Origin of the sequence: Pelagicoccus albus (assembly GCF_014230145.1) — a bacterium.
In the GTDB taxonomy this organism is placed as follows: Bacteria; Verrucomicrobiota; Verrucomicrobiia; order Opitutales; family Opitutaceae; genus Pelagicoccus; species Pelagicoccus albus.
The window spans coordinates 1-57671 of the sequence record NZ_JACHVC010000007.1 but is presented as its reverse complement, the minus strand read 5'-3'; the positions used below and the strand labels follow the sequence as shown (position 1 = coordinate 57671).

The window sequence follows — 57671 nt, the reverse complement described above, 5'->3', positions numbered from 1 at the left end:
GAGTCGAGAACATTGTCCGAGTAGCTCTTTGTCTTTTCAGCGAGCTCTTTGTTGAGCTCTTCCAAGCGAGACTTCTTCTCCTGCGGCAGGTCCGCTCCGGCCTGCTCGAAGTCAGCCATGGTCTCTTCGAAAAGACGTTTTTCGATTCCGCTTAGCTTCGCAGCCTCAGGTTTCTCCGCGAAGCTCTTCAGGGCAGCCCAAAGCTTAGCATTGAGCGGGATGCGAGAGGAATACTCGGTCACCTTTGGCAACATGGCCCGGTGAGCCTCGCGCAAAGCCTCGCTGTCTTTGACGGAGGTCAAGTGGTCAACGCGTCCCCAAGCTCGGCCCATCGTTTCACCCGCCGCTTCGAGGGCTAAAAAGGTGTTTTCGAATGTAGCGTCTTCGGGACTGACTTCGCAGATGGCGTCTATCTCCGCCTGACCTTCCTTGAGGGCGGCTTCGATATCGGCTTGGATCGCGTCAGGGCTCAAGGTCGACCAATCGACCAGCTTGTCGGGGCTATGAAATGGATGTGACTTAGTACTCATTTTGGGTGAACGCTAGACCTCTCAACTCCCAATTCAACCGAGAAGCGCGATTTAGGGCAACTCACCCCCAGCTCGCCACAAGCTTTATTCAACAAGCCGATAAGCTCAACTACTATCGGCGAAGCCCAATCAGCAGACCATCTCACGCGTTGCTTTTAAAACAGCCACCTATTGAATTCGCCACCTATGTCCAAGCACGCAACCACCGCCCTTCGACACGAAGAATTCGGCAAGCCCGAGGAAGTTCTCAAGCTCGAGACCCTCGAACTTCCGGAGCTAAAGCCCGGCCAAGCCTTGTTGAAAATCTTGGCTAGCCCGATCAACCCTGCCGACATGGGCCGGGTAGGCGGAACCTATGGAGATTTGGCGGACTTGCCGGCTGCAGCGGGTCTGGAAGGCGTCGCGGAGATCGTGGAGACCAACGGCGACTGCCAGTTCAAAGTCGGGCAACACGTCTTCGTGCCGAGTGTCAACGGAGCATGGCAGAGCCACACCATCGTGGACTGCTGCGAACTTTATCCAGCGCCGGAAAAGCTTTCCGTAGAGCAAGCTGCCATGGGTTGGGTAAATCCCGCCACGGCTTGGAAGTTGATGCACGACTTCGCCCAACTCCAGGCGGGCGATATCATCGTACAAAACGCGGCGACATCGGCTGTTGGAAAACTGGTTATCCAGATCGCCAACCACCTCGGTATCAAAACCATTAATCTCGTGCGCAGCCTGGATGCGGAGGAGAATTTGAAAAAACTGGGTGCCAGCATCGTGTTGATCGACGATCGCGACGCCGCAAAAGCCGCTCTCAAATTCACCGAAGGCAAAAAGGCGAAGATCGCCCTCAACTCCGTAGGCGGTTCGAGCTCGCTCGGCATGTGTAAGCTCCTCGAGGACAAGGGAACCTTGATCACCTTCGGTGGCATGGATCGCGATCCCGCTCCTTTCCCGACCCGGTACTTGATTTTCAACGACATCTCCCTGCGCGGATTCTGGGTTAGCAAGTGGTACAAGACTGCCCCTCGCGAAGAAATCACCGCCCTCCACAATGAGCTCTTCACCTTCATGGAAAAGGCGAAGATCCACGTAGACGTAGCAGCGACTTACCCGCTAGAAGATTGGCAGGAAGCCCTCGCCCACGCCTCCAAAGCAGGCAAGACTGGCAAGGTCCTCTTCAAACCCAACGGCGACTAGGCGATACGTTTCGCGCAACGCCGTCTTCGGGCGGCGTTAACTTAACGCTTCCCTAACTGCGGGCTGCAGTTCAATCTTCCTCGCTGTGGCCGACCAACCCTACAAGTTCCGCAAAAGTGTGGAGCGTCTTATTTCCAACTTTCGAGGCATTCCGGAAAACTATCCGGGAGAAGCCCCGAAAACGGAGCGTGACATTAGCGGAGTGGTCGATCGCATCCTCGCCAAATACAAGATCGGCGTCGACTCCCTAGAGGATCGCATCACTCAAAACTGGCCGCAAATTGTCGGAGCCGCCAACGCTCGCAACTGCAGCCCCTCGCGCATAGAAAAGGAACGAACCCTCCTGATCGCCGTATCCAATCCTGTGATTCGCCAAGAACTGGAGTTCAACAAGCGCCTCATCTTGCAAAACCTGCACAAGATCGAAGGCGGCAAGAAGATCCGGAATATCTTTTTCAAGTCCGGCTAAGCTCGTCCAACGCGGGCTAACGGCTACGCAATTTCGAAAGCAATCGCAGCAGTTCCACGTAAAGCCAGACCAGCGTCACAAGAAGGCCAAACGCCGCGTACCATTCGAGGTATTTAGGAGCACCGCGTGCAGCCCCGTTTTCGATAAAGTCGAAATCGAGAACCAAATTTAGTGCGGCAATCACCACCACAAACAGACTGAAGGCTATTCCGACGGCTCCACTTTCATGTATCAAGGGTATCGATACTCCAAAGAATCCTAGCACCATCGAAAGCATGTAGACGATGAAGATGCCACCAGTCGCCGCCGCTACGCCGAGTTTGAAATTCTCCGTGGCCTTGATAACGCCGGTTTTATAAGCAAGCAGCAGAGCGAAAAGTACACCGAAGGTAAGCAGCACAGCTTGAAAGACGATTCCCGGAAACTGCATTTCCATAAAGGCGGAGAGGACCCCCAATACCAGCCCTTCCACGATAGCATAGAGCGGAGCGGTGATCGGTGCTGCCGTCTTCTTGAAAATGGTGATCATGGCCAAAACCAATCCACCTATGCTTCCGCCAATCATCCACGGATAGAGTGCAGTCGGGTCAGTGGCGGCAAAGGTCTTTTCCCAAGTAAAAATAGCCGCTACCCATAGCAAACAAACCAGCAAGCCAGTCTTGTTGACCGTACCGTTGATGGTCATTGCTCCGTCGCCCGTTGCGCGGTGATCGGTTTCGAAGGCTTTGTCTGAAAGGGCAGGATTCGATGTTCTCATAGCGAACTAATTTGGAGGGCCAGTGGCCGGATGCAAGAAGCTTGGAGACCTAGCCCATTAAGGCTCGACTGAAAAACTTGCCTTGGCCTCAAAGCTGCGACCATCCGGATGCGTCGCAGTCACCGTGACCTGATGCTCTCCCGTATTCATGTCCGAGGGGAAGTAGCCCTTCCACAAGTGGAAACAGATCTTTGGATCCGGCAGTCGCTTTTCCGGAAGCGGCTGTCCTTCATCGTCCTGTGCCAGATAAGCGGCCACGTATCCAGGATCCCATGCAAGCGTATGGCCCATACCTCGACTTTGCTCTCTTTCGTCGATTCGGGCCGTCACAGTCCAGCCTTCATGGCCATCGAATACGTTGGCATAAAAAGAAACCCAACCCTGCCCTTCCTTTATCCGCTTAGGAACGGTTAAACCGATCTGGTAATCAGCCGGGAAACTGGTGGGGCGATACTCGCTACGGAAGCCATCAGCGGTCACTTTCAATATCGCGAAACCAGGTGGAGTGCCATCCCACATGGTCGAGACTGGAATTCCGTTCTCGTCCAGAGGTCCACCCCAAAACGACCCGCAAGCTGCCGCCACATTGTATTCGTGAAGTGGCGACTCGCCGACCCAGCCCTGCTCTTCTTCATGAAAATAGTGACGCTGGTAATGCGTATGGCCGCTAAGGAACATACTATTCGTACGACCTTTCAAAAGATCAAAAAGCCGTTCCCGGTCCGCGACCCTAAACGTATCCACTCCGTCGATATCCGGTTGAAACATAGGGATGTGAGCCATCAAGACCAAAGGCTTTTCTTTGGGTACAAAGGCCAACAGATTCTCCAACCATACAAACTGATCCTCGCGCAATCCGCCGATGTACGTTTTGCGGCCATTCACATCCACTGGGAAGCGCACATCATCCAAACCGATGAACAGAGCCGGGCCCGATTCGAATGCGAAATTGGCGGGACCATACAGTGCCTCGAAACTCGCCACCGCCTCTCCATCGACAACGGCGTCGAAGTCGAGGTCGTGGTTACCATTGACGTAATAAAAAGTGGAGTCGATGCGAGACAGGGCACGGTTAACCTTGGGCAGCAGACTCAAGTCGTCGTTCACCACATCACCGAGAGTTACCCCGAAATCGAACTTCTCTCCGCTAGCCAGAATCGCTTCCACGGTGGAATCGCGGAGGTAGCCAACGTCGGTCTCCGTGTAAGTCTGCGTATCTGCAAGGACCAAGGCTTTGGCAACCGACTTCTTTTCCGTTTTCCAAAGCGGAAAATTCGCAGTCTCCAAACTGGAGTCATGATAGTAGAGCGGACGCCGGTCATCGGTTAGGCGTGTCTCCCAACCGTTTGGGATAACCACAAAAACGAAGTCGCCCCCCTCTTCCGTCAGTTCGTAATGCCCCGACTCGTCGCTCGCCAGCACTTGATTTCCATTGGTGACCAAAACACCTTCGATTCCCGGCTCTCCAGAGTCCAGCTTGCCGTTTTTGTTGAGGTCCGAATAGACCACGCCACTCACCGCCATGAGCGTTGAGAGCAGCGGACCAGTAACCAAAAGAGAGAGAGCGAGTCGTTTTAGCACGACCCAGATTTGCGAATTTGGAAGCGGTTTTTCAACCTCCTTCCGCCCCTTCCTCAGAAACAATCGCGCGACCTAGAGAGACGTCCGCTGGTAGCGGCGGTATTGCGGCTCCCAGAAAACCCGGTCGATGGAGCGTTCCAGGGCGAGCTCCGTCATGTCCAAGGCAACCCCCTCTTCCATGGCCTGACGCGCCACGCGGCGAGCGATCAAGCGGCTCAAATCGCGGATTTCGTTCAAGGCAGGCAAGAGCGGCTGTCCCGTTCCTCTTTGATGCGGAGCACTATCGGCCAAGGTGCGGCTAGCGGCGATCAACATGCCTTCCGTTACTCGAGTGGCACGACAAGCCAACACGCCAAGTCCGATCCCCGGGAAAATATAGCTGTTGTTGCACTGCGAAATCTGGTGCGTCGTTCCCTTGTAGGAAACCGGATCAAACGGGCTTCCCGTCGCCACGATGGCCGCTCCATCCGTCCAAGTGATGACATCTTCTGGTGTCGCTTCCGCAAGGCTGGTCGGATTGGACAAAGGCAGGATGATCGGCCGCTCCACTTGCTTAGCCATAGCTCGGATCTGGCTTTCCTTAAACAGTCCAAACTGACCGGATACGCCAATCAGCACGGTCGGCTTCGCGCCCTTGATCAAGCTTTCCAGCGATACCTTACCATCCGCGTCACGCCAAGGATCTGCGAGCTTTTCGTCCTGAGCCAGCTCTTGCTGGAAGTCGAGCAACCCCTTCATGTCTGTAGTGAGCAGACCATCACGATCCACCATGAACATACGAGACTTGGCCTCCGCCTCGGAGAGGCCTTGAGCCCTAAGGTGAGCAACGAGGTGAGAAGCAATCCCGCAGCCAGCGGAACCTGAGCCCACGAAGCAGACACGCTGATCCGCGAGGGTTTCGCCTTTGCGATCACAGGCCGCGAGCAAAGTGCCTGCCGCCACAGCCGCGGTTCCTTGAATGTCGTCGTTGAAACAACAAAGCTCGTCCTTGTAGCGCTTGAGCAAAGGCATCGCGTTGGGCTGGGCGAAGTCCTCAAACTGCAAGAGCACGTCCGGCCAAAGGTCCTTCACCGCCTTGATGAATTTGTCTACAAATTCGAAATACGCCTCACCTCGGATACGTGGAGAGCGTTTCCCCATATACATCGTTTGGTTGACCAAATCCGGATTGTCGCAACCCACATCAAGCGTAATCGGCAACGTATTCGCTGGGCTGATACCTCCACACGCGGAATAGATAGCGAGCTTGCCAATCGGGATTCCCATCCCGCCGATTCCCTGGTCGCCGAGACCCAGAATACGCTCACCATCCGTGACGACGATTACGTTAACCTTCTTCTTGGTCGCATTTCGTAGGATGCGGTCAATCTTATCGCGATCGTCGTAGCTAATGAAAAGACCACGCTTGCGGCGGTAGATCTGCGAAAACTTCTGGCACGCCTCGCCTACAGTCGGAGTATAAATCAACGGCAACATCTCTTCCAGATAGTGCGTCAGCAACGAATAGTAGAGCGTCTCGTTTGTATCCTGGATACCTCGCAAATAGATATGCTTATCCATCCGTGTGGTGAGCTCGCAAAACTGATGGTATACGCGATCACGCTGCTCCTCGATTGTTTCGATACAGTGGGGCAGCAAGCCCTCGAGATTGAACTCCCGTCGTTCGCGCTCCGTGAAAGCGCTTCCTTTGTTTAACAAGGGAACTTCGAGCAGGACAGGACCTGCGTAGGGGATGTAGAGGGGACGCTTGGACTCAGCTTCAGGCATTGCCTTGCGATAGAAGATCGGCAGAACCTCAAAGCAAGCTGTTTCTAATGCTCAACATAAAAGCATATTATACTCAGACTTCTAATCATTAGGATAACTGCACAAAAAAGGCGGACCAATCGGCCCGCCTTCGGAAAGGGATCAAAAGCTAAAGGGATAGCTTATTTAGCGCACTTGACCGCTTGCTCGCGGATCAGCTTGAAGAAGTCATTTCCTTTGTCGTCCACCAGAATGAAGGCAGGGAAGTCTTCTACTTCGATCTTCCAGATCGCTTCCATACCGAGCTCTTCGTACTCGACGAGCTCAACCTTCTTAATGCTTTCCTGGGCCAAGATCGCCGCCGGTCCACCGATCGAACCGAGATAGAATCCTCCGTGAGCCTTACACGCATCGGTTACCTGCTGGCTGCGATTTCCTTTGGCCAGCATGATCATGCTACCGCCCGCGGCCTGGAATTGCTCCACATAGGAGTCCATACGACCCGCTGTAGTCGGACCAAAGCTTCCGGATGGCAGACCCTTTGGAGTCTTAGCCGGACCTGCGTAGTAGATCGGGTGATCCTTGACGTACTGAGGAAGCCCCTCGCCGCGATCGAGGCGTTCTTTCAATTTTGCGTGAGCAATATCGCGAGCCACGATGATGGTGCCCTTCAAGGACAAGCGAGTCTGAACCGGATACTGAGTCAGCTCCGCGAGGATCTCCTTCATCGGACGGTTGAGATCGAGTTCGATAACCTTCTTTTCCGCCTTAGCCTTGAAGGCTTCTGGAATGAAACGAGCGGGATCGCCTTCGAGTTGTTCGACCCAAAGACCGTCCTTGTTGATCTTCGCCTTGATGTTGCGGTCCGCGGAGCAGGAAACGCCTATACCTACTGGGCAGCTGGCTCCGTGGCGAGGCAGACGAATGATACGAACATCGAGGGCAAAGTACTTGCCGCCGAATTGAGCTCCGATTCCGCACTCCTTGGCGCGTTCCAAAATCTTGTTTTCCAACTCGATGTCGCGGAATCCACGGCCGAGGTCGTTGCCGGAGGTTGGCATGTTGTCCAAGTACTTCGTCGAAGCCAGCTTCACGTACTTGAGGTTCGCTTCCGCCGAAGTGCCGCCGATCACGAAACATAAGTGGTACGGTGGGCAAGCTGCCGTACCGAGGCTCATCATCTTCTCGACCAAGAAGCTCTCGAGTCGCTCCGGATTGAGCAGAGCCTTGGTCTCTTGGTAGAGGAAAGTCTTGTTGGCCGAACCTCCGCCTTTACAGAGAAACTGGAATTTGTACTCCGCCCCTTCGGTCGCATACAGGTCGATCTGAGCTGGAAGGTTAGTGCCAGTATTCTTCTCCTCGTACATGGAGATCGGAGCGGTCTGCGAGTAGCGAAGATTCTCGTTGGCGTACGTCTCGTAGATGCCTTTGGACAAAGCCTCCTCGTCGCAACCGTTGGTCCAGACTCGCTGGCCTTTTTTGCCCATCACAATTGCAGTCCCCGTATCCTGACAGAAGGGCAACACGCCTTGGGCCGAAACTTCGGCATTGCGGAGCAAGGTCAGCGCGACGTGGCGATCATTCTCGGACGCTTCTGGATCCTCAAGGATCGCTGCCACCTGCTTGAGGTGAGCCGGACGCAACATGAAGGAAACGTCGCGAATCGCCGTCTTCGCCAGGTAGGTAAGAGCGGCGGGGTCGACCTTTAGGATTTCCTGCCCTTCAAATTCGGAAACGGAAACAAACTCGTTAGTGAGGTGACGATATTCGGTGTCGTCCTTGCCCGTTTCGATGATGGGCTGGTACTTGAATTCTGGAGATGCCATGGGCGCCACCGTAAGAAACGTTCAGAATACCGCAAGCGCAGGATAATTAGTTCCGCTTATCATTAAGAAAACTGATATACCGCATCAGAGTATAGGAGCTGCCTTTTTAGGACTCTCAGAAAAAAGCGTGCTCAGACGCGAATTTAGGCCTCTTGGCAAAGTGACACAAATCGATCGATCACGCCTCCAAAAGAGCCATTGGTGAAGAAGATAACCAAAGTTTTCCCGTCCGAAGTACCGGCCAGGGATCGGAGAGCTCTGTAGAGGTCTTCGTTGTTTTCAAAAGCCTTTGCCTCCGTACCCGCTTCGCGCAAATCGGCCGCCAATGAACTCGTGTCCATTAGCTCAACCCCAACGCTATTGCCGCTTTTCACTGCCCCGATGTAGGCAAGGTCGGCATTGCTCAGAGCCTCGATAGTGGGAGCCCTCATGATCTCGAGACGGGAGGTATTACTGCGAGGCTCGAAACAAGCGACAATTTTCGTATCCGGGAATCGGCTACGCAACGCGGACAAAGTATCGCGTACCGCAGTGGCGTGATGCCCGAAGTCCTCGATAACGGTCAACCCCTTGCGCTCTACCCTAATTTGCTGACGTCGCTTCACGCCGCGGAAACCATCCAGCGATTTAAGATCAAAACCCAATGGATCCTCGGTTTGCGACAGAGCAGCTGCCAAACTGGCCATCGCCGCATTTCGAGCGTTAAAGAGTCCAGTTAAACGCCAATCAACAGATTGCCAAAGCTTGCCCTGCCAAAAGAGGTCGAAACGAGAACCTAGAGGCGTTGTCTCATAATTCCCGATACACAAATCGGAATTTCCTGACAACCCGACTCGATACACCGTGGTAAAATCTAGTTCTGAGAGAGAAAGAGCGTTTTCATCATCAGAGTTGACGAGTAAATACCCATTGGAAGGGATGAGTCGCAACAGATGAGAGAAGGTTCGTTTAACGTCCTGCAAATCCCGGAAGATATCGGCGTGATCAAACTCGAGATTATTGAGCACCACGATGTTAGGTAAGTAATGGATAAACTTGCTTCGCTTGTCGAAAAAAGCGCTGTCGTACTCGTCTCCTTCGATCACAAAAGCACCTCCGTCTTGACCTACCGACCAGCCTTTTTCGGGGTCAAGCGGAGCTCCACCAATCATGTATCCAGGATTTGCATTCGCTTGCTCTAGCAAAAACGAAGTCAGAGCGGTGGTGGTCGTCTTTCCATGGGTCCCTGTTATGACGATATTTCTTCGCTTGCTCAGTACATGACGTAGAATCACCTCTGGCAGGGAAGCGTAATCAATCGAACGGCTCTGCAACAGGAATTCGACTTCCTCATTCCCTCGGGAGTATGCGTTTCCCACTACAACGAGATCTGGATCCAACTCACGAAGACGATCGGCGCTGTAGCCTTGCATGATTTCGATTCCAGCCTCCTCCAGCAGGGTGCTCATGGGAGGGAAAACCGCTTGGTCACATCCCATGACCTCATGCCCCATCGCTCGCAAAAGCAAAGCCGCATTGCCCATAGCTGTTCCTGCAATTCCCAGAAAGTAGATCCGCATGGCGGCGATGTGAAAAGAGCATGAGGGTGATTGCGACTCTAAACTATGAGTCCTCAGCCATAAGCTCGATCTAGCGAGGCTCGCCAAAGAATGGAACAGAGGTTGCCATTGCGAATCGGTACCTCTATGCGAATCAAAAAATGACACCTCCGTGTAATGAGCGAGATGCAATCCAAAAGACATGATCAGTCCCCCGTAATCGACGTACACCAGACGCTCGTGGAGAGAACTCGATCCGTCCACGAAGCCCTGCACCGGCATCCGATTCTCAGTCAGCTAATGAGACCAGATCTGGACCTCAAGACATACCAGAAAGTCCTTGTCGCCTACCACGGGTTTTTCAGCTCAGCGGAGCAGAGGCGGACTGAGCTGGCCGTTTGGGAGGAGTTCTCTCTGGAGCTCGCGGCCTCTCGACTCGAAGAGGACCTACAGCAGTTGAAGATCAATACGGATCAGTCTCCCGAACCAGACTTCGACTGGATGGACAATAAGCTCGCTGCCCTAGGCTGTTGCTACGCCTTGCACGGTTCTCGCCACGGAGCGGTCATCATCGAAAGGAGAATTGCCACCTCCCTTCCCGATGCGCCCAGACGTTTTTTCGAATTGGGCCCAGATCCCGAGCAATGGACTCGACTAAAGGAGAATCTTCAAAGCCAAGCATCCACCCCCAAAGGCTTTGAACAATTGGCCCGTGGTGCCCAAAAGACTTTTGAACAATTAGGCCAATGGGTCTCGGCGATCTAGCCGATCTGCATCAAAAATAGAATTCAGATACGACCAAACCTCGAGACCAACCAAAGTCTCGAGGCTACGTGGGAGAGAGTCGTATTGTTTAGAGGAGCGTAAGCTCATCTGCCTATATTAAACGGCGGGACTCTGAGTTCCTTTACCAAAATCCGGAAAATACCTCCGCAGACCGGGCCTCAACTCACCGACATAGGATCGACGTCGAAGATCTGAACCACGTCTTTGGGAAACGGAATTTCCGCTTCCACGGCTTTTAGATCTCGCATCAAGGCGCTTACATTCTGAGTGAAATACCAGATGTGGAAGCGGTACTGGTCCTTCATCTTCTCGATCGAGCAAGGAGTCGGCCCGCGCATTTCGATCTTGCCGCCAACTCTGGCTTCCAGCTTTCGAGCGAATTGCTCAGCGAAAAACATGGCCTTGTCTGCATTTCGGCTGCGAAAGACCTGTCGAACCAAATGCCGAAACGGAGGATACTGGAATTGCTCGCGGGACTCGATTTCCACTTCCAGAAAAGCATCCACCTCCCCGCGCCTGGCGAATTGGATCGGCTCGGCGTGCGGGGTAAAGGTTTGCACCACCACCTCTCCAGCCAAGTCGCCGCGTCCCGCCCGTCCCGAAACTTGCACCAAAAGCTGAAAGGTTCGCTCGTTGGCCCGAAAGTCTGGTACATGCAGAGACAGATCCGCGTCCACCATTCCAACCAAAGTCACGTTCGGAAAATCTAATCCTTTGGCGATCATCTGAGTTCCCACCAACAAATCGATTTTTCCCTTTCGGAAGTCTCCTAAGATCTCTCGAAACAGATGTTTCTTCCCCATCGTGTCCGTATCGATTCTGACAATACTAGCTTTGGGTAAGATGCTCTTCACCACATCCTCGATACGTTGCGTGCCAGAACCCTTACCACGAATCTGATCACTGTTGCACTCAGGACAACGCCACGGAGGCTCTGCCTCATGACCACATAGGTGACATTTGAGGGTGTTGTCGCTACGGTGAAAGGTCATAGGCAGGCTGCAGTGTTTGCATTCCTCCACATGGCCGCACTCGTTGCACAACATGGTCGAATTGTAGCCACGCCGATTGATAAACAGGATACTTTGCTCACCCTTTTCCCAACGGTCGCGCAGCTTTTGGGCAAGCAAGGAACTGATCGTAACCGGTTTTCGGGTACGCATCATCTCGATCCGCATATCCACGATATGCATCATGGGGAGCTGACGATCATCGATACGCTTGGTCAAGCGATCCACCTTATACTTCCCAAGCTTTACGTTGCGATAGGTTTCTAGCGAAGGCGTCGCGCTACCCAATACACAAACCACTTGCTCCAGATAAGAACGGTAAACGGCTACGTCTCGTCCATGATAGCGAGGGCTCTCATCTTGCTTAAAGGCCGGCTCATGCTCTTCGTCTACAATAACTAAACCAAGTTTCTCCAAAGGAGCGAAGACCGCGGAGCGAGCCCCTACCACAACGCGAGCAGTCCCGTTGGCCAAAGCCATCCAGGCATCCAAGCGCTCCCCATCCGAGAGGCTGCTGTGCCAAACCACCGCATGAGCATCTTTGTGCTCGGTGAAGCGAGAACGCAAACGCCCCACTGTTTGCGGCGTTAGGGCGACTTCGGGGACTAGGAAGAGTACGCTCTTACCCGCTCGGAGGGCTTCCTCCATCGCCGCAATGTAGACCTCCGTTTTACCAGAGCCAGTAACTCCGTAAAGCAAGTGGGTCGCGAACTTTCCAGCTTTCAAGCTAAGCGAGATGCTGTCTACACAAGCAGATTGCTCTTCATTCAAGACGATCTCCTGCTTGGAGGCGTATTCCACGTCCCCGAGTTCGTCGTCGTACGCGACTCGCTCGACCTTGCGAGATTCCTCGACGATAAAACCCTTTTTCAAAAGACCATTGTAAGCGGCCGGGGAGGCGCCGAGACGGCTAAGCACCAGACTCTTTTTCTGGGCGCGAAATTGTTGAGCCAAAAACTGGTAGAGCTCAAATTGTTTGGGAGCCTTACGCTCCAAGTTTGCCAAAGACTCCGAATCCACGGACTTGTTCGCGGAAACGTACTTGTCGCTCTTGGCCTTCATACCCTGACGTACCGGACCGGGTATCATTGTCTCCAATACGTTTTGGATACTCGCTCCATAGTACTGACGCAGCCAAGCGCCTAGCTTGAGCAATTCCGGCGTCATGATTGGAGTCGGATAAACCAGGTCCAAAACAAGCTTCAGTTGCATCAAGGAAACTTCCGGCTCGCAGTCCTTTTCCACGATCAAGCCTATGACCTGACGTCTCCCAAGCGGAACTCTGACCAGCGAACCAGGTTGCGCCATGTCCTCCATCGAAGCTGGCAATCGGTAGTGCAGCGGACGATCGAATCCGGACATCAGCCACACGCAAACCACTGTCGTATCGAGACTCATCGGGCTGAATAATCCTCGTCCCTTATCGGTTGACAGTTATTGAGATTGTATTGAGATTCGAGCACGTGACGATCGACGACTGCAGAGAAAAGTTCAAAAGCTTCTTGGTAAAGCACAACTTGCGCATGACCGGCCAACGCATGGCAATCTTCGAAGCGGTCTTCAAGGAAACCTCTCATTTCACCGCGGAGGAGCTACTGGACAAAGCAAGGGAGATCGACCGCACCGTATCCCGCGCGACCGTCTACCGTTCTTTGCCAATCCTAGTGGAGAGCAACTTAGTTCGAGAAGTAGACATAGGCTCCAGCACTATGTACTACATGCCCAACACGGAGGAGGACCCTCACAAGGCCCAAGTAATCTGCAACGATTGCCAGAAAATCTTCGAGATCAGCGCCCCTTTTCTGCAGTGGTACGGGAACAGCGTTTCGAGCAAACTAGGCCTTACCCCCATTAGCCAACGACTCCAGGTGACCGCTTCTTGCGAAGAGCTCCGGGCCACAGGGGTCTGCAAAAAAGGCAACGATCAGGGAGAATAGTTTCCCCGATCGCCTTGCCAGAAATGAAGAAGGGAGCCGGTTCCCACAAACCGACTCCCCTATTCACTAGATAGAGAACCTGATGTCTCTTTTCGCGAGGTACCAGCTCGCCTGAAATAGTCTTCCTACCAGTCTGCCTTGAGGCGAACGAGACGCTTTTGTGATTCGCTATGACCTTGGCGAGCCGCTTTGCGGTACCAATCGATAGCCGAAGTCTTATCGCGGTCGATACCTTCGCCCTTTTCGAACATGGAGCCTAGGCTGTACTGAGCGACTGCGTCTCCATTGGCCGCGGCCTTCTTGTACCAAACGGCGGCCATATCGAGCTTACCATTCTTCGAGTCGCCACGGTCGTAGTAAAAGGAAGCGATCGTACGCATAGCCTTGGAGTGTCCGGCATCGGCAGCCTTCGTTAGCCAATCGATTCCGTATTCCTCGCTGTGCATGACGCCTTTACCGTAAAGAAATGCCAGACCAACCTGATATTGGGATTCCATGTCCTCCTTCTCAGCTGCCCGCGAAAACCAATCAAATGCCTTCTGCTCACTGGCAGTAACGCCGATTCCCTTCTGGAAAACTCGTCCGAGGTTACGATAGGCGGGCACATAGCTTAATTCTGCCGCACTGCGATACCACAGTAGAGCTTTGCTGATGTCTTGATCGATGCCCCAACCGTTTTCGTAGCATTCCGCCAAAGCGTTTTGGGAGTAAGGATTACCTTGCTCGGCGGCGATTGAGAACCACTCCGCCGCGGAAGCGAAATCGCGCTCACCTCCCATCGCATCACGGGCCATGGAACCGATTACTGGCAATGAAGCGGTGAATCCGAGCTCAGCAGCACGCTGGAAATATTTTCTTGCGGTATCGAAATCCCGAAGCTCTTCAGGTCCATAAAAACGTAGCTTCGCGAGATTGTGCAGCACCACTGGATAATCTGAGCGCAAGGCAAGGGCTTTCTCGTATTGGAGAATAGCGCTGGCTGGCTTGCCGTCGGCTTCTAGGGCGCGACCAAGCTGAGCGTAAAAACGGGATTCTTCCGGATATTCATCGATCGCCTTCAGACAGGCCGCAGCCGCAGCTTTCGGATCGAGATCCGCACTCTCCACCGGCTCGACCACCGCGAACTCATCGTCCGGGATAGCAGAAAGCGGGTCAGCTTCCATCTCAGGCGCAAACTGGCGAACCAAAGCATCCATGCCCACCACCACATCGTCGGAATCAAAAATTGCAGTGTAGGAACCATCTTCCACGGAAATAACTTCACCTGAACCCACTTCGCGTCGCTTTCCATCTTCCTGGCTGAAAGCCAAGACCAACTCACCAACGGAAACTTCGGACTCGCCTTCGATCGCGACCGTGTAGGCACCGGTTTCAAGGTTGCTGGCCGTTATTTCGCCATTCACATCTGCGAATGAGCTCTGGAGGGTGGAAACGGACATTACCGTCAAAAAGGTTCCTAGTTTACTGGCGACGTTTTTCATGTTTATCGGATGGGGAAGTAAGTTCGACTCGTGACATTAAGCGTTTCCTCAAACCGTCCCAAAGGACAGCAGAGGCGTATGTGCTATTTAATATCGGTGCAACGCATCCGGAATTCGCCCTGTTCTCCTCAAAAATGGAATTTTCTAAGGTTTTCAGAGGACAGGCTTCACGGGTCTTTGAGTACTTATACGCTAGCGTTAAGTGTTAAACGACAACAACTAGAGAATCCGGCACCCAAAAGCCCCAAGGCGTTTCCTAGGGCTTCCACCAACTCCAGAAACCGCCACTAACCAACTTTCAAGCACAAGCTTGATTCGAGACCCGATTCAGATAACTGTAGCCCGCTTTATGTCACAGGTACGCGTAAGATTCGCCCCCAGCCCAACAGGCTCCACCCACATAGGCACCGCTCGCACAGCGCTCTTCAATTGGTTGTACGCTCGCAAGACCGGCGGCACCCTCGTCCTCCGCATCGAAGACACCGATAAGGAGCGCAACACCGAAGCCGCCCTGCAAGAGCTTCTCAACGGACTTAAATGGCTTGGCCTAAACTGGGACGAAGGTCCGGAAGTCGGAGGCGATTTCGGCCCCTACTTCCAAAGCCAGCGAGGGGATATATACCAGGACTACCTCAAAAAACTCCAGGACGCTGGCCGTGCCTACGAGAAGGACGGCGCGATCTACTTCAAACTCGAAGGCGAACGCTACACCGAGTACGACGACTACCACAAAGCGGAGGTCGAAAAGGTACGCACCGAGCCAGTCGTCATCGAAGATGTGATTCGAGGCAACGTAACCCGACGCGAAGAACGGGATTTCGTAATCGTACGCTCAAACGGCGACCCGTCCTTCCATTTCGTAAATGTCGTGGATGACATAGCGATGGGAATCACACACGTGCTTCGAGGCGAAGACCATTTGCCCAATACGTCCAAGCACGTGGAGCTATTCAAGGCGTTTGGCGTCAAGCCGCCCGTCTACGCTCACATGTCCATGATCCTCAAGGACCCAGCCCATGGAAAAGGGAAAATGTCCAAAAGAGACAAGGGAGCTTTGATCGAAGAATACCAACAACGGGACTTTCTTCCAGAAGCGGTGGTCAACTTCATCGCCTTGCTCGGTTGGGCTCCCAAGGATGACCAAGAAGTTCTTTCGGTAGACGAGTTGATCGAGCGTTTCGACATCGCGGACCTGCAAAAGGCGGGGGCCCGGTTCGACGAAAAGAAGATGTCCCACATCAACTTCGAACACATGAAGCGTTTGCCCATCGAGCGCTACCTGCCGCCCGCAGTCAGCGCCCTTGGAAAAGCTGGCCTCGTGAACGACGAAACCGATCAGGAGTACCTCCGCAAGGTCCTCGAACTGTGCCAACAAAAGATCAATAGCTTCGAAGATCTGCCCTCCTTCTCTGCTTACTTCTTCACCGACGACTACTCCGTAGATCCGAAGGTTGAGAAAAAGCTACTCAAACGAAAAGATGCTGCCGAACGTATCCAAGAAGTAATACCCGTGCTTGAGAATTTGGAATCTTTTGATGCCATTACCCTGGAACGCGGCATCCAAGCTTTGGCAGACGAAAAAGATCTCAAGATCTTCGCGTGGTTCCCTCTTCTCCGTTTCGCTGTAAGTGGAGTCGGAGGAGGTCCGGACCTACTTCCCATGCTAGAGACGCTAGGCCAGGAAACAGTTGTCTCCCGCTTAAAAAAATTATCAGCGAGCCTCTAAACCTCGTACCCACATATTCATGACAGAAGAAAAACCTTCGAATTTCATTCGCGACTTCATCGACGAGGAGCTCGCCGCCGGTAAACACAGCCAAATCGTTACACGTTTTCCACCAGAACCCAACGGCTACCTCCATATAGGCCACGCTTTCGCGATCGGTGTTTCCTACGGCATCGCCAAGGACTACAACGGAAAGTTCCACCTTCGTTTTGATGATACCAATCCTGAAAAAGAGGAAACCGAATACGTAGAGGCGATCAAGGAAGACCTACTTTGGCTCGGAGCAGACTGGGGAGAAAACCTCTTCTTCGCCTCCGACTATTTCCAGCAACTCTTCGATTGGGCGATCCTACTCATCGAAGAGGGCAAAGCCTATGTGGACGATTTAACTCCATCGCAAATGCGCGAGTACCGTGGTTCGCTCACCGAGCCGGGACAAGACTCCCCCTACCGCACGAGAACTCCAGAAGAAAACCTCGCACTCTTCAAGGATATGGCAGCCGGCAAGTTCCAAGAAGGCGAGAAGGTTCTCCGCGCTAAAATAGACATGGCACACCCGAACATGAACATGCGGGATCCTGTGCTCTATCGTATCCTAAAGGCGGATCATCACCGCACTGGAGACAAATGGAAGATCTACCCTTCCTACGACTTCACCCACGGACAGAGCGACGCTATCGAAGGCATCACGCACTCGCTATGCTCCTTGGAGTTCGAATACCATCGCCCGCTGTACAACTGGTTTATCGAAAACCTTCCGGTTCCCCACAAACCGAGACAAATCGAATTCGCGCGCTTAAACGTTGAATACATTGTAACCAGCAAGCGAAAGCTACTCCAATTGGTTAACGAAAAGCATGTCCATGGATGGGACGATCCACGCATGCCAACCATCGCAGGACTTCGCCGCCGGGGCTACACTCCCGACGCATTGAAGGAATTCTGCGAGAGAGCCGGTGTCGCGAAGCGCGAACGTGTAAACGAATACGCCTTGCTCGAATACTGTCTCCGCCAAGATCTAGAGGGCAAAGCGATCCGACGCATGGCCGTGCTCGACCCCTTGAAAGTTGTTATCACCAACTTCCCGGAGGAAACAGAATTCTACGAGGGCCCGAACCACCCAGCCGATGAAGATAGAGGATCTCGTAAAGTGCCTCTAACAAGAGAAATCTATATCGAAAGGGATGACTTCATGGAGGATCCTCCTCGCAAGTTTTTCCGTCTTGGCCCAGGACGCGAGGTTCGCCTTCGCTACGCATGCTACATTACCTGCACAGATGTTATCAAAAACGATGCGGGTGAAATCATAGAGTTGCACGCCACATTTGATCCGGAATCCCGAGGAGGCTCGACTCCCGACGGCCGCAAGGTAAAGGGTACGATCCACTGGGTAAGCGCTACGGAGAATGTAGAATTAGAAGCCCGCCACTACGAACAGTTGTTCACGAAAACGGACCCGAATGAAGTAGAGGAAGGCCAGACCTTCTTAGACAACCTAAACCCGAATTCGGAAACAATCCTGAAGTGCTACGGCGAACCTGAACTTGCGAACGCCGTAGTCGGAGAGCCAATACAATTCGAACGAAAAGGTTACTACGTTCTTGATTCCGACAGCAGCCCAACGCAGCTCTCCTTTAATCGTTCAGTAGGGCTTCGGGATAGTTGGAATAAAAAACAGGGCAAATAATCCCATTCCCAAATAACAGCGAGGATTCGCTGTCTACATATTTGAATACAAGAAACCCGCGGACAAAAGTCCGCGGGTTTCGAGTGAAAGAAAACTAGATCGACCTAGTTACGGAAAATTAGATGGAGGCCTTTGCGGTCTCTACGGAGTCGCAGAATTTCCAGTCTTTGGATTCTTCGAACTTCTTGCTCTCTTCGATCACCACGTCGTTACCAGTCAGCGCATATTTTAGGCTGAGATCGCGACAGGTCTTCATGGAGTGCAAGAGAAGCTTGATGAGATCCATATTGAGGGAAGAGACACCTTGCGCATCGAAGATAATCTTCGAGATGCCAGAGTTTACCGCCTCACTTGTCTTGGCCTTGAGATAGGTGCTGACTTCGTTAACGACAGAAGCGTTACAGGTCTTGGGGAGCTTCACTGTCATATAGCCTTCTCCCATTTCGAAGTACTTGCCGGATGCATCCAAATTAACCGCCTTGCCTACCTTGTTTTCGAATTCTTCGAAATCGATTGGCTTATGGATAATCGTGCTAAATCCAGCTTGCTGAGCTCTTGCTTGCTCTTCTACCGCGGTCTTCACCGACAAACCAAACAACGGAATATACTTCGTCTTGGCGTTGGAGCGAATGATGCGGAACAAAGTAATGGCTGCGTCTTCCGGTAGCGAGAGACTGATTACGATACAGTCTGGGATCTTCTTTTGGCAGAAGTCGATCGCCTCACCTGTGGAAGACACACCGTGGATGTTCCAAGGAGTGTGAGCGACACCCTCCTTGACCTGATTGATAATAGCGGGCTTGTCGTCGACAACGAGGATGTCGATTGGATCGTCGATTTTCTTCTGCACCGGTTCCGCTTCACCAGCAGGACGCAGATCCACTACGCGGCTAACTTTGTCGACCAAAACGTCTTCCTTGAAAGGCTTAACGATATAGTCACGTACTCCGATCTTAGCGATCTTCATCACGTTCTCTCGGCCCGCTTCCGCCGTCAACATGATGACAGGGATCGCTTTGAGAGCTGGATCGGACTTGAGCTTGGTCAACATTTCGACGCCATCCATGACGGGCATGGTGATGTCGAGCAGGATGATGTCGGGATTAACCTTCGCCGCCATGGCTAGGCCTTCGACACCATTCTGCGCCTCTGTGATTTCGCAGTCGAAGCCCTTGAAGGACTTCTTCACGATAATTCGGACGGTCTTTGAGTCGTCTACTGTTAGGATTTTTAAACGCATGGTGGGAGATCAGTTTTCTTCTTTCATGAGGACGTCGATTACGAAGGACCGGCCCCCGCAATCGAACTTGAAAATGCGACGCAATGCGACTTCAGCCGGCTCGATAGAGAAATTGGAGCCTCTGAGGATGGAAGGAATAGTCATCCGGCATTCGTAGCCTTTGTTGCTGAGATCGTTTTTGAAGGTACCAACTATCATGTTCGTCAACTCACCGATGGCGTCGTTCACGAGCTCATGGTCGTCGGTTCCTATTTCGTGCTCCTCCATATCGAGAAGGCTACAGGTCGCTTCCATTGCGAGCGGAAGCTCCATAAAGATATAGATGATGCCGGTAAGGTTGCCTAGGAAGCCGACGGTTCCTGCGATCATCGGCATGCTCGCGTCGACCGGGAGCTGGATCCCTTCAGGATGATTGTCCTCGTCGATCTTGATCACTTCCTGAATCGTCGTTGAACGATTGAGCATAGTGCTGAAAACACTATCGATGGCGTTCTTCGCTAGAGCTTCGAGCTCGTCATCTTTGATGGGGAATGTCTGCTGCATGGGAAAAGATATATCGGGTGCTCTGTATATATCGTTCCGCATATCCAAAGGTTTAGGACCAATTGGTGCGCCTTTTTGTTAAAAAAGCGTAGATCGGAAGCTCCTCCCCTCTAAAGTTGTCCTAAGCCCGCGAAAAACTACTTGAGAAGCCAAAACAAGCTTCAGGACTCAGGCGAATCCCGGATCAATCCTCGCCAGGAATAAACTCTCCGTCGGAACGGTATGCAGAAATCTTATTTCTCAGGGTACGGATGCTGATTCCCAGCAGTTTCGCCGCTTGAGTCCTGTTACCATCGGTGGATTCCAAAGTGGCTAGGATATGTTTCTTCTCCACCTCTTCGAGCGGTATAGGCCCTTCTGTAGCCCCGACAGCCGAAGATTGCTCTGCGGCAGATTTTTCCACAGCAGGCGGTGGAGCGACTTGAGCTGGGGGAGCTTCGTAGTAAGGGCTGCTCGGAGCCACTGGAGGCGGCGGTGGAGGAGTATGGTGATAGCCTCCTCCGTACGGCGCACTTGGCATGTTAGAATTCTCAGAATGCCCATAGCTATGCGCTACTGGCGGAGACGATACATTCGTCGGCATCAAAAACAACCCCAAGTGGCCCTGTCCTATCGGATGGCCGGACTCAGCCAAAATAACCGCGCGTTCAATAGTGTTTTGTAGCTCACGGACGTTGCCTGGCCATGGATGTCTCTGAAGTGCAGCGATCGCCTCGGCATCGAAGCCCTTGATCTGCTTGCCGTGCTTGCGAGCGAAGCTTTGAGCGAAATTCTTTGCGAGCAAAACAACATCCCCTTCCCGATCCCGCAAAGGAGGGACTTGGATCGGAAACACATTCAAGCGGTAGTACAAATCCTGGCGAAAGAGACCACGCTCGACGCTTTCCGCTAGATTACGGTTAGTCGTAGCGATAACCCGCACGTCGACCTTGATGGTCTTATTGCCGCCCACACGCTCAAATTCCCGCTCTTGCAGCACCCGAAGGAGCTTCGCCTGAACCTTAGGGGAAATCTCGCTGATTTCATCTAACAAAATGGTACCTCCATCCGCCAGTTCGAAGCGGCCTTCGCGACGCTGAGTGGCTCCCGTGTACGCCCCTTTCTCGTGACCAAAGAACTCGCTTTCGATCAACGACTCAGAAATCGCCGCGCAATTCACCCGAATGAACGGAGCGCTCTTGCGGGAACTGCACCGGTAAAGCTCGTTGGCTACTAATTCCTTACCCGTACCGTTCTCGCCACAAATTAAAACCGTGGCTTCGGTCGGCGCCACTTTGCTGATGATATCCTTCAGCTGATTGATGAATCCACTCTTGCCAATCAATTCACCGCTCACCGTGGATTCGCTGGCCAGAAATTGGTTCACCTTAACCAATTGCCTGTAATCACGGGCCTTCTTGATCAGAACGTCGATCTGGGAGGAGGAAAATGGCTTGATGATGTAGTCGAAAGCGCCCGATTGCATGCACTTGACCGCCGACTCCACGGTCCCGTAGCCAGTAATGATCACCACCAAGGGCGGATTTTGCATGCTCGCCACACGTTCCAAAAGCTCAGTACCGTTTCCATCGGGCAAATGGACATCGACAAAAAGCAGGTCATATTCGTCTTTTGCCAGATGTTGATCGGCCTCGCCCAGCGTCCCAACGCTGCAGACCGAGAAACGTTTTCTCCTCAGCTGCTCCTCCAAGGCTTTGCGAATGACAAGCTCATCATCTAGGATGAGGATTCTTTCCAAGGACATATCGTGGGATCGAAAAGTGGGTTCTGCAGATTAATTAAGAGTAAAAACGCTGATCGGAGCGCCTTGAAGATGAATAAGATAGCAACTTAGAAGAGGATTGAAACAAATACGAAAGCATAAATTGTAAAAGGAAATTCAAAGAGTACCATAATACGCTCTCCTCTTCGCGCAAACACGCCCCATCGTTTCAATTCCAACAACTTTCGAAGTTTCCTCTCTAATCCACATGCTCGAAGGCAAAACCATACTCATCACCGGCGGCACGGGCTCATTCGGGAAACGCTGCTGTCTCGAAATCCTTAAGGAAGGCAAAGCGGCTAAGATCATCATCCTTTCAAGAGACGAGCTGAAGCAGTACGACATGTCGACGGATCCCGCCTTCTCAGCGAGCAACATCCGCTACTTCATCGGTGACGTCAGAGACAAGGATCGATTGATTCGGGCTATGACAGACGTGGATTACGTCATCCATGCCGCTGCCTTGAAACAAGTACCCGCCGCCGAGTACAACCCACACGAGTTCATCAAGACCAACATCAACGGAGCGATGAACGTAGTGGATGCGGCAATCGCCACAGGAGTGAAAAAGGTCATCGCCCTTTCAACTGATAAGGCAGTCAATCCGATCAACCTCTACGGAGCCACCAAACTCTGCTCCGATAAGGTTTTCATTTCCGCGAACAACTATTCGGGAAAAAGCGGAACACGCTTCGCCGTGGTTCGCTACGGAAACGTGATCGGCAGCCGCGGGTCCGTTATCCCGCTTTTCCTGAAGCAGAAGCAACTCGGAACCGTGACGATAACCAAGCCGGAAATGACGCGTTTCGTCATTGGACTCGGAGCCGGGGTGAGATTCGCGCTTCGTTCGCTTGCCGATATGGTTGGCGGAGAAATTTTCATACCCAAAATACCCAGCTGCTCGATTGGCGACCTGGCCAAAGCGGTCGCCCCAGACGCCAAGATCGACATTATTGGCCTGAGGCCGGGCGAAAAGCTACACGAAGCCATGGTACCGGCAGACGAGGCACTAATGACTACCGAGCAAAAGGATCGCTTCGTCATTCACCCGACTCAACCTTACTGGAACTACACCGGCAAAGAAGTGCACAAAGGGAAAAAATGCCCAGAGGGCTTCAGCTACTCGAGCGATACAAACGAGGAGCAACTTTCGATAGAACAGATACAATCGCTGATCGAACGCTACCAACAGCAGACCATAGACTAAGTCGCGAATGAACCTGCTTGATCGCATCCTTGATCCCGACAAAGCGCCGGCGATCGTAGCCGAGCTATCAGGAAACCATAACAACTCCTACGAGACGGCCAAGGACATCATTAAGGCTGCCTCGGATGCCGGAGCGCACGCTGTAAAACTGCAGACCTATACTCCGCAGAGCATTACGCTCGATAGCGATCGAGAAGAGTTTGTCGTTCAAGAAGGACTCTGGAAAGGGCGGCGACTCCACGACCTCTATCAGGAAGCATGCACTCCCTACGAGTGGCACAAACCTCTGTCGGAATACGCCAGAGACCTTGGTATCGAATTATTCAGTACACCCTTTGATGAAAAGGCGGTAGACTTTCTGGAGAGCGAGATCCAACCCCCGCTTTATAAAGTTTCCTCTTTCGAACTCACCCACCTTCCCCTCCTCAAGCACATCGCCCAAACTGGGAAGCCAGTCGTCTTGAGCACTGGAATGGCCAGCCTTCAGGAAATCGAAGAGGCCGTACACACGCTTCGCTCGAACGGAACGGAAAACCTAGTCTTACTAAAATGCGTATCCGCATATCCCAGCGAAGCAAAAGGGTTCAACCTACGCTCCATGGCAGCGATGGGGCAAACGTTCAAATGTCCTTCCGGATTATCAGATCACACTTTGAGCAATGAGATAGCGGTAGCCTCAGTCGCGCTAGGGGCACGATTAATTGAAAAACACGTCACCGACTCTCGCAAGCAAGGAGCCATCGACTCAGGTTTTTCACTGGAACCGAGCGAGCTCTCCGAGCTGGTACAAGCCACCAAAAGAGCACATGAAGCGCTGGGATCTCCAGAAATAAGAGGTAGTTCCCAAGACGAGAAACAAACCCACTTTCGCCGCTCTATCTACGCCAGCGCGGACATCGAAGCAGGCGACACCTTTACGACCGAAAACCTGCGAATCGTTCGCCCGTCGCTTGGCCTACCTCCCAAATACTGGGAGGAAATTTTGGGCAAAAAAGCTACGAGACAGATTCCATTCGGCCATCCCCTAAATCCGAAAGATTTGTAGCTTAAGTATCACTCGGTGCACTTGTGCCGGTGCAGGCTCAAGACTACATCGCACACTCGGGAACAACCCATGGCATCGATTTTTGAATACACCTTACGCTCCGTACACAAGGCCAGCTCCAGCTTTTGGGCAAGCTCATCGACAACAGGCTCACCATCTCCACAATAACAAATTGGTTGCTTCCAGTAGCGTTCAACCTTTTTGGCAGTCGCCATTTGATTGTCCACCACGCTCAAGCCCACAAACGGCAAGCGAGTAGCCGCCGCTTCAAATAAGCTCGAACCACATGCGAAAACTCCTAGATCGCAATGGCTCATCCACCAAGCCACTTCGCTAGCATTCAACTTGCTCAGCACCCTTAGATCCGAAAAAGAGCTTCGAAAAATTTCGGCGTGCCTAGGCTCGTTCGTGACCACGACGGGTGAAAGCTCGCAAGTAGACACCTTGCTCAAGGCAGTCATAACCTGTGGTAAATAGCCAAACGGATCCGTCCCACCGAGCATGACAAGCACTCGCTTAGAGTCCGAACCAAACGGATCCATTTTTTCGATTAATTTCGGTCTAAATGCGGCTCGAACGAGTGCATAATCCTCTCCAAGCAACGATGTCCCTGCTTCGTAGGAGGCTTTCGTAAGACCAATCTCCGAATTTACCACGAAATCGAAACCTGCCATGGATCGATTCCCCATATCGTCCGTAGCTCCCACAACCCCACCGGCATTGGTGGTCCTCCATTTTTCGGCCACCTCCGCTAGCTCCGTTTGCGGAGTATACATCTCATCAATAAAAAGAACGTCTGCCATGCTATCGCTTCCAGCGACTCCAGAAAACGTCTCTCGTACATCTTCAGGCAAAGCATCAAAGTCACCTTCTCCCCAAAGCAGAGTAGCCCATCCTCTGGATTGAAATTCGCTAGCCAAAGCAGAACTCCTGACAACATGGCCCCAGCCGTGCTTCCCACCATAAGAACATTTGAAAATTATGGATCCTTTAGCAGGCGCGTTCATTTCTCCAGGAATCGCCTCAGGCACTCGATAACATATTCTTGTTCTTCGTCTTTCAAAGCCGGGAAGAGCGGCAAACTTAAGCAGGTCGAATAGAACGACTCAGCACCAGGCAAAAAAGCATCTACGAATTCCTTGTAGTAGCTATGTCGATACACCGGCATGTAGTGAACCTGAACCTTAACGTTATGCTCATGAAAGAAACGGTAAGCCGCGTCGCGCTCTTCTGATTCCGAAAAATGAATCACGAAAAGGTGGCGAGCCGAAAGATGATCCTGACTCGCTATTCGAATCCTATCTGAAAACGGAAACTCAGAAAATGCAGTTTGGTAGCGAACCGCTAAATCTCGACGCCTCTGCAAGAAGCTTGGCAGGCGAGCCAATTGGCTTACTCCTAAGGCCGCTTGCAAATCTGTCATCCGGTAATGGTAGCCCAACTCAGTTTGATTGTAGAGCCACGCTTCCCTACGTTCGATGCCGTGTGAGCGAAGCTTACGAATTCGGTCCGCCAGGGTCTTATCGTTCGTTAGGACGGCCCCCCCTTCTCCACTGCAGATATGTTTCACCGGGTGGAAGCTCAAGATCGCCGCATCCGAATGTTCACAAGACCCGCTTCGGCAACCACCAGAATATTCGGCTCCCAAACTATGGGCTGCATCTTCCACCACGAAACTCCCAGATTTCTTCGCGAGCCGAGCAATTTCAGCGAGATCCGTAACCGCACCCGAGTAGGAAACTGGAAGCATTACTTTAACCGATGGATCGCTTTCTAGGCAATTTTGGAACTCGCGAGGCCCAGCGATTCCGCTCTTCGCATCCACATCGCAAAAGCGCGGTGAGGCTCCTACGTAGCGCAGGCAATTAGCAGTCGCAGCGAAGGTAATAGCTGGCACAATCCCAACATCACCTTCTTCAACACCTAGGCCTAGGCAACTTAAGTGCAGGGCGGCAGTTCCACTCGAAACCGCAATCGCATAGCGGGCTCCAGTGACTTCGCAAAGGGCCGATTCGAAGCGATCCACCCGAGGGCCTTGAGCAACAAATTCCGACTTCAGAGCTTCGACCACCGCAGCTATGTCCGAGTCGTCGATACTTTGCCTGCCATAGGGTATGGGAATGGGATGCGGTGAAAATTCCACGTATTGATATTCTCTATACGCCTGATACCTAGGCCTTATCCTTCAGTGTCCCTTTCACGACAGAGCGATCAATCGCCGCTCCATACAAATTGCGTAGCTTGGCGGCAGATAGGGAATTTTGTGAGAGCTTTTTAAACTCGCTCCTGTTTTTGGAGAGCTTAGCGGTGAGCGCCTCTGCGTTTGCCTTTTCCTGTTCTAAAAGAGAATCGATTCGACCTGAAAACGTTTGTTTCTCTTCCTCGCTAGGAAGATCTTCGAGTTTGGAGAGTGCTTCAGCGACTTTGGCTTTTTTAGACTGAACCTTAAGCATCTCCTCGAAGTCACCATCCTTCAGGCAGGTTGTTTCCTTACGGGTAAAATCCTCGTAAGCTGCGAGCAGTGCCATGCGTCGACTCAATTGGGCGGACATGGAGAGAAAGTGTATTCACAATTGCGATCACGCAAAGCGAAAAATTGGCCAGCGAAACCAGCTTGGCCATATGAACGATCAGCGGCGCTCTAAGCGCGCAAGGAAAGTCCGCCGCCAACACCAGCACTCAAGTTAGCGGGAGCTGGAGTCGAAGGAGCCGTTTGCTTGCTTAAAGCCTCCGCCCACGCGTCTCGGATGTCCTGGAAAAGTCGGATAACAGTATCGATCGGCTCTTCCACTTTCTTAAAATTAGCTTCGTTCAACTTCAAGTTGTAGAACTCGTACAACTCAAACATTCGCTCGGAGAATTCAGCATTCTTATCCGATCGCAGAGAACGTTGCAGCTCGCCAAATATGTTTTGGGCTTTGATCAGATTATTGCTGATCGTCTCATTGCGAGCTTTGACGCAATCCATCCTGAAGCCTTCCTTCGCCCGACGCATCGCTGATAGAGCTCCATCATAGAGCATCAATATCAGACGTTCAGGGGAAGCGGACATGATAGCCGCTCGCTTGTAGGACGCTGCGTTAGATTTCATTTACTAAGTACGACAAATAGATAAAAACTTCTGACGGGATCCAACCTACGTAGGGCCCCGTTCGGTTACCTATTGTTCATCGGCAAAGGGCACGATTAGTTTAGCCATCTCGTTGACCATTTCCTGAGAAGGAAAGTTTGGATCGTTCAAGAGCTCCTTACCTTTTGCGACCACGTCAGGACGAATTTCCGGCTCAGAACGGAGAGCGTCCAAAGCGTTAAGCTGTAGCATGTCACTCTCGGTGGCTGGCGTCGCTCCGCTCTCAGCAGCCTGCTTGGCGGAACCTGTCTGGGCTGTCTTGCCTAGATTCTGAGCGTAGATATTGTTGGCGTTGTTTTGTGGGTCGATGTTCATGAGATTTGTTTATTTCGTTTCTTGGGACGTTTGTTAATCTTTTGTTAAGGTAATAAACGGCTCTCTCCCGAAGAACTTAAAAAACTTTTAAAGAAAATTTGAAGAACTCATTGGATCGTATCGAACAGTTTGTATGCCACGTACTTGGAAAGTCGCGTCGCGCTGTGCAAAACGGTCTGAGTTTGCTGTAGAGGATACTGAGTGGTTGAAATGGTCTGAAAATACTTTCGGGCAGCGTTGGATACGGCTGGATTTGCAGTATCAAACATCTCATCCGCCGCCCAGGCGATTTCGCCAGTGTGCCCGTCGAGAAGTTTGGCTTTCACTCCCATGCTCACGGGCTGATAGGCTCGATAGAATGTTAGGTCTAAAAACATGACTCCGTCGATGGCGTAGATTTCGTGCAATTTAGAAAGCAGCTTGGTCGGCAGAGTCTCCACAGAGGAGTAACGCTCCACTCCGAAGAGTTCCTCCATTTTTTCGGGCTCGATCACAACCAATTCGAAAAGCTTTTTCTTGCCGAGCTCTTGGGCAAAATTCTCTTCTAAAAGAGCCATGCCGATATGGTCGTATCGACCTTTGTACATGGGAAGCAAAGCAACTCGGCGCAAATGGGCCGGGAAGACCTCCGCCTCATGTACATTGGTAATTTTTTGCTTTTTGCCTAAGGTCGTGTCGTACCTGCTGTTGAGGCTGTTGACCGTTTTGCAGCCGGAAAGGAACAACCCGCTCGCTGCAACAAAAACAAAAGTAAGTCGAAGAAGCGAATTAGCGATGCTGCTCATGCCTGTGGAAGAGTTTGTTCATAATCTATGTCTAGAACCCCGGCCTACCATGTGAGCGATATGCTCTCCAGCGCCGATGCTTGGGTCTGTAGGTTAGATTGTGCCTCTTCCATGGCAACGAAGCTTGCTTCTAAAGCTTCTCTTTTACTTTCCAAGCGACGCTCCATCTCCTCGATTTGAGTATCGATGGCAGCATTACGCTCGGTGTATGTAGATGTGATCGTATCCATGATCCCATCCGTTTTTAGAAAGTCCTCTAGATAAGTATCTAGGCGGCTCGTGAAATTATCATCCGCTCCAACAAAAAACTCTTCGAGCGTGCTCAAATCGTCAGCCAACGCCTCATCCAAAGCGTCCTGATCCTTGATCTCGAGTTTCGAAGTACCGCTGATGAAGTCGATACCGAGGTGCTCAAGCCGGAATAGCGAACCACTTGTCAAGTCGTCGATCGCTCCAAATGCGAAACTGCGCAAATTAGAATCCAAGGAGCTTAGCTCCCGGTTTCCGGCCAGAACTGCGGCCTCAACTTCATCATCCGTGACGCTGATTTTGGTCTTTTCGGAAATGTAATCCTGAACGTCGTTGAAGGCTGATATGAAAGAATTGATCTTCGTAGTCAGATCAGACGTATCCGATTCGATGGTGACCTGCTGAGTACCGGTCTCGGATGCAGTGACTGTGACTCCAGCCATACCGTGATCATCCACCGTAATTTTGTTGCTGCGGCTCGACTTCAGTTCGCCTCCGTCAATGGAGAAAGTCATATCGTCCCCCACATCGGCAGATCCTGTCAAACCAAGCGCTGCGAGAAATCCGTTGCCACTATCGGCGACGTTCATGTCATAAGCGCCTGTCTCATTATTCAGGATACGGAACTGGTCAGAGGAAGAATCGAACGACATGGTTACGCCAGCCGCTGACTCATTTACTCTCTCTATGACCGCATTCACACTATCTGTGTCGGCGTCAAACTCTATGGCGACCCCATTGATGTAAAATGTGCCTGAACCCGTAATAGGCCCGCCGATACCGCTGTTTGCTATCGTATCGCTGGCATCAACTACGCCCAGCGCCGATTTGCTCGTAACGGTAGCAGTCCCGCTGCCCCCGTCCTTGATCTCGAACTGGTCGAGTTTCATGGCACTGAGGAAATTGCTGGTGTCATCGTCTGAACCAAGCTCCAACTGGCCGGAGGCACTCTCTAAAGTAATCTTATCAGAGACGCTATCATAGCTGGCGGTTACCACTCCGCTGGTAGCTATAGAGATAGCATCGAAGACATCCTGCAAAGTGTCGGTCTCGGCGATGGTGACTTCCTGCCCATTCACCGTAAATGTTCCCTCCGTGATATCACTCGAGGTGCGCAAAGCGGAAATAAGCGTGTCCTCATCCCCCATCTGGCTAACGACATCGGCGGTTCCGATCCTGCGTGTCGCAGTGGCAAGCGATTCCACAGTGACTTCGAAACTGCCATTCGAAGCGGTCGTGTTAGCGGTCGCTGAGATGTTCAGAGTTTCGTCTGAGAGCGAGGTAGACTTCGTATTAAAAAGCGTGGATGACTGAAGGTCGCTCACCGCGCTTTGCAGAGTTTCTACTTTGGTTGTCAAAGTAGACAGTGCGTCTAGCTTACTCGTGTTCGTTGTCTGCTCTTCGAGTAGGGTTTCCTGCGGAATGCGTTCGATCTCCATGAGTTGATCGACCATATCATTCCAGTCAAAGCCACTGGCTAATCCTGCTAAGGTGAAGCTAGACATAAGTTACTATCGAGTGAAGACGGGTTGCGTCGCTTGGTTAATCGGTTTGGTGCGGAATCCCTTTAGAAAAAAAATGCACCTATGAGCAATTTTCTCCGACGTCGCGCGGAATTCCTCTACATCAAAAGCTTACCAGCCGACAGAATAGCTCTCTTTTTACGGAAAAGCACCACTCCGTCACCCGAATCTCGCACTTCCTCACATATCCGGGCCAGTAAATCTCAATCGAGCTCGAGCGGCTTCGAGCTCGGTTGGCCTATTAACGCTAGCTAGAAACATTCCTTCAGCGACCTCGATCCGCTCGGTATTGGCTTCCAGAAGGAACTTACGAAGACTCGCCTTTCCCTCGCTAGCCAATCTTTCCATTTCCGGCAAACACGACTGTTCGTAAATGCAGCACATCGGATCTGGCAGACCATCGGAGGCTAAAAAAGAAGTGCACGCTGCTTCTGGGTTTCGCCGGTTAACCAGCTGAACCAAATGGGAGACATTGAGATAGGGCATATCGCAGGCAATCACTAGGACGGGAGAGTCTTCTGCCACCCTCAAGGCCGCGATCACACCTGACATTGGACCTGCAATACCAGGCGAGTCTTCGATATCCCAAACGCCACTTGGCAGCCGCATATCAGCAGGCAGTGGAGCTTTGCCTCTGCAAACTCCTCGTTGAGCGCAAACAGCATCCAGAATATCTAACTGACGAATCAATTGCGGCACTCCGGGCAGAACTTCCATTCTCCCTTTGTCGAATCCCATTCGAAGGCTCTTCCCGCCCGATAAGACGACTCCTAGCAGATCCCTTTTCACCTCGCCTATCTGAGTTCCTCAGTTTTTGCCTTGGCGAGTAGAGAACCCTCGAAAGCGGCGAGCGTTTGGTAGCTTCCTTCCGCTACCGCCCAAAAATAGTCTTTCAAGGCCTCGTGTTCCACACTCTGAGCCCCTTCCTTTTTTCGGCTCTTAAGCAGTCTTGTTCTATTATAGACATATAATTCCATCTGAAGCTGCCCTGAATCCATAATCGCTTCGAAGTTTGGATTGGCTTTGATTAGGTCGAGCAATTCACTCTTTGCAGCACGAGCTGTCTCTTGATCAGACTCGCCCAACTCGAGAGCCATAGCGTGACGCAGGGCGAGAGAGCAAATAGACTCAAGGTAGCCTTGTAGCTCTAAATAGAGAGACTCGATCTTACCCCAGCCAATCATGTAGCGAGAGAGAGTTCTTTGAACTCGCTTCCATTTCTGCCTGAAGGACGAAGAAGAAAACCGGTCTAAGCGTTGCTTGGCCTGGTCAAAATCGAGATACGGCATGTGCTCTACTTTCGCACCCAAGCGAGAGTGATTGTAGAGAACCAACCCACCCCGCTTCAAAGGCTGCATTTCCTTGGCGTAGGCACGAGCCATCATCTCAAAGGTCTTCAGATAGACGAACAGCTTTTCTTCGACAGGAACCTTATCAACCGTATTCCCCTCCACCCAGCGGCACTTCTCAACATTCGTAACGTCCTTCCCCTCATCTCTGTAGAACGAATCGCTGTTATGGAGGCGACCATCACTTCTAACAGCCAAGTCCTGGCCTACGAAGTGTAGCGATGAACATCCAAAAATAAGAGCGATGTCGAAAGCGCAGGCCGATACAGTTCCATGCTCGGTGACATGAGCGAGCTGCTGTACCCCAGCAGCGTTGCGGAAATAGCTAGCCAATTCATTGCCCTTAGCCCAAGCGATCACGTTCTCCCCAAATCGCTCTACCACCGCTGGGTACACCATGAATGGGCAAATCAGGATGGTGTCTCCCAATTCGACTCCTTCGAAACCACTATCAGTTGTCCGGTTCGGGTCTGCCGCCAATACAAAGTGTGGCCGCACCCCACCGTTCACCAGAGCTCGAATCGAGGAATTGCCCGCCACGATGACGGCGCGATCTTGCGCCCAACGCAGAAAATCCAAGGACTCGTCCAAAGACGGCCCCGCTCCGGCCATAATCATCGGAACTCCATCGAAAGCTCCAAAAAACTCCATCGGGTCGGGCGAGCGAGCCAGCGTAGGCAAGTTTCGGATACTGTTGCCCTGCCATAACCCCGATTTGGAAATCAAAGTACCGACCAATTTGCGGCAAACATCTAGGCGGCGAGCAAACTCGGTGAAAAACTCAGAATAGTAGGATTCCGCTTCATTGAACAAAGGCGCAAATACCACAGGCTCGGCATGCTCGAAATCCATGACAGGGAACGATCTGAGCGACTCGAAAAAACGCTCGTCCAACGGGCCTGTTCCCAACGCTACCCGAGGATCAGCCAAAAGCTCCTCCGCCACCGAAGTGCGCAAAAACGCCTTGAAACGCTCCGGGTCCGCCTCTGCGCAAAAAACCATTCCACTCTCGGGCATCGCCTCGAGAACTGCCTTGATGTGACTTCCGTCCCCCACTCCGGACAAGGCGATCGCCGAATCTTCAGGAAACCGCAAACCGCTCGCCCAACGCTCCAGTAACAGCTTCGGATCACGCGCCTGCTCACGCCACGCGGCGAGTTCTACATCTTCGTGGAACGCTTCCTCTAGAATGGCACGAAGAGAAGAATGCTTTTCAACAAAGAGTTCCTCTAAACGATTCATTGCTCCACCACCTTCTCAAGTCCGGGGATGATCTCGGACTGCAAACAATCTTCCACCTTGGACCAGCTTGGAGCCATGGAATCCGCCAGCCTGTCGGAAAGGGCCACACAGTTTTTACTCTCTACAGCGTTCACCACCTCATCGATTGAAGCCACGCCACTCGAAAACGCCTGGTCGAAACTGCTCGTCCAATCTAAGTTAGATTCGCTCCCAAAGTTCTGCAGCACACCGAGCCCCTCGATCAAAGGTCTCATCTCCTCCAGAAGCTCTACTGAATCGCTTTGGCTTTTGGCCCATCCTTGCCGGAGAACCTGTCCCGACAATCCCCTTAGCTTCCCCGTCAATTGAGAGCAAAGGGCACTCCACTCTCCGCACATCTGAAGAAGCTTGGACTGAGGGCTTACGCTGCGAAATCGCAACTCCGAGTAATTGTCCCTCTCGAGCAGAGACTCAGCAGCAACCTGCACTCCATCCAGCTCGATCTTGTCGATCATTAACCCCTGTCCCGACAGGAAACCTTCTATCAGTTCGTACGCCTGCCCGCAGCTTGCCGGAGGGGAGCCCTCAAACTCCACCTTCTCGTCATTAATATAGATATCAGCCATCGTGCTTTTCCAAAACCTCCATCTCTACCTGCCCTTTGCCAAGAATTCCCCCTCTGAGGATACGGCATCGCAACCCACCACGTTCAGCCATGGCCGCGAAAGCTCCTTCGCCAATCGCTTCATCCATCCAGAAACAAGGCTTACACTGCTCAACTCCTTCCAGCTCGACCGCTCCGAGTCTAAATATCTGACCTACCAGGGCATTCAGATCGACTCCTGATAGGAGGATGTTCCGCCGAAAATCGCTACGACGGTAGTTCTTCAGACCAAGCTCCGACTCGAGAGCTCCTATCGCCTCCATAGACATCAAGCTAAGTTGCCCCTTGAAATCTTCCTTGTATCCGAAATAGCGATCTCCGACTAAGCCTTTGCCTGCGACGCATTCCACCGACTCCACCTCCGATACCTCATGGTTACGGCGCTCTTTTCCAAAACGGCCTTTAAAATCATGCCCCTTGGAGAGGTATATGTGATGAATGCTAAGCGTCTGACTCATGCCTTGAATAACCGAAGAAAAGCCCGAGCCGAAACCAAGGCAATCCCGAAGGCCAATAGGCGCTGCTAACACAAGCGGTAAACATTTATAGGCGCGGGACTCTACTACCTCGGTGAGTAGTATCCACATCCCAATAGACGAAAATCTCCAGAATGTTAGAGAATTTCCTAAAGTAGCTGCCTGAGCGCACGATACTATTAGGCGTAACGCAAGTTACAGGTGCAGCGGACACCTTAACAACGCAACGCGACAAGGACGTCGTGAGTAACCTAACAAAACAAGGAAGTTAAAATGTCAGTAGTAATTAACACCAATAGCGCGGCTATATCCGCGTCTAACAACCTAGCATCCAGCAATGCGATGCTCCAGCGTAGCCTCAACCGCTTGTCTAGCGGGTCAAAGATCACCCAGCCATCAGATGATGCAGGCGGGCTTGCTGTTTCAATGAAACTTTCCGCCACGATTGCTCGTACGGCGGCAGTGAATACAAACCTGCAGAACGCCCAGTCGTTCCTTCAGACACAGGATGGTGCATTGCAAACGGTGACCAAGGTTCTCGACCGTATGTCAGAGCTAAAGGTTCTCTCAGAGGACGTCACCAAAAACAGCACCGACAAAAGCAACTACAACACAGAGTTCGAACAACTCCAGAAGCAGCTAAGCGCGCTTACGAACGAAGAGTTCAACGGAGTCAGTCTCTTCAAGGTCGGAGGAGCTACCCTACCCGTATCCACTACGGAATCCGGCGGCGGAGATGTAGATCTCAAGCAACCAGACCTCGCCGATAATTTAGGCACAAAGATACTGGACGGAGGTTTGACCCTAGGTGACGCGAGCCTCTCGCTCGAGGATATCACCGGGGCGATCGAGAAGGTCGCTACCCTCAGAGCTGAAAATGGAGCTACCGCCAACAGACTCACCTTCGCCTCTGAAATGCTCACTGTGAACAAGGCCAATCTCGAGGCCGCGAACAGCCGCATCATCGATGTCGACGTAGCTGAAGAATCCACCCAGCTCGCCAAATACAACATCCTGGTGCAAGCAGGTTCCTCAATGCTCACACAAGCTAACTCCTCCTCCCAGGTCGCTCTACAACTTTTAGGTTAAGTTACTACTACGACATAGGTCCCCCGCCGACGGGCGGGGCACCTACACCGTAGCGAAAACCTAAAGGAGAAATAGCAACCAACGAGATTTCCGCGACGCTCCACCGCGGGCACATGGACCACCAGTTCTCTCGGTTACGATAAAACCGCGAACCTAGAAGTGGATCAGCCAAGCCCGAGCCGGATACAAAGCGAGCGATCGAGTAAGCGATAAGCGTTACTGCGCTCTGACTGAGTAGATGTGCTCAAAACGCTAAACGAACCACCAAGAGCTACGATATACCCAACAGCACAAGGACGTGCGAACATTCAGCTGACCCCAAAACGGTTAGCATCAAGCGAAATGACTAGCAGGATCAAGGAAGACAAAGCGAGTTGCGAGCCAGTGGCGAAGACTAACCGTTCCCCCGATTGGCCCCACGCAGCACCAGGAGCTCGGCAAAGCAAGATGCCCATCACGTTGGCACGTGCCTACGAAGAATCCACAGGCGCTCCCAAGCCAAACTACGCTAGCGTACCCACGTCCAAAGTAAGACGTGCATGGCAAATAAAATTAAAGCCGCACGCACCCAGAATTTCTACCCAAACAACCCACTACGGACTAATCTGGGACCGTTCCTCCAGATGAAAACAAACCCAGCACAAGCAAAACGGCAGCAAATGTAGATTAGTCTAAAAACAATTTCCGCCACTTAGGCAGAAAGCGAACGCCTGGCGCTACTCTCCAGGCATGCGGAAGCAAGGAAGCTCCCGCACAAATCAAGGATGATAAAAACATGTCAGTTGTAATCAATACAAACACGTCGGCTATCGCCGCGAAGAACAACCTCAATACGAGTAACGCAATGCTGCAAAACAGCTTGGCGCGACTCTCAAGCGGTTCGAAAATCGTAAACCCATCCGACGACGCCGGTGGACTAGCGGTTTCCATGAAGATGTCGGCCGCAATCAAGCGGACCGAGGCTACTAACAATAACATCGCAAACGCCCAGTCGTTCCTACAGACTCAGGATGGCGCGTTCGCAACGGCCGGTAAGATTCTAGACCGCATGTCTGAGCTCAAGACCTTGAGTGAAGACGTCACCAAGAACGACACCGACAAGGGGAACTACAACACTGAGTTCCAGGCTCTGAAGGCTCAGCTCACTTCAATCGCTGCCGAATCGTTCAACGGAGTATCCCTCATGAACGCCTCAGCAATGACCGTTAAGACCTCCGAAGATGGTCAACAGACGGTTTCGATCGACGCAGTTACCTTCAATAGCGACAGTGCGGGTATCGATTCGGTTCTCTTCGGATCCAACACCGATTCCCTCACCGCTTCCGGTACGACTCTCACGAAGATCACAGACTCCATCGCGAATCTTGCGACTCTCCGTGCGGCCAATGGTGCACAGTCTAGCCGATTGAGCTTCGCTTCCGAGATGCTCGCGACTAACAAGCAGAACCTCGAAGCTGCAAACAGCCGTATCACCGACGTGGACGTCGCAACCGAATCGACACAACTCGCTCGTGCCAACATCTTGGTACAAGCCGGTTCTTCGATGCTCTCTCAGGCCAACGCCTCGAGCCAGGTTGCTCTCAGTCTCTTGGGCTAATCATCATAACCCAATTGAAAATCTCAAGGTGGCCCCGAATGGGGTCACCTTTTTCTTTGGCTTAGAACTTCTAAATGGGTTTGCCCTGATTTCCGGACCACTCCATTTGAAAAACATGGCCCAGCCTCATATCTTCAAAAACCTCCTGCTCCTGTCAGGAGGAAGCAAGGTTGCCACATCAAGGATCGCCAAAGCTGCAGTACGCAAAAGAGGAGCGACCCTCCATATTTCGGATACAACTCCAAACGTGCCTACCAGCCACGTGGCTGATCAATTCACGGTTTTGCCACCCAGCGAGAATGAAAATTGGGCTGAATCGCTCGCCCATCTTTGCGAGAAAAATAAGATTGGCCTCATTATCCCGACTAGACACTCCGAGCTGCTCCACCTTGCTCAAGCCGCCGATCTTTTGAGGCAAGCTGGAACGGAAGTAAGTCTATCTGGCGAAAGCACGCTCAAGCTATGTATAGACAAGCTTGATACATATCAATTCTTGCTGAAAAACGGGTTTCCTTGTCCAGCTACTTATCCAAGCCCAGCCCGATTGAACTGGAAGGAGCTGAACCCTCCCTTTATAGCCAAGCCCGCAAACGGCTTTTCCAGCCAAGGGTTCCTGCAGATAGAAAAAGAGGAAGACCTTAAGCAAGTCCCTTCCGATTGGCTGATACAAACGAAGGTAACAGGGGTCGAATTCACAACAAACCTGTACATCGATAAAAAGGGAGAGGTCGCATGCGCCATTCCGCACCAAAGGTTGTCTGTCGAGTCAGGCGAAGTTGTTTACGCCCGTACTCGTCGCATCCCAAAACTCATCGATCTCTGCGTTGAGGTCGCAAATAAGCTCCCTGACGCCAAAGGTATTATTAATATCCAAGCCTTTCTCGACGAAGCGACCGATAAAATTGAAATCATCGAGATCAATCCACGAATCGGCGGAGGTTACCCCCTCTGCGACGCAGCCCAAGGACACTACATAGAATGGCTCTGCCAGGAACATCTCCACCAGAAATCGATCCCAAGCTTCGATAACTGGACAGACAAACTCACCATGCAACGATACCGAGAGGCCATTTTCAGCCTCTAGGCTCCGTATTTCACAAATAATTAAGACTTTGCGGTTTGTAGCCTGCTCATGTTGCCGATAAGCTATGAGAGGTATTACTCTATAGGATAGATGCAATCGGACCCACAGAACTCGACAGAAAAAGCTAAAGCTCATTTCATCCCTCGAAAGGTAGAGATGGAACAGCTATCCAGCGTTCTTCCTCTGCAAGGCACGGAAGTATCGAGTGATCGCGTATTCAATGTTTGGGGTGACGTCGGAGTCGGAAAATCCACCTTCATTTCGGAATTCCGCGAGAGCAAGTTGCTGAGCAAGGAAAAGGTACTCTGGATCCAACCAACTCGAAAAGAGGATACACTGGATACAATCCCTGAATTCATTCGAGCCTGCTCCGAAAGCGTTCGCTACCCTTCCTCGCCCAATAAAGAAAAAAAGATTTCAGAACGACTCGGGAGCGTGGAGCGTGGCAAGATCAACCCGATTGTATCCGACGACTCTTTACTCATAACCCGCAGCGACATCGCGAAACAAAAGAAGCCCTACGTCAACCAGGCCGCCGCAGCATCAGTGGGCCGTACCGAGGTTGCAAGGGATGACATTGAGATAAATGTTGGCCTCGGCGAGAGCAAAGCCAACAACCATGCCGAAGCTTTTCTGGATGCGTTACCGCTCAAATCGCTTGGAACCGACCTAACAATCATCTACCTGCAAAAGTTCGAGAAACTATCCGTCACGATAGTAGACTGGCTGCGAGATTACGTCTTCCCTGCCGCTTCTCGCGGGCCGTATCGCCGTAGCCTTATCCTTTTGCTGGAGAGCACAGAACCGTTGCAATTCGCATATCCAAACGAAAGCTGGGGCGAGTGGGTGAAGAAAGTACAAGATTTTAGATTGTACCCACTTATTGAGGACGACTGCAAAAGCCTCGGGAAAGGTCTCGGCATCGACAACAACGCATTAGACTACCTTCCCATCAAGTCCCTTTGCTACCCGGATGCAATGCAGAAGGCAGTAAACGCTCTCAAGAACTGCCAGAGATCCACTGCTGTAAAATTCCTTGATTCTCTCCCCACCCCGGACCAATTGAAAGTAGCCGGACTATCGCTTCCAGAGGTCGTTCACGCCGACGAAATCTCAATCATTTTTGGTGAAAGCGAAGGGACTTCCGTGTATAACTGGTTTAAGCAGCTACCTGATAACCAAGCCCAGGTAAGCTCATCAGGAAAAGCATTTGTATTAAACGATGGACTACGTTGTGAAGCGATAAGCCGATTTGCCAATCAAGCGCAATTCAAAGAGTACGCGAAAAGCTGGAAACCCATGGGTGTATTCACCCGCAACATTCCTTCACGAGCCGATCGGGCCAAGCTACTATTGCTCGCTGGACTCAACTGGATTGACAAGCCACTTTGCGAAAAACTGTTCGAGGGACAAAGTGCAAAGATATTGCCGTTCATCACCGAAAACGAGGAGTGCTTCACTCGATATCAGGATTGGTATCATGTAACTGAACGTCTGCGCGAAAATGTACACGTGATAGCAACCGCTTTAAAGCACCCCGGCATCACAACGGTCAGTAAAAAAGCGGAGAGGATCTGGAATGAAAAGTTCGAAGCCTTGAGCGACAGGTCACAAGCCTTGGAATCAGAAACCACCTTATTGGAGACGGAGATTCGCTCTCTTGAGAATCATCAAAAGGAAATTCGGACGCAGATTCGTAACCAGTCATCCGATACAGGCGAAACTTCTAAAAGCGAATCTAGCCTCCTCCCCGATTGGCTACATTTTGGAAAAAAATCTGGAGGAGACCCGAATGACCCCAAACACATCTCCTCGGAAATAAGTCGAAAAATGAACGAGAGCGAGCGTAAGCTGGACGAATTAAGAGCTGAGCTCTCGTCCATAAAAAGGGAGCTAAAGCACCCGTTCATCTACATCGACTGAGCTTGATTTGTAGAAATTCGAGAGCATAACTCCTCTTCATGGCCATAATCCGTGAAGCGAAACTCGAAGACCTCGAAACCCTAGTCGAACTCAACAAAGCCTGCTTTCCCGCGATGGCAGAGGAAAACGTGGTTTGGACAATCGCTCAGCTCTCCAACCACCTAAGGCTCTTTCCTCAGGGACAGCTTGTCGCGGAAGAAAACGGAAAAATTCTCGGAGCCGTATCAAGTCTCATCGTGGATTTGGGAGCCGATGCCTATCGTGAACACACCTATGCGGGGATTACAGACGGTGGCTATTTTCACAACCATGACCCAGAGGGTGATAGCCTATATGGCGCCGACGTCTACGTAGATCCAGCCGCTAGAGGGCAAGGCATCGGTCATCTACTTTACCAAGCCCGTCGCGACCTTTGCCAACGCCTCAACTTGCGGCGAATCATTGCAGGCGGAAGAATTCACGGCTACTCGACTTACGCCAGTTCAATGTCACCAGAGACCTACATTGCTGAAGTTGAAAACGGCCGAATAAAAGACCTAGTATTGAGTTTTCAGTTACGCGAAGGATTCATCGTTCGAGGCGTGCTCAAAAACTACATACAGGATCCACATAGCAAAAACAATGCGACCTTCCTAGAGTGGATAAACCCGGAACACCAACCAGTAGAAAAGGATGGTAGAAAAGTTCGCGTCTCCTGCGTCCAATACCAGGTGAGAGGGATCAATAGTTTCGAAGACTTTGCGGACCAGGTAGAGTATTTCGTGGAAACGGCTGCAGACTACCGTTCGGACTTTGTTGTCTTCCCAGAATTTTTCTCGGTGCAGCTCCTATCCCAAAAACTGCTCAAAAAGCTGCCGGCCATCGAAGGCATCCGTAGATTGTCCGAGATGAAGGACGAATTCATGGCTCTGATGGGGAAACTCGCCCAAGAATATGGGCTCTACATCATAGCAGGGAGCCACCCGATGGAGATCGATGGTAGCTTGCAAAACGTTTGTCCAGTGTTCGCTCCAGATGGATCCTTCACACTGCACCCTAAGCTGCACATCACTCCGTCTGAGAAGAAGTACTGGGGAATCTCTGGCGGCAACGAGCTTAACGTTATCTCCACGCCCAAAGCCCGAATCGGCATTCTTATATGCTACGATTCAGAGTTTCCCGAAGCAGCCCGCTACTTGGCAGACCAAGGAGCTGAGATTATTTTCGTCCCCTACTGTACAGATAACCGCCACGGCTTCCTTCGCGTTCGCTACTGCAGCCAAGCTCGAGCCATCGAGAATCAAGTCTACGTCGTCACCGCAGGTATTATCGGAAACCTGCCCAGCGTTCCGGCGATGGACATCCACTATGGAAAAGCGGCCGTCTTCAGTCCGAGTGACCACGAATTTGCCCGGGATGGCATCCAAGCCGAAGCAGACTCCAACGTGGAAATGCTCCTCGTCACCGACCTGGACATAAACGACCTATACCGCAGTCGGGCCTCCGGAAGCGTCACTCCCATGTTGGACCGACGCAAAGATCTCTTCCAATTTACCAGCAACTTCCCGAAGGACAAGACTCACCCCTCCACTCAAGGCGGCGACCCAATGGGCTTGCCGGTTTAAGATTGCCAGAACCCCTATTTTCAAAACTCCTCTTTCCCACAATGATTCTTTCCGACAAAGCGATTCTCGAAGGCATGGAAAATGGCGAGATCGTGGTCGAACCCTTCGACCGCAAAGCCTTAGGCACCAACAGCTACGATGTGCACCTCAGCAAGCACTTGGCCACCTACCAGGCAGACATCCTGGACGCGAAGGCTCACAACACGATAGAGCATTTCGAAATCCCGGAAGAAGGCTACGTCCTAAAACCAGGTACTGTCTACCTTGGCTCAACGCTCGAATACACCGAAACTCACGCCCACGTGCCGTTTCTCGAAGGAAAAAGTAGCGTCGGCCGTTTGGGCATAGACATTCACGCCACCGCAGGGAAGGGAGATGTCGGCTTCTGCAACCATTGGACCCTAGAAATTTCAGTCGCTCAACCCGTTCGCATCTACGCGGGTATGCCCATTGGGCAGCTTATCTATTTCCACGTGGAAGGAGATGTAGAGAACTACTACAACAAAAAAGCCTCCGCCAAATACAACAGCCGCTCCCCACTTCCCATGGAATCCATGATGTGGAAAAACCGCTTCTAGCTCGGATCAATCATTCCGTAAGCGACCACTCAGCTCTCATAGGTAGTCCTTTAAGCTTTTGACGGGCTTTCCCTTCGAATCCTCACGATAAACCATTTTCGGAACCGGGTCGTATCCCGCTCCTCCCCACGGATGGCATCGAAGTATCCGCCAGACCAACAGGCGAACCGCTTTGATCACAGGCAACGTTCTCAAACATTGGATCGCGTAGTGCGAACAAGTCGGGCTAAATCGACATCCCGCCGCCGCCCCAAATAGGGCATTTTTCAAAGGTGATAGAGTCCACTGGTATATACGCACCAGAAAGATCAACACCGCGGAAACCGCCCGCCCAACTAGCTTAAAAAGCGACACGGTTCGCAGGATTAGACCGACCCGAAGCCCTCAGCAAGCTATCTTAGCAAAGCAGCGAGTTAGGTTGAATGCCCACGATAGCCTGGATTGAGAGCCGAGCATTCCAGCTCCAGCACCCCCGCCAAGACTTCGACACCTTGTTGCTCCAAAACGGCAACCCCATTTCCCCGGTGCTCTGGCGTTGGATCTTGGGCTCCGATCACCACGCGGCGTATGCCGGATTCCACAATAGCCGTCGTGCACGCCCCCGTGCGACCCACAGTCGAACAAGGTTCCAAGGTCACATAGATCACTGCCCCCGCCTGCGGCTTGCGGCCCAAGGCTTCGAAAGCCTTCCGCTCAGCGTGCGGTCCGCCATCTTCCTCGAAGTGGCCTTTCGCGACGATCTCGCCATTTTCCACGATGACAGCGCCCACTCGAGGATTGGGCTTTGTTTTTACCACGTCGCCCCGGACCGCCTCGCATATGGCGGCCCTCATGAAACTCTCGTCGATACGAATCTGATCCATTCTTCCAGTAAGTCTTGCTCTTTGACTAACGAGCGACCCCACCGCCTGTATGCAAGCTACTGGTCTTCAGAGTTTTTCAAGCAAAGCTCTGCATACGCCTTGATGCGCTTGCGAACATTGGTCAGTCCATTGCGCCGGTTAGGAGAAAGGTGCTGCGTGACTCCAACTTCTGCCAAGAAATCCGGCTCCAGGCCGATGATATCTTGCGGAGACTCTCCACTGTACAAACCGCAGAGCAGCGTGGAGGTACCCTTTGTGATAGCCGCATCCGAGTCGGTAGAAAAGTAGCAAAGCCCGTCCTTGTACTCCGGATAAACCCAAAGTCGGGACAAACAACCTTCAATCAGAAAGGCATCGATCTTGAACTCGTCATCCAACGGTGGGTTGGACTTGGCCCGATCCACGATATAGGCAAACCGCTCGAAATGATCGTCAAACGGAGCTAACTCATCTACTAAAGCATCTCTTTTTGCTTCTATACTCATCTTCGTTTAGCAAAACAGCAACTCCGCGACTCATGTCCAGTGTCGATTCCGGTCAGCGGCTCCCAACTCCAAACTTCCAAAAGGGTGACGCACATAATCCGCGAAGTTTCCTCCGCGGTTGCTCATTCCGTGCCATCTAGGAGATTTAAGCCTCGAAATCCCACGTAAACTGACTCTCCTCCCAATCCTAACCTGCCACAGCATGAGCGGAAACGAAGAAGCCAAACCACGTCCTCCACGGAAATTCAGACCCGAACCTTTCGAGTATCATCAAATCGTAGAGCTCGATATCCAAACCCTGACCAACATGGGCCAAGGTCTCGGACGCATAAACGATTGGGTCGTAATGGTCCGTTTCGCACTACCGGGAGAACGCGTTCGCGCCCGCGTGTACCGCAATGACAAGAACTTCAGCGAAGCCGATCTGGTGGAAGTTCTCACCCCTTCCACAGAACGCATTTCCGCTCCATGCCCAGTTTTCACCGAGTGCGGCGGCTGCCAATACCAGCATTTCGAGTACGAGGCCCAGCTGAAATGGAAGACCCAGCAGGTCAAAGAGCTGCTCTGGCACATGGTGAAGGTTGAGCATCCTGTGCTTCCGGCCATCGCATCGCCCAAGCTCTATGGCTACCGGTCCAAACTGACTCCCCACTTCGAAGTTCCGCGAGGCGGCCAGGAGATGACGATCGGCTTCCTCAAAGCGGGCACTCGCTCCCGCTACGTCGAAGTTGAATCCTGCCCACTAATCAGCGACGCGATGAACGACACCTTAACCCGACTCCGCAAGGAGACCGTCGAAAAACATCGGAGTAAGCCTTTCAAAAAAGGAGGCACCTTGCTGATCCGCGAGCATCGAGACGGGGTAACGACTGACCCGAAAGCGATCATAAACGAGCAAGTGGGGGATTTGACCTTCTCATTCCCAGCGGGCGAATTCTTCCAAAACAACCCGTCCATCCTGCCAGCCTTCACCGGTTATGTCCGACAAAAGGCGAAGGAAGCGGGAGCGAGCTTCCTGGTAGACGCCTACTGCGGGAGTGGCTTGTTCTGTTTGACGGCTGCTCGTGATTTCGAAAAGGCAGTCGGGATCGAGGTCTCCGAACACTCGGTACAATACGCGGTCAAGAACGCAGAAGCCAACGGTATCGCAAACGCTTCTTTTGTCGTGGGTGACGCCGCCTCCATCTTCGAGAAGATCGACTTTCCCGGAGAGAAATCTGCCGTGGTTATCGACCCTCCTCGCAAGGGATCGAGCAAGGAGTTTCTCGATCAGCTCATCGAATTCGGACCAACCTCGGTAGTGTACGTTTCCTGTAATCCAGCCACTCAAATGCGGGACCTTCAAATCCTCTTGGCAGGAGGCTATCAGATCGACGAGATCCAGCCCTTCGATCTCTTCCCTCAGACACGACACCTCGAGTGCGTCGTGATCCTTAAAAAAGCCTAGTTGTTGCCAGCCAGAATTCGGCTGACCGCCTTCTCCAGAACTCCGGGAACGATCGGTTTGGCGAGAGCTGGGTACTTCCTGCCGGACACAGTGATCGACACCTCTTCTTCCGGTTTCGTCTTGTTCGAAAGGAGAGAGGTGACAAAGAGGACCTTCAGGTCCTTGTGCGTATCCTTGGAGCAAATCTGCTTCACCGCCTCGGAGCCGTGCATATCAGGCAGCAAGACATCTACGATCATCAGGTCGGGCTTCTGATGCAGAGCGCTTTCGATAGCGTCCCGCCCCTCATGGCTCTCAGTCATCTCGTACCCTCTGGACTCGAGAAAGCTGGTAACAAGCCGTGCAGATGACTTGTCGTCTTCAAGCAGAAGTATCTTTTTCGTATCGTTCATTTCAGGTTCGAGGACTAAACTACCCATTAGATCGACAGATAACTCGTATAGTGAATGGAGCTTGCTGTGAATCGCCTAGCGAAAGGCGACATTCAGGGATTTAACAGGGCTTTCACAGCCTTTTGCCAAGTGTCCCCTAGTCTTCGAGGGAGCGAATCTGATCGCGAACAGCCGCGGCCATCTCGTACTCCTCGCGGCTTACGTACTCGTCCAAACGCTGCTTGAGCTTGGCAATCTCCTCGGGAGAAACGACTCGTCGCTGCTCGGTTGAGCCTGGCACCTTGCCGAGATGCCTCTCGCCTTTGTGCAACTTTCTGAGCATCGGTTCGATCTTCGCCTCGAAGGTTTCGTAACACTTCGGGCAACCTAGCCTTCCGTGCTCCTTGAAGTCCGCCGGAGTGAGCCCGCAACCCGAACAGGCTCGGTCCCCTTCCTTAGGAAGCTTCGGCTTTTTGCCGCCATCTTCCGTTCCGATCAGATCCCAGTGCTTCCCCTCTTTAAGTTCCTTTGCCTTCGGGCAAGTACCGCAAACACCCATTTTCACAGCCTCTCCATCTACGACTTTGGTGACGTGGATAGTCGTCGGATTATGACAGTGGGTGCACTTCTTGGGACGGGTTTCGCTCATTGGGTCTGTAAAGCCTTTCTCCTTATACTTCGACAAGGTTGGGGCTAAACCTCAGCTAAAAAGGGCGAAAATTTCCCACGACCCCGTAGTCTCGCTTCACTCCTCTCGACACGAAGGCAAAACTCGCCCTTTGTTCCCTCCATGTCCGAACACATCGCTACGTTGAACTGGCAGCGGGGAGACGCCGCTTTCGATTACAAAAGCTACTCCCGAAACCATAGCTGGGACTTCGGTCACGGCCTCCTCGTCGAAGCCTCCGCGGCGACCGACTACCTGGGCGAAGAGGATAAAGTCGACCCCGAGCAAGCCTTCGTCGCTTCCCTCGCCAGCTGCCACATGCTCACTTTTCTTGCTATCGCAGCCATGTCCAAAATTACGGTGGAGTCCTATCGAGACCGCGCTATCGGGCATCTCGCCAAAAACGAAGCGGGCAAAATGGCGATTACCCGCGTTGATCTTTACCCGGAAATCGTTTTCGCCGAGGGATCCGAGCCCAGCGAAAAGATGCTGCAGAGACTCCACCACAAAGCCCACGAGGAGTGCTTTTTGGCGAATTCGGTCAATTGCGAGATCGTCACCCACCTCCCGCAATAAAAGGCGTTCAAAAAGACGCTTTCCGTTGAGTATCAATCAACTTTCGAAATGTGCGCCACTGTGGCGCACCCCCTGCAACGCCTCGTCCACTTCGCCCTCTCATGTCTGAAATAGTCGATTTTCTCAACAAGTACATCTGGTCCGACTGGCTCGTCGGTCTTTGCCTCGTGGCGGGGCTCTACTTCACTTTCGCGACTCGCTTCCTGCAAGTCCGCAAGATCCCATCCATGGTCCGCTACCTCTTTAGCGGCAAGGAGTCGGAGAACGGACTCTCTTCCTTCCAAGCCTTCGCTCTCGCAGTTTCTGGCCGTGTGGGAACCGGCAATATCGTGGGCGTGGCATCGGCGATCGCCGGCGGTGGCCCAGGAGCCGTTTTCTGGATGTGGCTCATCGCCTTCGTGGGTGCGGGGTCTGCCTTCGCCGAAGCGGCCCTCGCTCAGATCTATAAGAAAGAGGTCGACGGCCAATACCGCGGCGGCCCCGCTTACTACATTGAGAAAGGCCTAGGCGTAAAATGGTACGCGATCCTCTTCGCCCTCTCGACTATCGTGGCCTGTGGTCTGTTGCTACCCACCGTGCAGTCCAACTCCATCGGCTCCGCCATGGAAAACGCATTTGGCATCGCTCCGGTGTACTCAGGAATCGTCGTTATCATCTTGCTGGCCCTCATCATCTTCGGAGGAGTACACCGTATTGGCCACGTAGCTCAGCTCGCAGTGCCTATCATGGCTGCAGGGTATATCTTGATCGCCCTGATCGTCATCGGGGCTAACATCAGCCACGTGCCGTCTGTTTTCGCCAGTATCTTCAGTTCGGCCTTCGGAATGGACGCAGTCTTCGGCGGAATTCTGGGAGCTGCAATTCAGTGGGGCGTTAAGCGTGGCATCTACTCCAACGAAGCGGGCCAAGGCACCGCTCCGATCGCCGCTGCCACCGCGGAAGTCGACCACCCGGCCAAGCAGGGCCTCGTGCAAGCCTTCTCCGTCTACGTTGACACCTGGTTTGTCTGTACCGCGACCGCATTGATGATCCTTATGACCGACTCCTTCAACGTGAAGGCCCCCGACGGCAGCTTCCTCGTAGAAAATCTGCCTGGCGTGGAAACAGGAGCGGCCTTTACCCAAAATGCAGTCGATAGCCTGATGCCAGGTTTTGGCTCCGCTTTCATCGCGATCGCCTTGCTGCTCTTCGCATTCACCACCCTCTTGGCTTACTACTACTATACCGAGTCAAACTTGGTTTACCTCTTCAAATCCGGACCCGCCCGCAAGCAAGCCACCCAAGTCGTTCGCATTCTCTTTCTAGCCCTAACCTTCTACGGCACCCTCAAATCCGCCAAACTCGCATGGGCCATGGGCGACGTCGGAGTAGGCCTCATGGCTTGGATCAACTTGATCGCCATTCTGCTGTTGAGCCCTCAAGTCTTCCGATGCCTCAAGGATTTTGAGACCCAAGAAAAAGCGGGCCAGGAACCAGTCATGGACGCCGAAAAAGCCAAGTTGCCTAAGGCGACTTTCTGGAGCAAGTAAGCGGACGCAAAAGCAGAGGGCACATGGCCCAAAGTCAGAATTAGATATTCCAGCGAGTCTTCGCCTTCTTTGTTGGCTTGAAGATTTTAAAGAGCTTCGGGTCGTGAACGCGATTCGCCTTTTCCGCCCCTTCCTCGTCTAGCTCCTTGAGCAACTCCATTATCTCCACCAGCGGGTGCGAGCTCGGAATGTCGCGAGCGTTGCTGTGGGCGTAGTGCCCATCGCAATAAATATGGATCGCCTTGCCGATCGACTTCGCTGCTTCTCGCACGTGGTCGTTGATATAGCCCTCGTCATTAGGTTCGTAGCGTCCCTTTTCCATAAGCTCATTCCCAATTCCTGCCCCTGATCGTGTAAATAAAAATGTGGCAGCCGTTTAGCTCGGGAAAGTTGATACGCCACCTCGTCTACCCCCAATATTGACTAAGCGAGAGGCTCGCCTAGGTTTCCAGCTCGTCCCAATTCGTGGACAAACCCCTTGGCAATTTAATCCAACCAAAGCTCAAACCGTTTCCTATGGACACCTCCCTTTTGCAAAACGCCGCCGGCGGAAGAATCGACGCCACCTACCACGAAGCTCCAAATACTGGATACCTCGCCCTTATTGGCCATGGCGTTACAGGCAACAAGGACCGGCCGCTTATCGTAGGCGTGGCCAACGAATTGGCAAAGCTGGGAATCCCCGCTCTCCGGTTCTCATTTTCAGGCAATGGCAAATCCGAAGGTCGTTTCGAAGATTGCACTATCACTTCGGAAACAAAGGACCTAACGGCCTTGCTAGATCAACTCTCCGACCCTTATCGGAAAATTATCTACATCGGGCACAGCATGGGCGGAGCGGTGGGAACGCTCGTGGCGGCAGAAGAACCTACCCGTATCCATACTTTGGTTTCACTCGCCGGCATGGTTCATACCGCTGATTTCTTCAAACGGGAGTTCGGCGAGGAGGTACCAGGCGAAGGATTCATGTGGGAGGAACCGACCTGCCCGCTCTCCCAGCTCGCATGGGATGATGCCATCGCAATTGGCGATACCCTCGGTTCTATTAAAAAGATCGCCCAACCTTGGCTCCTCATCCACGGAGCCGATGACGACGTCGTCCCGCTCAGCGACAGCAAGGACGCAATCAACTCCGCAACGACCAAAACTAAGCTCATCGAACGCCCAAACGAGAGTCATATGTTTAGCGAAAACGCGTATCCAGAAATCGCGAAGGCGATTTCCCAGTGGGTTGCGGAATCCGAAAAATAACCGTTTTCGGCTACGATCGCCCCTCAAGACCTCAAAATTCAGGGTAAACCAACTGGGGTAAACAAGATACCGATCGGAGCCTTTATAATCCCGCTTCGGGCGGAGTGATCTGCCGAAAAGCTGTAATTTGCGTTACCTTTCAAACGGAAACGCAATGAAGCAGAACCACTACAAACGAAACGCTATCTTGGCCGGCCTATCATTCGTCGGTCTTTCCGGATTAGCAAATGCGCAGGAAGAGGAGGAAATTATCCAACTCGATCCTTACGAGGTAAAAGCCGAGAGTGAGCCGGGCGATCTAGCGATGGACGCCCTTCAAATCGAGCGACTGCAAGCGAACGATCTGGCGGAGCTCTTTTCCAATCAATCAACCTTGTCGGTAGGAGGCGGTTCAGCAGTCGCCCAAAAGATATACGTCCGCGGTTTCGAGGACACCATGCTCAACGTCACCATCGATGGAGCTCAGCAAATAGGAGAACTTTACCACCACCAGGGACGCCTCCAGCTAGAGCCTGAGTTTATCAAAACCATCGACCTCGACGCCGGAGCCGGAGCGGCAACCTCCGGAGCGGGAGCTCTCACTGGCTCCATGCGCGTCACCCTCAAAGATGCTTTCGATATGCTGGGCGAGGAAAGAGTGGGAGCCTTCGTCAAAACCTCCTACGGTTTCAATGGCGAGGATAGCTACAAGCTGGTCGGCTCCGCTTACGGCAAACTGACTGACTCGATTGGTTTGATCGCCACCTACTCGCACGCAGAAGGCGAAGACTATGCGGACGGAAACGGAGACATAGTCACCCCCACCGCTTACAATCATGCCCGGGGCTACGTAAAGCTCAACGGTACGGGAGCCACCCAAAACTGGAGCCTTGCCTACGAGGCACTCGAGGATACCGGCACCTACTACGAGCGCCCTCATATGATCGGCTTCAACGCTGCCTACGTGCTCTCCGACCACGAGATGAACCGCGAAACCCTCACCTTCAATCATCAGTTGGACGCAGGTGACGGGGTGCTCGACCTAAACAGTACTCTATACTGGACCCAAAGCGACTATTCAAACCACCGAAATACCACCGGAGCTCTCTACGGTCGTGGGGAATTCGAAAGTCTCGGTTTCGACATCCGCAACAATATGATTTCGGAAAACAACGGCCTCACCTTTGGTATCGACTACCGTGAGGATAAGTCCGATTCCGAACAAAATGCTACACCCCCAACCTTCTGGGGAACCAGCACTCAGTCTGCCACTGTATTTGGAATTTACGCACAGGACGACTGGCAGGCTACAGAGGTCATCACGCTTTCAGCGGGACTTCGCTACGATAATTACGAACGCGTCTCCGAAGAAGGTGTAGCCGCCGGAGCCAGCAATGAATCCGATGGTTTCAGCCCCAACGCCAGCGTGACCTGGCAAGCAACAGAAGACCTCAGCTTCCGAGCCGGTTACTCACGAGCTTTCCGTGGCATCACCATCCGCGAAGCTTTCTTCTCCGCTCTCTACGTTCACGACGGAGACCTGTCTCCAGAAAAGGCGGACAATATCGAGTTCGGCTTCGCGTGGGAAAAAGACGGCACCTTCCTTCGTGGAACGGTCTACACGCAAGACATCGAGAACTATATCGACGCAGAATACTCTGGTGGAGAGGTCTGGGGCTATTGGAGAAACGTGGGGACTGCCGAGGTTGACGGATACGAACTCGAGCTCGGGCAGCACTACGAAAAGGGGTTCGTAAGCGTCGGAGTTTGGAATGCCGACAATTCCTTCAACGACGAGGCCCTCACCGACGCCAATCTTGGACTCGGCACCAGTATTGGTCGCACTTGGAATGCCAAAGCCAATTACTTCCTATCTGACTACAACGTAGACCTCGGCCTCTTCGCTCGCTACGTCGAGTCAGAGGAGAACGCCATCGCGGCCGACGCTCCAGACAAGCCGAGCTATTTCGTCACCGATCTCTTCGCCTCTTGGAGTCCTGTAGAAAACGACGCGCTCACCCTTTCCGCCTCCATCAAAAACGTATTCGACGAATTCTACTACGACCACGGTACCTACGGCTACAACGCACGCGTAGGATCATATATCGGATTTCCAGCTCGCGGTAGGGAAATCAGCCTCACCGCTAGCTACAAATTCTAGAATTGATTCTTCTCTCCAAGATCAATTCATCTAGACGGAACGCCACTGCACACGCAGTGGCGTTTTTCTTTTTACGAAAGGCTAGATCCCCCTATTCCCGCCCAATTGCAAATTGCAAGTCGACCGACCTAAACCGTTCACATTGCACTGAACAATAGCCTAAACTTCGGTCAAAACGCATTGGCGCGAAAACTGAAATAGGCATTCCATGACCCTTCCTAAACATGCGAAAACTCCTATCTTCAGTTTAGCCGTCTCAACAGCTTTGACAGCCGTATCCACCCTTTCCGCACAGGATATCAACAAGGCATTTACCATGGCTCTATCCGTGGAAAACGACGTATTCAGCGGCACCGACAAAGCCTACACCAACGGGACCCGCATCTCTTGGGATCTAGCAGAGGCCGCAAGCTACGACGAAATCGAATATCTACCGGCCTGGGCAAAAGCAATCGCCAACAAGAAGCCAGAAACGCGAAAAGACTCATACAGCTACGGCGCTACTTTCTCAATCGGCCAAAACATTTACACCCCCAAAGACAAGGAAGCAACCGAACTCATCTTGGACGATCGGCCCTATGCTGGCTGGTCCTACTTGAGCTTAGCTCTACGAGAAAACCGTGGTAGATCCACGGATACAATGGAAATAACGCTCGGCTTGGTCGGCCCGGACTCCTACGCTGAAGACGTACAAAACTGGGTGCACGAGAAAATCGGAGCCACCCATGCGAGCGGATGGGATAACCAGCTAAAAAACGAGTTTGGTGGCATACTCGCCTGGAGACGCGACTCGGAGATATTCCGCCTGCCCGATACGCGAGAAGGCTGGGGAACGGACTTCAACACTTCCTACGGTTTCGCGTTGGGCAACATTCAGACATACGCCCACGCAGGTGCGAGCATGCGTTTCGGATACAATCGCCAAACACCAGCCACGCCCCCACGTATTCGCCCTGGAAATACATCCGCCTTTCCGAGTAGCGAATCAGACCCTCGATTATCAGACAGCTCACCCCAGTCTGGCTTTTTCATAACCGTTGGAGCCGAAGGACGCTACGTAGCCCAGAACATTTTCATCGAGGGAAACACTTGGGCCGACAGTCACGGACTAGAAGCACAAGACTACGTGGGCGACTACTACGCGGGGGCAACCTTGCTTGCGGGGAAATGGTCACTCAGCTACGTCTACACCGTCCGAAGCGAAGAGTTTGTCGGACAGGAAGATCCACACGAATTCGGCGGCATCACCATCGCCCGCTCGTTCTAGGATTCAAAGATCGAGGGATTTCTCCCTAGACGGGAGAATTTTACATCCTAAGGCTTCGATTTTACCAGCCGCTCTGGGTTGACATCTACCTCGCCAACCACCAAAAACCCAATCCTCCACATTTAGTGGGCCTGTAGCTCAGTTGGTTAGAGCAGTGGACTCATAATCCATTGGTCCTCGGTTCGAGTCCGAGCGGGCCTACCAAAAGTCTTTAAATACAAGCAACTTATAAAAGTTTCCCCAGCCGCTTGTAAAGCGGTTTCCGATTCTGTACTAGATTCGCCTTTCGACGGGAAATCTGCCTCCCCGAACCAGAGGCTGCAAGGAGATTCCAACGTGGCATCCTTTTCGTGCCAGCAACGAAGCTCGAGCAAACCTCCACCGCTTTGTCCGCCTACTGGCCAGAGCCAGACTTGCCCAAGCCAAACCGGGCAGATTTGCGCGGCCATCCGCGTACCTGCCTAGAAATCGAGAGAGGTTCACCGCAAGCAGAATTCCTATCCGTATCCGATATCTAAAGACGAGCATGCAAGGCATAGTCTACCAATCGCATCCTAGGACCATCGGAAAACACGCAGCAAGATTGGCTGATACCGGCGTAGCGATTCGATCTCCAGACCGTTCCGGGCCCAAAGAGATAGAGTTGCATCCCCATTCTCAGCATCGATGCGGTAAAGCCAGGTCAATCGCATCCAGGAATCAACTACACCTCCTTCCTGCCTTTCTTGGGCTAGCGGCATTGGTACTCGAGTAAGCTCAACTCCCGATTCCCAGAGGCTCAGGTTGAATATTGAATCGGAACTCCCCACACATCCTAACGAGCGATACTCCTCAATCCGTGAGAGCTGCTTCCCAAACGCTTGTCTCGATGAGCTGGAAACTCATTTTTCTATTCACACCTTGGCCAAGACATCCCCCTTTCTCTTTGACTATCTTTATCTTATACTATTCATTTTTCTATTCAATTGAGCTCTAAGCATACAGATTCCATCGAAAAACTTCTCGCCTCCCAAGGGTCGATGCCAGCAGCGGACATCGCTCGCCGGCTAGGCGTGAGTCAGCCTACCGTATCGCGAGCGTTAAGCGCTTCCTCGAGAGTTTTCCGCATCGGACAAACCCGCCGAGCTCGCTATGCCCTGCCACGCGACCTTGGCGGAAGCGATAGCGATTGGAAGCTCTACCAGGTAGACCCCAAGGGCCAAGCCCAAGTTGCCGGCACGCTCCACGCCTTTCATCAGGACGAATTCTATTTCGAGCCGAGCTGGGAAAATACCGACTACAGCTATCTGCTAAACGGCAAAGACCACCCGCAACTCTTTTCCGGGCTGCCATGGTTTCTAGAAGACATGCGACCGCAAGGCTACCTCGGACGCCTACTCGCCCACAACTTCGGCACAGCGCTCGGCATCGGAATCAACCCCGAAACCTGGACCATCGACGAATCCCTTAGGGCCATACTCGCCCACGGCGACGACACCCCCGGCAACTTCATTTTAGGGGGCCAGGCAATAGATGCGTTTTTGGAACGACGCGGCCATTTGGAATTCATAGACGAATTCGAGCGTGCATCGAAATACGATCAAGTTGCCCGCCACATCATAGAAGACGGAGAACTTCCCAACTCGTCCGCCGGTGGCGAGCAGCCCAAGTTTACCGCCTGCATTCGACATACCAGCGACTCCTTCCAACACGTTATCGTCAAGTTTTCCGGCTCCCTACAGACCGATGCCGGGAGACGCTGGGGCGAGCTTCTCGCAGCTGAAGCCATCGCATCGGAGGAGCTGTCCAGCATTGGTCTCCCATCTGCCAATTCCGAGCTGATCCAAACAGAACAACGTGCCTACCTCGAGGTCGAGCGCTTCGACCGCTCCGGAAACCATGGTCGCCTCGGCACTCTTTCCCTGCGCACTCTCATCGCCGGACTCGGCGGAGAGCTCGAGCAAAGCTGGAGTCGCAGCAGCCAGTCTCTCGTCCGAAATGGCTGGCTCACCCAAGCCGACGCCGATCGCGCCGCGACCTACGAACACTTCGGAAACCTCATCGGCAATTCGGATATGCACCTTGGAAATCTCAGCGTCTTCCTGACTCCGCAACTTCCTCTCAAGCTCTGCCCCATATACGACATGCTCCCCATGCGCTACGCGCCGCAGCGCAGTGGAGACCTTCCAGCGAAGCCCATCGACGTCCGTCCGCCTCGACCCGAAGCGCTTCCAAATTGGCAGCCCGCCGCAAAAGCGGCTATCCGCTTCTGGACCCGGTTCATCGAATTACTCCCATCAGACTCCGCTCTGCGCACCACCGCCCAAGATAACCTCGAGCGAATCAAAAGCGCTGTTCTTAGTTAGGCTTTGACCAAGCCTCGACAGTTTGCGCCTAACGCAAAACCTCGTCGTTCTTTTTTAAAACAACAGCAGTCGCCACCGGCAGGCCCTCCGGCAAATTCGGTTGAGGAAAAAGCTCCGAGCACCTCGCAATATCGTAGACAGATCTCGATTCCTGCCGAGCCTCGCCCACATCTCATGTTCGAAACAAATGGGATATTCATTCCAAAACCGGAACCGATAATTCAAGAGCCACGACTCATTCTCGAACAGCAAGTTCTTTCATTTTCCAACTCAGAAACAGCGAACCCCAACGGCTCGGCCGCCATTCGATCCGAATCAAATCGCTTCGCCCTAACCTGGTCGGAGACTAAAAAATCACAACGCTACGCGATAGAAACCAAAGCCCATTCAGGCTCTCCGCCCGAAAAGAATTTCCGGCAATCTGATATCGCGACGCCCCCTTCGTCGGCTCTGAATCCTCAATTCGTCGAGTCCTACCTGTGCTTCTCAAAACCACCAAAGCCCAAGCAAACCATCAGAGCCTTCTTCCAAAAATCGCCCAATGGCCCGCCCCTTTATCAGCAGACGACGCCCCTGAGGATCGACCGCCTCCTCCGATTGAAGTTCACTATCACAAGGTCATTCACAAATCGTAAGCCCCTCCGATGGCTATCTCGACAGTTCACCAAGGCAGCCCCTGTTCACCACAATCCTATCATCAATTCGAAGTCTTTCTCAATACGGTAGAGTCCAAACGAGTTCACAAGCTTCCTCATAAAGATCGCCACCCTTTACCCAGCGCCTCAAGGGAGATCCACCTACAGCGCAAGGCACGACACCTATCGTCGTATCCGGATGGGCCGCCTGCATCGCTTGATGCGAAAGCGATTCCAGGTCCTACTCCAGGCTTAACCCTGCCTGTCTGCTTATGTATTGGATCCTTGGCGACAAACCACTCTCCATTGTACCCATAGGCGAGAACTTGCCCACTAATGGTCTGGTCACTCAAGCCTGTCAGGTCCCGCCCCGCCATATTGGATTGCCCCATCAGGAGGTAGAGGTCAAACGCCTGCTCATTGGGCAGTGATTCATAAAACTCGATTTCGATGATTGAAAGCTCCCGATCGCCTATGTTCTCGACCGGCGCTTGAGCAACGCCTTCCTTCAACCCACCCGTTCCATCGCGGGAAAATCTCGAATCGTCGAAGTTTTCTTGGTGCATCCCACTGAGCTTTCCCACCCCAAGCAACCAATCGGAGTTAAAGTTCAATGCCTGACGTTGATTCGCGGATACCAAACAAGAGGAAATGACCGCTAAGACCAGGATAACCCAAGCCTTACCTAAGCCTAGCCCTTCCCCTGCAAAATAGGCGATATTCACAACACACTCTTTCGTGCAATACCCTCTTCGCAAGCTCATCATAAACACTCCCAATAGGACTTTTAAAAGTGAGATGCCAGCGGCTACCCCACCGCTGGCATCAAGTAGTGATTAACACACTAATATAACCCAAATTAGATTGGATCGACCCATTCCTCCTGGATCTCATGCTCCTCGGGCACCTCTCCATTTTCGTCAGTTACGGCGAAACGACTACGAAGTCGCAGATCGGAAGATGAAGCTCCCACCCAAACCGTGAATCCACCTGGCTCGATCAGCCAGCCCTCTCCGGTCTTGTAAAATTCCATGTGCTCCTTCGAGAGGGTAAACTCGACCTTAGCCGTTTCGCCCATTCGGATATGTACTCGCTTAAAGCCGACCAGACGTTGGTCATAGGTTGTAGCGCTGCTGTAATCGTCTCTCAAATACAGCTGCACGACCTCGTCGCCATCCCGATCGCCAACGTTCTTGACGCTTAGTTCGACGGTGACTTCATCGCCAGCGGTGATCTCATCATCGCTTAAAGACAAACCTTCGTACTTAAACTTCGTGTAGCTCAGACCATGTCCAAAAGAGAAAAGCGATCCGTTGACCTGCCCGTAGTCCACATCTTGAGAACCAGGCTTACTCGGGAAATTCAAGGGCAACTGCCCCACGGATTGAGCGACAGTGACTGGTAAACGTCCCGCCGGATTGTAGTTGCCAAACAATACGTCAGCCAGGGCCTCTCCTCCGTCTTCCCCTGGGAACCACATTTCAACGATAGATGGGAAGTTACGGATAGCGTATTGAGCGCTGAGAGGACGACCATTGGAAAAAACGAGAACGATCGGCTTGCCTGCTGCCTTCAGGGCCTGCAAGAGCTCGTTCTGGTAACCCGGCAAATCAAGGCTGATGCGGCTTTGCGACTCGCGGCATTGAGCATCCGTTTCCCCAACGCAAGCGATGATCACGTCCACATCCTTTGCAGCTGCCACGGCAGCGTCGATGCCGGCTTGTACCTCAGCGGAGGCAGCCTCTTTATAGATATCGCTCAGGGGCCAATTCTCATCCGCCGCTTCTACGCCTTTGACATATACGATCTCCACTTTGCCATCCAACGCGGAGCGAATGCCCTCCAATGGAGTGACGTAGTCGAGACGCTGAGCGCCGTAGCGGCTCCACCACGCCCGCTGATCGTCCGCCATCGGACCAGTAACGAGAATCTTCTGATAGTCACCTTCCAGCGGCAGCAGCTCGCCCTCGTTCTTCAAAAGAATAATCGATTCACGGGAAGCCTGATGGGAAATCGCTAGATTCTCCTCAGAACGCACCACCAAGTCGGTATCGATCGACTTGGTTTCATATGGATCGTCAAACAATCCCAATCGGAACTTCACCCGAAGAATATCGGACACTCGCGAATCGATCGTATCCATAGAGAGGCGACCTTCTTCCACCAGCTCAGCCAATGGCTCCGCATACTCTTCCGGTTGCGTGAAGTGAGTGCGGATGTTCAATCCAGCTTCGACCGAAAGACGTATCGCTTCCTTCGGAGTGGCCGCCACTCTGTGCTTTTCATAGAGGAACTCTACCGCTCCGCTGTCCGAGACCACATAGCCCTCGAAGCCCCATTCATCTCTTAAAATATCCTGTAGGAAGAGCTTGCTCGCTTGGACCGGAATTCCGTCGTAGTCGTTGTACGAGGACATCACTCCCAAGGCGCCACCCTGCGTAATAGCCTTTTT

At 52.5% G+C, this 57671-nt stretch carries 53 protein-coding genes, 1 tRNA gene and 1 pseudogene (1 of these 55 running past the window's edge); 23 read left to right on the top strand and 32 right to left on the bottom strand.

Annotation, left to right across the window (positions count from 1 at the left end; all coding sequences use genetic code 11):
- A protein-coding gene (locus H5P27_RS07080) for a M3 family metallopeptidase (protein WP_185659695.1) crosses the window boundary here: on the bottom strand, positions 1–530 show its 5' end (the start). The gene continues 1534 nt to the left of window position 1, outside the view; the window shows 530 of its 2064 coding nt (coding positions 1–530); its start codon is at positions 528–530; the stop codon falls past the left edge of the window.
- Positions 531–716: 186 nt separating this feature from the next.
- Between H5P27_RS07080 and H5P27_RS07075 the strand changes: the two genes are divergently transcribed.
- Positions 717–1715 (top strand): MDR family NADPH-dependent oxidoreductase, encoded by a 999-nt coding sequence (locus tag H5P27_RS07075; RefSeq protein WP_185659694.1) that lies wholly within the window; start codon positions 717–719, stop codon positions 1713–1715.
- 85 nt (positions 1716–1800) lie between these two features.
- Positions 1801–2184, top strand: a complete 384-nt coding sequence (locus tag H5P27_RS20050) for a DciA family protein (RefSeq protein WP_185659693.1) — start codon at positions 1801–1803, stop codon at positions 2182–2184.
- A gap of 16 nt (positions 2185–2200) precedes the next feature.
- On the opposite strand, the gene H5P27_RS07065 is transcribed toward H5P27_RS20050, so the two are convergent.
- The 5 genes from H5P27_RS07065 to H5P27_RS07045 form a co-directional block, all read right to left on the bottom strand.
- Positions 2201–2941, bottom strand: coding sequence for a Bax inhibitor-1/YccA family protein (locus tag H5P27_RS07065; RefSeq protein ID WP_185659692.1), 741 nt, complete (start codon positions 2939–2941; stop codon positions 2201–2203).
- Positions 2942–2998: 57 nt separating this feature from the next.
- Complete coding sequence (locus tag H5P27_RS07060) at positions 2999–4522, bottom strand: calcineurin-like phosphoesterase C-terminal domain-containing protein (RefSeq protein WP_185659691.1); 1524 nt, start codon at positions 4520–4522, stop codon at positions 2999–3001.
- 72 nt (positions 4523–4594) lie between these two features.
- Complete coding sequence (locus H5P27_RS07055; protein ID WP_185659690.1) at positions 4595–6289, bottom strand: NAD-dependent malic enzyme; 1695 nt, start codon at positions 6287–6289, stop codon at positions 4595–4597.
- A gap of 161 nt (positions 6290–6450) precedes the next feature.
- The gene (locus H5P27_RS07050; RefSeq protein ID WP_185659689.1) at positions 6451–8094 is read right to left on the bottom strand and encodes a fumarate hydratase; all 1644 of its coding nucleotides are present in this window, start codon (positions 8092–8094) and stop codon (positions 6451–6453) included.
- Positions 8095–8237: 143 nt separating this feature from the next.
- Entirely contained in the window at positions 8238–9653 is a 1416-nt protein-coding gene (locus H5P27_RS07045) for a UDP-N-acetylmuramate--L-alanine ligase (RefSeq protein ID WP_185659688.1), read from the bottom strand.
- A 165-nt stretch (positions 9654–9818) separates the two neighbouring features.
- On the opposite strand from H5P27_RS07045, the gene H5P27_RS07040 reads away from it, so the two are divergent.
- The gene (locus tag H5P27_RS07040) at positions 9819–10397 is read left to right on the top strand and encodes a biliverdin-producing heme oxygenase (RefSeq protein WP_185659687.1); all 579 of its coding nucleotides are present in this window, start codon (positions 9819–9821) and stop codon (positions 10395–10397) included.
- 179 nt (positions 10398–10576) lie between these two features.
- Here the strand turns inward: H5P27_RS07040 and priA are convergent, their stop codons facing one another.
- Complete coding sequence (priA, locus tag H5P27_RS07035; RefSeq protein ID WP_185659686.1) at positions 10577–12826, bottom strand: replication restart helicase PriA; 2250 nt, start codon at positions 12824–12826, stop codon at positions 10577–10579.
- Positions 12827–12891: 65 nt separating this feature from the next.
- On the opposite strand from priA, the gene H5P27_RS07030 reads away from it, so the two are divergent.
- A complete protein-coding gene (locus H5P27_RS07030; RefSeq protein WP_339382567.1) occupies positions 12892–13365 on the top strand; it encodes a Fur family transcriptional regulator in 474 nt (157 codons plus the stop codon).
- 125 nt (positions 13366–13490) lie between these two features.
- Here the strand turns inward: H5P27_RS07030 and H5P27_RS07025 are convergent, their stop codons facing one another.
- Complete coding sequence (locus tag H5P27_RS07025) at positions 13491–14846, bottom strand: tetratricopeptide repeat protein (RefSeq protein WP_185659685.1); 1356 nt, start codon at positions 14844–14846, stop codon at positions 13491–13493.
- A 349-nt stretch (positions 14847–15195) separates the two neighbouring features.
- Between H5P27_RS07025 and H5P27_RS07020 the strand changes: the two genes are divergently transcribed.
- The gene (locus H5P27_RS07020; protein ID WP_185659684.1) at positions 15196–16572 is read left to right on the top strand and encodes a glutamate--tRNA ligase; all 1377 of its coding nucleotides are present in this window, start codon (positions 15196–15198) and stop codon (positions 16570–16572) included.
- A 19-nt stretch (positions 16573–16591) separates the two neighbouring features.
- Positions 16592–18259: a glutamine--tRNA ligase/YqeY domain fusion protein gene (locus H5P27_RS07015; protein WP_185659683.1), complete on the top strand. Its 1668-nt coding sequence runs from the start codon at positions 16592–16594 to the stop codon at positions 18257–18259.
- Between the two features lie 118 nt (positions 18260–18377).
- Here the strand turns inward: H5P27_RS07015 and H5P27_RS07010 are convergent, their stop codons facing one another.
- The 3 genes from H5P27_RS07010 to H5P27_RS19925 all read right to left on the bottom strand — a co-directional run bounded on the left by H5P27_RS07010 (position 18378) and on the right by H5P27_RS19925 (position 21786).
- Positions 18378–19499, bottom strand: a complete 1122-nt coding sequence (locus H5P27_RS07010) for a response regulator (RefSeq protein WP_185659682.1) — start codon at positions 19497–19499, stop codon at positions 18378–18380.
- 9 nt (positions 19500–19508) lie between these two features.
- Positions 19509–20042: a chemotaxis protein CheX gene (locus tag H5P27_RS07005; RefSeq protein WP_185659681.1), complete on the bottom strand. Its 534-nt coding sequence runs from the start codon at positions 20040–20042 to the stop codon at positions 19509–19511.
- 184 nt (positions 20043–20226) lie between these two features.
- Complete coding sequence (locus tag H5P27_RS19925) at positions 20227–21786, bottom strand: sigma-54-dependent transcriptional regulator (protein WP_185659680.1); 1560 nt, start codon at positions 21784–21786, stop codon at positions 20227–20229.
- A 226-nt stretch (positions 21787–22012) separates the two neighbouring features.
- On the opposite strand from H5P27_RS19925, the gene pseB reads away from it, so the two are divergent.
- Both pseB and pseI read left to right on the top strand, forming a co-directional pair.
- Positions 22013–23011 (top strand): UDP-N-acetylglucosamine 4,6-dehydratase (inverting), encoded by a 999-nt coding sequence (gene pseB, locus H5P27_RS06995; RefSeq protein WP_185659679.1) that lies wholly within the window; start codon positions 22013–22015, stop codon positions 23009–23011.
- A 7-nt stretch (positions 23012–23018) separates the two neighbouring features.
- A complete protein-coding gene (gene pseI, locus H5P27_RS06990) occupies positions 23019–24056 on the top strand; it encodes a pseudaminic acid synthase (RefSeq protein WP_185659678.1) in 1038 nt (345 codons plus the stop codon).
- A gap of 8 nt (positions 24057–24064) precedes the next feature.
- On the opposite strand, the gene H5P27_RS06985 is transcribed toward pseI, so the two are convergent.
- The 11 genes from H5P27_RS06985 to H5P27_RS06935 form a co-directional block, all read right to left on the bottom strand.
- Complete coding sequence (locus H5P27_RS06985; protein ID WP_185659677.1) at positions 24065–24976, bottom strand: hypothetical protein; 912 nt, start codon at positions 24974–24976, stop codon at positions 24065–24067.
- Positions 24977–25059: 83 nt separating this feature from the next.
- Positions 25060–26199 carry a UDP-4-amino-4,6-dideoxy-N-acetyl-beta-L-altrosamine transaminase gene (gene pseC, locus H5P27_RS06980; RefSeq protein ID WP_185659676.1) on the bottom strand — a complete coding sequence of 380 codons (1140 nt, stop codon included), beginning with the start codon at positions 26197–26199 and terminating at the stop codon, positions 25060–25062.
- A 28-nt stretch (positions 26200–26227) separates the two neighbouring features.
- Entirely contained in the window at positions 26228–26608 is a 381-nt protein-coding gene (locus H5P27_RS06975) for a hypothetical protein (protein ID WP_185659675.1), read from the bottom strand.
- An 89-nt stretch (positions 26609–26697) separates the two neighbouring features.
- Entirely contained in the window at positions 26698–27147 is a 450-nt protein-coding gene (gene fliS / locus H5P27_RS06970; RefSeq protein ID WP_185659674.1) for a flagellar export chaperone FliS, read from the bottom strand.
- A gap of 69 nt (positions 27148–27216) precedes the next feature.
- Positions 27217–27501 carry a hypothetical protein gene (locus H5P27_RS06965; protein WP_185659673.1) on the bottom strand — a complete coding sequence of 95 codons (285 nt, stop codon included), beginning with the start codon at positions 27499–27501 and terminating at the stop codon, positions 27217–27219.
- Positions 27502–27608: 107 nt separating this feature from the next.
- A complete protein-coding gene (locus tag H5P27_RS06960; RefSeq protein WP_185659672.1) occupies positions 27609–28286 on the bottom strand; it encodes a hypothetical protein in 678 nt (225 codons plus the stop codon).
- 44 nt (positions 28287–28330) lie between these two features.
- Entirely contained in the window at positions 28331–30040 is a 1710-nt protein-coding gene (gene fliD / locus H5P27_RS06955) for a flagellar filament capping protein FliD (protein WP_185659671.1), read from the bottom strand.
- A 198-nt stretch (positions 30041–30238) separates the two neighbouring features.
- Positions 30239–30847 carry a molybdenum cofactor guanylyltransferase gene (gene mobA / locus H5P27_RS06950; RefSeq protein WP_339382566.1) on the bottom strand — a complete coding sequence of 203 codons (609 nt, stop codon included), beginning with the start codon at positions 30845–30847 and terminating at the stop codon, positions 30239–30241.
- A 5-nt stretch (positions 30848–30852) separates the two neighbouring features.
- Positions 30853–32649: a motility associated factor glycosyltransferase family protein gene (locus tag H5P27_RS06945; protein ID WP_185659669.1), complete on the bottom strand. Its 1797-nt coding sequence runs from the start codon at positions 32647–32649 to the stop codon at positions 30853–30855.
- On the bottom strand, positions 32646–33254 hold the full coding sequence (locus tag H5P27_RS06940; RefSeq protein WP_185659668.1) for a hypothetical protein: 609 nt from the start codon (positions 33252–33254) through the stop codon (positions 32646–32648). Before H5P27_RS06940 ends, H5P27_RS06945 begins: the two co-directional genes overlap by 4 nt.
- Positions 33247–33750, bottom strand: a complete 504-nt coding sequence (locus H5P27_RS06935) for an MOSC domain-containing protein (RefSeq protein WP_185659667.1) — start codon at positions 33748–33750, stop codon at positions 33247–33249. Before H5P27_RS06935 ends, H5P27_RS06940 begins: the two co-directional genes overlap by 8 nt.
- A gap of 291 nt (positions 33751–34041) precedes the next feature.
- Here H5P27_RS06935 and H5P27_RS06930 point away from each other — a divergent pair, with 291 nt between their 5' ends.
- From H5P27_RS06930 to dcd, 6 genes are all read left to right on the top strand, one after another.
- A complete protein-coding gene (locus H5P27_RS06930; RefSeq protein ID WP_185659666.1) occupies positions 34042–34857 on the top strand; it encodes a flagellin in 816 nt (271 codons plus the stop codon).
- Between the two features lie 775 nt (positions 34858–35632).
- Positions 35633–36454 carry a flagellin gene (locus H5P27_RS06925; protein WP_185659665.1) on the top strand — a complete coding sequence of 274 codons (822 nt, stop codon included), beginning with the start codon at positions 35633–35635 and terminating at the stop codon, positions 36452–36454.
- A 115-nt stretch (positions 36455–36569) separates the two neighbouring features.
- Entirely contained in the window at positions 36570–37538 is a 969-nt protein-coding gene (locus H5P27_RS06920; RefSeq protein ID WP_185659664.1) for an ATP-grasp domain-containing protein, read from the top strand.
- 156 nt (positions 37539–37694) lie between these two features.
- Positions 37695–39461, top strand: coding sequence for a hypothetical protein (locus tag H5P27_RS06915; protein WP_185659663.1), 1767 nt, complete (start codon positions 37695–37697; stop codon positions 39459–39461).
- A 38-nt stretch (positions 39462–39499) separates the two neighbouring features.
- A complete protein-coding gene (locus tag H5P27_RS06910) occupies positions 39500–41065 on the top strand; it encodes a bifunctional GNAT family N-acetyltransferase/carbon-nitrogen hydrolase family protein (RefSeq protein ID WP_185659662.1) in 1566 nt (521 codons plus the stop codon).
- A 41-nt stretch (positions 41066–41106) separates the two neighbouring features.
- Positions 41107–41643, top strand: coding sequence for a dCTP deaminase (gene dcd, locus H5P27_RS06905; protein ID WP_185659661.1), 537 nt, complete (start codon positions 41107–41109; stop codon positions 41641–41643).
- A 36-nt stretch (positions 41644–41679) separates the two neighbouring features.
- Here the strand turns inward: dcd and yidD are convergent, their stop codons facing one another.
- The 3 genes from yidD to H5P27_RS06890 form a co-directional block, all read right to left on the bottom strand.
- Entirely contained in the window at positions 41680–41958 is a 279-nt protein-coding gene (yidD, locus tag H5P27_RS06900; RefSeq protein ID WP_339382572.1) for a membrane protein insertion efficiency factor YidD, read from the bottom strand.
- Positions 41959–42056: 98 nt separating this feature from the next.
- Complete coding sequence (locus H5P27_RS06895; RefSeq protein ID WP_185659659.1) at positions 42057–42506, bottom strand: bifunctional diaminohydroxyphosphoribosylaminopyrimidine deaminase/5-amino-6-(5-phosphoribosylamino)uracil reductase RibD; 450 nt, start codon at positions 42504–42506, stop codon at positions 42057–42059.
- A 56-nt stretch (positions 42507–42562) separates the two neighbouring features.
- A complete protein-coding gene (locus H5P27_RS06890; RefSeq protein ID WP_185659658.1) occupies positions 42563–42991 on the bottom strand; it encodes a SufE family protein in 429 nt (142 codons plus the stop codon).
- Between the two features lie 202 nt (positions 42992–43193).
- Here H5P27_RS06890 and H5P27_RS06885 point away from each other — a divergent pair, with 202 nt between their 5' ends.
- Complete coding sequence (locus H5P27_RS06885) at positions 43194–44438, top strand: class I SAM-dependent RNA methyltransferase (protein WP_185659657.1); 1245 nt, start codon at positions 43194–43196, stop codon at positions 44436–44438.
- Here H5P27_RS06885 and H5P27_RS06880 read toward each other — a convergent pair.
- Together H5P27_RS06880 and H5P27_RS06875 are read right to left on the bottom strand one after the other, a co-directional pair.
- A complete protein-coding gene (locus tag H5P27_RS06880) occupies positions 44435–44830 on the bottom strand; it encodes a response regulator (RefSeq protein ID WP_185659656.1) in 396 nt (131 codons plus the stop codon). The two genes, H5P27_RS06885 and H5P27_RS06880, sit on opposite strands and share 4 nt — an antisense overlap.
- Before the next feature lie 136 nt (positions 44831–44966).
- Positions 44967–45458 (bottom strand): UvrB/UvrC motif-containing protein, encoded by a 492-nt coding sequence (locus H5P27_RS06875; protein ID WP_185659655.1) that lies wholly within the window; start codon positions 45456–45458, stop codon positions 44967–44969.
- A 141-nt stretch (positions 45459–45599) separates the two neighbouring features.
- Between H5P27_RS06875 and H5P27_RS06870 the strand changes: the two genes are divergently transcribed.
- On the top strand, positions 45600–46052 hold the full coding sequence (locus H5P27_RS06870; RefSeq protein WP_185659654.1) for an OsmC family protein: 453 nt from the start codon (positions 45600–45602) through the stop codon (positions 46050–46052).
- Between the two features lie 101 nt (positions 46053–46153).
- Positions 46154–47581: an alanine/glycine:cation symporter family protein gene (locus tag H5P27_RS06865; protein ID WP_185659653.1), complete on the top strand. Its 1428-nt coding sequence runs from the start codon at positions 46154–46156 to the stop codon at positions 47579–47581.
- Positions 47582–47621: 40 nt separating this feature from the next.
- On the opposite strand, the gene H5P27_RS06860 is transcribed toward H5P27_RS06865, so the two are convergent.
- Positions 47622–47903: a hypothetical protein gene (locus tag H5P27_RS06860; protein ID WP_185659652.1), complete on the bottom strand. Its 282-nt coding sequence runs from the start codon at positions 47901–47903 to the stop codon at positions 47622–47624.
- 194 nt (positions 47904–48097) lie between these two features.
- Between H5P27_RS06860 and H5P27_RS06855 the strand changes: the two genes are divergently transcribed.
- From H5P27_RS06855 to H5P27_RS06835, 5 genes are all read left to right on the top strand, one after another.
- Positions 48098–48832, top strand: coding sequence for an alpha/beta hydrolase (locus H5P27_RS06855; RefSeq protein ID WP_185659651.1), 735 nt, complete (start codon positions 48098–48100; stop codon positions 48830–48832).
- 154 nt (positions 48833–48986) lie between these two features.
- The gene (locus tag H5P27_RS06850; RefSeq protein WP_185659650.1) at positions 48987–50972 is read left to right on the top strand and encodes a TonB-dependent receptor domain-containing protein; all 1986 of its coding nucleotides are present in this window, start codon (positions 48987–48989) and stop codon (positions 50970–50972) included.
- A gap of 208 nt (positions 50973–51180) precedes the next feature.
- Positions 51181–52239, top strand: coding sequence for a lipid A deacylase LpxR family protein (locus H5P27_RS06845; RefSeq protein WP_185659649.1), 1059 nt, complete (start codon positions 51181–51183; stop codon positions 52237–52239).
- A gap of 127 nt (positions 52240–52366) precedes the next feature.
- Positions 52367–52443, top strand: a tRNA-Ile gene (locus H5P27_RS06840).
- Positions 52444–52589: 146 nt separating this feature from the next.
- Entirely contained in the window at positions 52590–52757 is a 168-nt protein-coding gene (locus tag H5P27_RS06835; RefSeq protein ID WP_185659648.1) for a hypothetical protein, read from the top strand.
- 36 nt (positions 52758–52793) lie between these two features.
- Here the strand turns inward: H5P27_RS06835 and H5P27_RS06830 are convergent, their stop codons facing one another.
- A complete protein-coding gene (locus H5P27_RS06830) occupies positions 52794–52979 on the bottom strand; it encodes a hypothetical protein (RefSeq protein WP_185659647.1) in 186 nt (61 codons plus the stop codon).
- Positions 52980–53204: 225 nt separating this feature from the next.
- Here H5P27_RS06830 and yjjJ point away from each other — a divergent pair, with 225 nt between their 5' ends.
- Positions 53205–54584 carry a type II toxin-antitoxin system HipA family toxin YjjJ gene (gene yjjJ / locus H5P27_RS06825; RefSeq protein WP_185659646.1) on the top strand — a complete coding sequence of 460 codons (1380 nt, stop codon included), beginning with the start codon at positions 53205–53207 and terminating at the stop codon, positions 54582–54584.
- A 714-nt stretch (positions 54585–55298) separates the two neighbouring features.
- Here yjjJ and H5P27_RS20195 read toward each other — a convergent pair.
- The 3 genes and pseudogenes from H5P27_RS20195 to H5P27_RS06815 form a co-directional block, all read right to left on the bottom strand.
- Positions 55299–55433 carry a sialate O-acetylesterase gene (locus tag H5P27_RS20195; protein ID WP_425511339.1) on the bottom strand — a complete coding sequence of 45 codons (135 nt, stop codon included), beginning with the start codon at positions 55431–55433 and terminating at the stop codon, positions 55299–55301.
- Positions 55434–55452: 19 nt separating this feature from the next.
- A pseudogene (locus H5P27_RS20190) lies at positions 55453–55785 on the bottom strand (sialate O-acetylesterase); the annotation flags it as partial.
- A 293-nt stretch (positions 55786–56078) separates the two neighbouring features.
- On the bottom strand, positions 56079–57671 hold a 1593-nt coding region (locus H5P27_RS06815; protein WP_185659644.1), incomplete at its 5' end, for a glycoside hydrolase family 3 C-terminal domain-containing protein.

Bases quoted from the DNA above. Each gene is read 5' to 3' on its own strand.
- H5P27_RS07050 (WP_185659689.1), bottom strand. From the start codon at position 8,094: ATGGCATCTCCAGAATTCAAGTACCAGCCCATCATCGAAACGGGCAAG.
- fliS (WP_185659674.1), bottom strand. From the start codon at position 27,147: ATGAAATCTAACGCAGCGTCCTACAAGCGAGCGGCTATCATGTCCGCT.
- H5P27_RS06885 (WP_185659657.1), top strand. From the start codon at position 43,194: ATGAGCGGAAACGAAGAAGCCAAACCACGTCCTCCACGGAAATTCAGA.
- H5P27_RS06875 (WP_185659655.1), bottom strand. From the start codon at position 45,458: ATGAGCGAAACCCGTCCCAAGAAGTGCACCCACTGTCATAATCCGACG.
- H5P27_RS06850 (WP_185659650.1), top strand. From the start codon at position 48,987: ATGAAGCAGAACCACTACAAACGAAACGCTATCTTGGCCGGCCTATCA.
- dcd (WP_185659661.1), top strand. From the start codon at position 41,107: ATGATTCTTTCCGACAAAGCGATTCTCGAAGGCATGGAAAATGGCGAG.
- pseB (WP_185659679.1), top strand. From the start codon at position 22,013: ATGCTCGAAGGCAAAACCATACTCATCACCGGCGGCACGGGCTCATTC.
- pseI (WP_185659678.1), top strand. From the start codon at position 23,019: ATGAACCTGCTTGATCGCATCCTTGATCCCGACAAAGCGCCGGCGATC.
- H5P27_RS06845 (WP_185659649.1), top strand. From the start codon at position 51,181: ATGACCCTTCCTAAACATGCGAAAACTCCTATCTTCAGTTTAGCCGTC.
- H5P27_RS07005 (WP_185659681.1), bottom strand. From the start codon at position 20,042: ATGCAGCAGACATTCCCCATCAAAGATGACGAGCTCGAAGCTCTAGCG.
- H5P27_RS07025 (WP_185659685.1), bottom strand. From the start codon at position 14,846: ATGAAAAACGTCGCCAGTAAACTAGGAACCTTTTTGACGGTAATGTCC.
- H5P27_RS06880 (WP_185659656.1), bottom strand. From the start codon at position 44,830: ATGAACGATACGAAAAAGATACTTCTGCTTGAAGACGACAAGTCATCT.
- H5P27_RS07010 (WP_185659682.1), bottom strand. From the start codon at position 19,499: ATGCGTTTAAAAATCCTAACAGTAGACGACTCAAAGACCGTCCGAATT.
- H5P27_RS06935 (WP_185659667.1), bottom strand. From the start codon at position 33,750: ATGAGTCAGACGCTTAGCATTCATCACATATACCTCTCCAAGGGGCAT.
- H5P27_RS07055 (WP_185659690.1), bottom strand. From the start codon at position 6,289: ATGCCTGAAGCTGAGTCCAAGCGTCCCCTCTACATCCCCTACGCAGGT.
- H5P27_RS06940 (WP_185659668.1), bottom strand. From the start codon at position 33,254: ATGGCTGATATCTATATTAATGACGAGAAGGTGGAGTTTGAGGGCTCC.
- H5P27_RS06915 (WP_185659663.1), top strand. From the start codon at position 37,695: ATGGAACAGCTATCCAGCGTTCTTCCTCTGCAAGGCACGGAAGTATCG.
- H5P27_RS06830 (WP_185659647.1), bottom strand. From the start codon at position 52,979: ATGCCGCTAGCCCAAGAAAGGCAGGAAGGAGGTGTAGTTGATTCCTGG.
- H5P27_RS19925 (WP_185659680.1), bottom strand. From the start codon at position 21,786: ATGTCCTTGGAAAGAATCCTCATCCTAGATGATGAGCTTGTCATTCGC.
- H5P27_RS06855 (WP_185659651.1), top strand. From the start codon at position 48,098: ATGGACACCTCCCTTTTGCAAAACGCCGCCGGCGGAAGAATCGACGCC.
- H5P27_RS06895 (WP_185659659.1), bottom strand. From the start codon at position 42,506: ATGGATCAGATTCGTATCGACGAGAGTTTCATGAGGGCCGCCATATGC.
- H5P27_RS06920 (WP_185659664.1), top strand. From the start codon at position 36,570: ATGGCCCAGCCTCATATCTTCAAAAACCTCCTGCTCCTGTCAGGAGGA.
- H5P27_RS06930 (WP_185659666.1), top strand. From the start codon at position 34,042: ATGTCAGTAGTAATTAACACCAATAGCGCGGCTATATCCGCGTCTAAC.
- H5P27_RS06870 (WP_185659654.1), top strand. From the start codon at position 45,600: ATGTCCGAACACATCGCTACGTTGAACTGGCAGCGGGGAGACGCCGCT.
- H5P27_RS07045 (WP_185659688.1), bottom strand. From the start codon at position 9,653: ATGCGGATCTACTTTCTGGGAATTGCAGGAACAGCTATGGGCAATGCG.
- H5P27_RS07075 (WP_185659694.1), top strand. From the start codon at position 717: ATGTCCAAGCACGCAACCACCGCCCTTCGACACGAAGAATTCGGCAAG.
- H5P27_RS07015 (WP_185659683.1), top strand. From the start codon at position 16,592: ATGACAGAAGAAAAACCTTCGAATTTCATTCGCGACTTCATCGACGAG.
- H5P27_RS06965 (WP_185659673.1), bottom strand. From the start codon at position 27,501: ATGAACATCGACCCACAAAACAACGCCAACAATATCTACGCTCAGAAT.
- priA (WP_185659686.1), bottom strand. From the start codon at position 12,826: ATGAGTCTCGATACGACAGTGGTTTGCGTGTGGCTGATGTCCGGATTC.
- H5P27_RS07020 (WP_185659684.1), top strand. From the start codon at position 15,196: ATGTCACAGGTACGCGTAAGATTCGCCCCCAGCCCAACAGGCTCCACC.
- H5P27_RS06865 (WP_185659653.1), top strand. From the start codon at position 46,154: ATGTCTGAAATAGTCGATTTTCTCAACAAGTACATCTGGTCCGACTGG.
- H5P27_RS06945 (WP_185659669.1), bottom strand. From the start codon at position 32,649: ATGAATCGTTTAGAGGAACTCTTTGTTGAAAAGCATTCTTCTCTTCGT.
- H5P27_RS07065 (WP_185659692.1), bottom strand. From the start codon at position 2,941: ATGAGAACATCGAATCCTGCCCTTTCAGACAAAGCCTTCGAAACCGAT.
- H5P27_RS07040 (WP_185659687.1), top strand. From the start codon at position 9,819: ATGCAATCCAAAAGACATGATCAGTCCCCCGTAATCGACGTACACCAG.
- H5P27_RS06975 (WP_185659675.1), bottom strand. From the start codon at position 26,608: ATGTCCGCCCAATTGAGTCGACGCATGGCACTGCTCGCAGCTTACGAG.
- fliD (WP_185659671.1), bottom strand. From the start codon at position 30,040: ATGTCTAGCTTCACCTTAGCAGGATTAGCCAGTGGCTTTGACTGGAAT.
- H5P27_RS20195 (WP_425511339.1), bottom strand. From the start codon at position 55,433: ATGCAGGCGGCCCATCCGGATACGACGATAGGTGTCGTGCCTTGCGCT.
- H5P27_RS06860 (WP_185659652.1), bottom strand. From the start codon at position 47,903: ATGGAAAAGGGACGCTACGAACCTAATGACGAGGGCTATATCAACGAC.
- H5P27_RS06925 (WP_185659665.1), top strand. From the start codon at position 35,633: ATGTCAGTTGTAATCAATACAAACACGTCGGCTATCGCCGCGAAGAAC.
- H5P27_RS06910 (WP_185659662.1), top strand. From the start codon at position 39,500: ATGGCCATAATCCGTGAAGCGAAACTCGAAGACCTCGAAACCCTAGTC.
- H5P27_RS06890 (WP_185659658.1), bottom strand. From the start codon at position 42,991: ATGAGTATAGAAGCAAAAAGAGATGCTTTAGTAGATGAGTTAGCTCCG.
- H5P27_RS06960 (WP_185659672.1), bottom strand. From the start codon at position 28,286: ATGAGCAGCATCGCTAATTCGCTTCTTCGACTTACTTTTGTTTTTGTT.